This is a genomic window from Methylomonas lenta, assembly GCF_001644015.1.
Taxonomy (GTDB): Bacteria; Pseudomonadota; Gammaproteobacteria; order Methylococcales; family Methylomonadaceae; genus Methylomonas; species Methylomonas lenta.
The window spans coordinates 1-54218 of sequence record NZ_LUUI01000145.1 but is presented as its reverse complement, the minus strand read 5'-3'; the positions used below and the strand labels follow the sequence as shown (position 1 = coordinate 54218).

The following is a 54218-nucleotide window of genomic DNA, read 5'->3' as shown; positions in this document are numbered from 1 at the left end:
ATAAATTCGCACCCACAGCTGACCAACTTGTTTTATGCGCATTCCTAACCTAACGTTCTCACAAAAGTCCCTCTAAGTCATTGGTTTCAGTTGCAAATAATGTCGGTTTGAGCGCCCGTCAGTTGTAGCTCATGCTGCTCGAAAAATGCGCTGATTCCTGGTTTTTGTATTTTCGATTGCAAGCTGAAATACCTATGGAACTTTAGTGTCGTTTGTTTAAAACGCACCCTATGACGAGGGAATCCACTTTACTTTGAATTCCAAAATTGCCAGCTTGCATGAGTAGTGATGAATAGCTAATTATTTGTTTTTATTAGATTCCATTGTTTTAGGATTCCTGATTTACAAGTATAAAACACGCTATGGATAACTTATTTGGTTCTATATTCGTCCGCATCAATACGATGTTTTTTAAGTTTTTGATGGATTGCGCGAGGGGTAATCCCCATTTCTCTTGCAACGGCGCTCACATTTCCAGAACATCTTGCCAAAGCGTCATGTAGCAGTTTTATTTCGACATTACGGGAAACTTTTTCCTTGGTCGACTGGATAAGGCTGTGATGAGTTTGGTCTACTTCTGAATCAGAAACTTCGATAGATATGTTCTCAATCACTTCCGTTTTAGCAAACAGAAAGGCGTTCTCCAAGACGTTTTCCAATTCCCGAATATTTCCCGGCCAATCGTAATGCATCATTTTTAGCCACGCCTGTTCGCCAAGACTTTTGGGTGGTTTTTGGTATTTGACCGACAATTTTTTTAAGAAATGATCAACTAACGCGACAATATCGTCACGCCGTTCCCGTAACGGCGGGATATTTATAGTAACGATATTTAGCCGATAAAAAAGGTCTTTGCGGAATTCGCCTGCCGACACTAGGTCTTTGAGTTTGCGATTGGACGCTACGATAATACGGATATCGGTTTTAATGAGTTGTCTGCCGCCAACTCGTTCAAATTCACCTTCTTGGAGTACCCGCAGCAATTTAGCCTGACTAGTTAGGCTTAGGCCGTCAATTTCATCCAAAAACAGCGTTCCGCTGCAAGCTCTTTCGAAAAAGCCCTTGTGAACATTGTAAGCGCCGGTAAATGCTCCCTTTTCATGGCCGAACAAAGCACTTTCTATCAGAGATTCGGCGATTGCCGCGCAGTTTACGGCGATAAATTTTTCCGGGTTTCGTCCGCTAGTAGCATGAATGGCGCGTGCGATGAGCTCCTTTCCCACCCCGGTTTCGCCACCTAACAACATATTAGCCATGGTTGGAGCGACGATCTCGATCGCATCCGTGACATCGCGTATCGCTTTTGAATCCCCGATGACCAGAGTTTGCGGCTTTTGCACGCTCGCCGTTTCAGTATCCCCACACCCGCACCAGTAGCGGTCTGTTTTGTCAGTAACCTGGACTATCGCATCGGTATCATTCAATTTGGAGATGAGCTCACCATCCTGGAAGAAATATTCATCCCCACGTCTAGGTTGATGGTCTTCCCGGTTTAGATAAATTGCAACGTCGCAGACCGAATCCCCTACCGCGATGCGCTTTCGTAATTCGACTTGGGCGTATCCGAAGTTTCGGGCTGCGATGCCGCCAAAAACCGACGAGGTCATCTGACACAGCTCAGGTGTTTCTTTTACCTGCGCTCCAAAAGGACAGCGAGTGTTTTCAACCCGAATATCAGCTTCACCGCTCGATGCCCTGCTGAATTCTCCGCCAATCTGGTTCTTAATTTCGATGATTACATCCGTATACTGATCACGCGTCAAAGCATCTTGAAACTCCAATTGCTTTCTGACGGTTTCTTCAAAACAACTGCACGCAGACAAGCCTAGATATTGAACTGAGTTATCTTGGTGCGAGAATTGCTCGTTATGCTTTTTCCACAGATTAACGCTGTGGATTACAAAAGCCTGGAGAAAAGAAACGGGCGTCAAACGGGACAGTAGTCGATTATTCATCTTTACTTAGACACGTTATGCCGGTGATTTGTTCATTGCAAAATTTACAGCGGATACTAATGACGGCAACAGCTACAACTCGGTCCGTGACGATGGGCATTATTGCTATGCTGAGCTTGTAGCGCGTGAATTGCCTGTTCGCGGCCTGCGGCCATAACGCCATGCGTTGCCGGGGCAGTCAGTATAAGCTTGGAACAAGCTCCTCCGCATTTAGTGCAGCATGGTTGAGGATCACTAATGCGATGTTTAGCTTCGAACCTGTATTGGCATTGCCGGCATTGATAATCGTATGTTGGCATTGTTTTGTATTATTTGGTTAAGCTGTTACGGGATGAGAGCGCCTCATAATCGATGCAGCGCTCTCAAAATTCAGATTTACCGCTTGGTTGTTATTTCCATCGATCGGGTTGTTTGTTGGTCACGCCGAATGCTGACGAAACAACATCGGTACGTAGCCGTTTTTCGGGATCGAGGGTCGGCGCTCTCAAACGCCTTGTTTCAACTTCCCAAACCCAGCCGCTTATGATAATGTCCTTCGGAATCAGGGGATGGTTTCTGAAGGTTTCGATGGTTTTCATGCAAGTAACGTCAACATCATCCATCATGCCTATCCACTTGGCGAAAGAACCTTTATTCAGTTTCAACTCGGGCAAAGTAGGGTCTAAGGTTAGGTTATCGGTGTCGACGCCGCGTTCTTTCAGTACGCTTTCCAAGTCGTTGGCATTTGCAGATAACATGCCGCACTGAGTGTGCTGGACGATAACAATCTCCTTGGTGCCGAAAAAGTGACAAGTCAACATGGCGGAACGGATGGCATCGTCTGTTACGATGCCGCCGGCATTGCGGAAACAATGCGCATCTCCTCCCCCGACCGGTGTATCGACCCGAATACCGAGTGCTTCGTCTATCGGTAAACGTTCATCCATGCAGGCCAGTACCCACAAACTGGCATCGTTATGCCCTTCGGCCCCATAGCGACGGCGCGTCGCCCATAAATCATAATCGTTGATCCGCTGTTCGAGCTGGTTTTTTAATGTAGTCATGATTTTCTCCATCCTTAATAAATACTTAAGCAAAGGCCTAAGGTGATTGAGTGGCGCCACTACATATAAAGCAACTAACGCGCCATAATATTAATATATATAAATCAATGCCTTATGATTTCTTTTACTGCTTGTGCTGATACCTTAAAACTGTAAGATAGTAGCCTAATAACCTATATTACGATTTAAATTCAACAACATACAATGTAACCAAGAAAAACTTCTCATAGCGAAGTCTTTGTTCCCATATAAGATTTATGGGCGGCAAGCGTTTGAAACATGGGTAGTCACTCACTCTGTTATTGAACGTCAGTGTAAAATTACTCTGTTAGTCTTAGAGTTAACCCAACTTCGTCATCCAAGCCCCTCTAAGTCATTGATATTAAGTTTTTTTGGTGATATTTCGTTAAAAAAATTCTTTAAAATCAATGGCTCTTTTTTGCGCTCAATGTAGTGCCATTCTATTGGTAATGAAATGGGAACAGTTGTAGCAGATACTGAACACTGCTTATTGCAGCTTATCCTAAGTGCCGGACAGTTAAATCGATAAGCTAGTACAATCAGACATGCCTATTTCAAAATCAAGCCCATCAAATCCCAATCAGCGTTTCTTTTCACTTAAGGCACTGTGGCCATTTGTACGCCCCTATCGCAGGAAAATAGTGCTGGCTTTTTTCCTGCTATGCCTGGGTTCGGGGACTATCCTGCTGGTGCCGTTAGCCTTTCGCGACCTGCTCGATTATGGGTTTGGGGAAACACAAGACACAAGGGATGGATTTTTAGGTAGCTTAAGTTTGAACCAGCATTTCCTGGCATTATTCGGCTTGGCAAGTATTTGGGCTTTGGCCATAGCGGCCAGGTTTTACACGGTGTCCTGGGTGGGCGAGCGGGTAACGGCGGATTTGCGCACGGCTGTGTATAGCCGCGTACTGGCACAGTCCCCTGAATTTTTCGAGACTTTACAAACGGGTGAAGTGCTGTCGCGCTTGACCGGCGACACGACACTGATTCAGACTGTGATCGGCAGTTCCATCTCCATGGGCTTGCGCAGCCTGTTTCAGTTTATCGGCGGAATGGTGATGCTGGCCGTGACCAGTTTTTATCTATTCTCGCTGAACTTAGGCCTGATGGCATTACTCGTTATCCCCATTTTGGCTATCGGTCGACAGGTGAAAAAACTCTCGCGAGAATCACAGGACAAAATTGCCGACGCATCCGCACTGGCTGGCGAGATCCTCAACGCGGTGCCAACAGTTCAGGCTAATACACAGGAACAACAAGAAGCCAAACGCTTTGCCGACAGGGCGGAAATCAGTTTTATAACCGCTATCCGACGTAGCCGTTTTCGAGCGGCGTTGACGGCGCTGATTATCATGGCAGTAATGGGCACCATTGTTTTCGTACTGTGGATAGGCACCAATCAGGTGCGGGCAGGCAGCATGACGGGCGGACAACTGGCGTCTTTTGTGCTGTATGCCATGCTGGTGGCGGGCGGTGTCAGCACGATGGCGGAAGTGTGGGGCGATGTCATGCGCGCGGCAGGCGCATCCGAGCGCTTGCTGGAATTACTGCATGCCAAACCCGCCATTATCGAAACCGAAATACCGCAACGATTGCCGCAATCCGATAAAGCCGAGATTCAATTCGATCAGGTCAGCTTTCGTTATCCATCGAGATTGCAAACTGCTGCATTGGACGACGTTAGCTTCACTATTACAGCAGGCGAAATCGTGGCGCTGGTCGGTCCATCCGGTGCCGGCAAGACGACCTTGTTTCAGTTGCTATTGCGTTTCTACGATACAACTCATGGCAGCATACACTTCAACGGCCAAGATATTCGGCAACTGGCATTACATGAATTGCGTAACAAGATAGCCGTTGTGCCGCAAGATCCGGTGATCTTTTCCGCGAACGCTCTGGAAAACATTCGTTACGGCCGCCCCACCGCCAGCGATGAAGAAGTCATGGCCGCCGCCAAATCGGCGCAAGTGGAAGAATTTATTCATCGCCTGCCGGAGGGCTATCAGACCTTCCTGGGGGAGCGCGGCACCCGCTTGTCCGGTGGGCAGCGACAGCGGATAGCCATTGCACGGGCGATTCTGAAAAATGCGCACCTGTTACTGCTGGACGAAGCCACCAGTGCCCTGGACGCAGAATCCGAAATCCTGGTGCAAGAGGGTTTGCATGCAGCCATGCAGGGTCGGACCACCCTCATCATTGCTCACCGCCTGGCCACCGTGAAGAAGGTCAACCGTGTCATCGTGTTTAACCACGGTCGTATCGTCGAAACCGGTTCGCCAGACGATTTGCGTAAACAGAATGGTTTGTATGCCAGGCTTGCCAGTTTACAATTTGATGCCTGATCAGCTGTGGGTGTGTTTGATTGCTACTTAAGCGATTGCCATGTGGGCTTAAATTTCAGACCTTAGAGATTCTATTGAAATCTGGCCTGATTTATAATCACTCATCTTCAGTGCGGCCTTCAATGCTGACCACTTCGCCATCCTCAGATTCAACCGAAATCATGATGGGTCTACAGCAGACGCTACAGTCTTCAATATACTCCTGCTGGCTAATCGAATAATCAACCAAAACTTCGATATCTTCCCCACAGTACGGACACTGAATAGTTGAGCTGGGTAGGTTCATCACGACGTTAATCCTTATCATTGAAAAGCATGCAAATCAACCCTTTCCATTCATAATCATAGCGCCGTATTCTTCTGGAGTAATAGTGCCGCCAAGCTTTTCAGTAAGGCCTCGGTCGCAGCTAGGCAAAACATCTTGCAGGGCATCAATGCGCTTCCATTGGGTTGCGGGCGTCTCCATTTCTGCTTGCGGCACATATTTCGAAGATTCGATGCGCTGCATACGGTGAACATAACGGGGGCAGTTGATAAATATTTCACTTATTTTTACCCTCACAATCATCTCGGCGCCTGGATATTCAGATAACAGCGGGTCGTCAGACTGAATAACGGCATCGCCCTGCACACGGACACGATGTGGGGTTTCAAAATCGATGAATAACATGCCGATCTTGGTGTTGGCCAGGATATTACCCATGGATAGAAACATGCCATTTCCATCATAGCTAGGGAAACATAAAGTCTGTGGGTCTATGACGCGAACGATACCTGGGTTTCCGCCTTTATAAGAACAGGTGGGATATCCGCGATGGTCTATGGTGGTAAGGAAGAAAAAATCCCTGCTTTCAATGAAAGGCTGGTGTTGCTCGTTAATTTGGTTTTCTATAATAATTTGTTCGAGTTTATCAGCAAGTTTGCGAGTGTCATTTTGATCCTGCAACTGCCTATGCTGTTCACTATAAAAATGGCTCATTGGTTAATTCTCTCTATATGTTTATGGGATGGTAACAGGCCTTAAATAAGTCCTGCCGCCTTCATGGCTTACAAATGGCATATCAGAACAGCCCAGCTGGTAACGCAATAGGGGGAGTGCCCTTGGCTGGCATCATGCTGATACCTGGTTCCGAGATATCATTATCTATATGTTCGCAGATAATTATGCCATTAAAGAACGTTTTGCTTGAATGGCAAATAATCTGAGGCACCTGATTTGTAGCGGTTTACATGGATACGCTCACGATTGACAAAGTCGGCAATTGCCTGAGAAAACCTAGCATCCTTTATCCAATGAGCTGAATAAACAGATACCGGTTCAAAGCCTCTGGCAATTTTATGTTCACCTTGCGCACCCGAGTCGAAGCGTCGTAAGCCTTGTTCGATGCAGTATTCGATGCCCTGGTAATAACAGGTTTCGAAATGCAGTGCGTCATAGTTTTCTGCGCAACCCCAGTAGCGTCCGTAAAGTGTATCTGCGCCGACAAAAAATAAAGATGCTGCGACTGGTGTTTGCTGCTTAATCGCCAGAATCAACTGTAATGCTTCCGGCATTGTCTCAGCCAGCCGGCGAAAAAAGGCTAGATTCAGATAAGGTTGACCGTTACGCTTCAGATAGGTCAAAGCGTAAAATCGATAAAACGTTTGCCAGTGCGTGTCATTGATAGCTTTACCCTCTAGTCGTTGTAAGTGAATGCCTTGCTCGCTGACTTTTCGACGCTCGCGTTTGATCATTTTTCGCTTGCTGGCAGTGAGGGTTTGTAAAAAGTCATCCAGCGTTCGATAGCCTCGATTGAACCATTGAAACTGCACATCTTCGCGAATAATTAAGCCCTTAGATTGCAGCGTGTCTTGTAATAACGTATCGGGAAACAGGCAATGCCATGAGGACGCCGATTGATGGTCAGCATTTTGCTGGATGAATTTCAGTAACAGGTCAATAATCTGCAGCGGCTCGACATCTGGCTGGATGGCTAAGCGCACACCCTGGCAAGGCGTATACGGGATAGAGGTAACGTATTTGGGATAATAGGCTAATCCGTGTGACTGATAAGCTTGCGCCCAAGTTTGATCGAATACATATTCACCCCGGGAATGTGATTTCAGATACATGGGCATTATTGCTAATAACTGATTGTCATCCAGTATCAGGATATGCTGAGGTTGCCAGCCGGTTTGCTCAGATACAGAACCACTGTGCTCTAACGCTGATAAAAATTCGTGGCGCAAAAAGGGGTAATCAACACCGGTCAGCGCATTCCACTGGTTTTGATCAATCTCGGCTAAACGGGTAATAATTTTTACGTCCAAGGCTCATACCTGACTATGTCGTGATTCACAACAAGATACTGGTTACTATGATGTCTGACAAACCGTTTTCACTATCTTGCGAAAATAAAAACCAGCCTATCCTGAAAACTATACGATACCTGATCGCGCCATCAATCCAGGGTTTTTCTAAACGTTTTTAATCCTAGGGCTAGAACGGTCAGCATAAAAACCATGATGGGCCAAATATATTCCCAAAGTAACGACAAGTCGTTGCCTTTCAGGAGTATACCTCGTACCAAGATCAGGAAATGTGTCAAAGGCAGTATGCTACCGACAGCCTGATGGCTGCGCTCTGTGTCAGTACATCGAGACCCAAACATGTGTCGCTGCCACTATCTGGGGTTAACAATCCACCTACTGAACTGAATATTTAACAACTGCTTATTTGTCATCTAATTGGTTTCTTGATAGCCTTTTATGAGCTGTCCCGATAGTTAGCCGGCACTTGATGGTCTCGATTGTAACCGTGACCGTAAGCATTGGTCGATAGTTGCCTGTATCCATTCAGGAGAAACAGCAGCATCAAACAAAAATCCTTGTGCGGATGGAGATTGTCGCTGTTGTCGGCAGGTGAAGTTAGCTGTTGAACGTGATAGGGTGTCAGCGTTTTACAGGACATAAGCACTGGTGCAATCTTATTGGTAATGAGCTATGAATATCCCAAACTTTTACCTTGAACCGGCCTGCAATGAGGTTGATTTCGAAGATCTGCATTATGTGAGAAATCTGGTGTTCGTTGAAGAGCAGCAAATACCAGTGGAATTGGAGTTCGACGAACTCGACCGACAATGCCATCATTTTATCGTGCGCGATGACCAATTCCGACCCATTGGTACTGGACGGATTTCACCGGAAGGCAGAATAGGGCGCATGGCGGTATTACTGGAATGGCGAGGGCAACATGTTGGCGAGTCATTACTGCGGGCTTTGCTTGAAAAGGCGCGTAAACTGGGGCTAACAAATGTCACTGCAAATGTACAACTCACTGCCTTGGGTTTCTACGAAAAATTTGGATTCACTCAAGCAGGCAAGGTATTTACCGAAGCCGGTATTCTTCATCAGGCTATGCAACTTGCCTGTCAACCGCTCGAGAAACCAATACGACCAGCTCCGAAACCTCTTCAAGCTTCAATTCCGTCCATGCGGCTAGAAAGCGTTGAATCTATCTTGGCTGCTACTCTTCAACTGATTAGCCAGTCTCGTCGGCAACTTTGCCTATACAGTCGTGACCTGGAATTGTCAATTTATGGGCAAAATGAAATTGTTCAGGCGCTAAAACAATTTGTGCTGCGAGATTTCAAGGCTAGTATCCAGATCATCATTCAGGATCCAGCGAGTCTTCGAGGTCAGGCGCATCCGGTTTTAGAGTTGGCGCAAAGAGTGTCATCCAATTTTATTATCCGCACTCCGGTGGAAACTGTAGATCTTCAGTATCTTTCGGCATTTGTGATCAATGACTGCGATGGCTATTTATTCCGTCTGCTTGGCAATCGCTACGTCGGGCATTGGAGCCCAAGTTTGCCTGCACAAAATCGCCAGTTGCGCGAAGAATTTGAGCGTGTTTGGCAGCGCTCACGGGTTTGTACGGAATTTCGGCTGTTGGGTTTGTAAATGCAGCCTGTTAGTGAGAAACCTGGCTGTTTTTTCTGCAAAACAGCATCTATTTATTGCCAAACCTTAGATTGAAACTATTAGCTACAGCAATTTTTTTGACTGGAAAATTCAGTGCTAATCAGTGGCAAATAGTGAAAGCTGTTTTCCGCGTTTCTGGTTAAATCTGAATAACAGTATGACGGCCAATGCAGCGCCCAAACTATCGGCCAGCCAATCGAACACGCTGGCAGTGCGGCCAGCAACAAACGATTGATGCCATTCATCCGATAGCCCGTACAAGCTACAAAATAACAAGCAGACCAACGCCAGATGCAAGTTTTTAACATGGGTATGACGCAAGGCGCGCCAGCTAAAAAGCGCCATAACAAAATAGGCGCCAAAATGCAGTATCTTGTCCTGAAAATCAAAAACTGCCGGCATGGGCAGTCTTTCCTGGTCTGACAGCCAAAAAATCAAACTGCAATAGGCCAGCAAGGCTAACCCGTCTAGGATTTTACGCATGAATAATTGTAATTTTTGTAAGTATGTGAAAAAAGGATTATTCCCTAACAGGCCGCTTTTCGAGTTTACGTTGCAGGGTGCGTCTGTGCATGTTTAAGGCGCGGGCAGCAGCGGATATATTGCCTTCATGTTGCATCAAAACTTTTTGCAAATGTTCCCATTCCAAACGTTTTACCGAAAGTGGATTATCGTTGATGGCTACGCTGGCATCGCCTTCGTTTTTGTAAAGTGCTCTGACAATTTCGTCCGGGCTGGCCGGTTTGGTCAGATAATGGATGGCACCTAGCTTGATAGCTTCCACGGCAGTTGCAATGCTGGCAAAGCCAGTCAACATGACGATTTGCGTGTTACTGTCCAAAGAAATCAGTTTTTTTACCATTTCCAGACCGGAGTCGTAACCTATACGCAGATCTATCACGGCGTATTCAGGCTCAGTCTGCTCAGCTAACTGCATGGCTGTGGTGACATTATTGGCAACAGTTACCTGAAAATTTCGTTTTTCCAGGGCAGGCTTTAAAACTAAACAAAAAGTCTCGTCGTCGTCGACTAAAAGTAAATTGGGTTTATCTGTTGACGTATCTGTCATATACACTCTCCTTAGCTTAATATCGGTAAACTGATTTCGACGCAGGCGCCGCCAGTTTCAATGTTATAGAAACTTATTGTACCGCCTAAGCGTTTGATGGTGGTATAGGTTAGAAATAGCCCAACCCCCATACCTTGCTTATTACTTTTTACCGGTTGCTGGCCGACTGATTCGATGAGTTCTGCAGGTAGTCCGGGACCGAAATCCCGAATTTTTAATTCAAGCAAGTTTTTGTCCCAGTGAGCATGAAATTCTATCCCAGCATCTTTATTGGTTGCTTCGGCAGCGTTATTTAAAATATTGATTAATGAGTGAGTGAGTGTGCGTTCGGCAATTATTCGTGCCTGCAGGTCTACCGCACCGGAAACGAACAGATTCAGTTTTGTGGTTGCCTTATGGGTGCGCCATTGTTTCAGGACATCATCGATATACTCACTGACCAGCATCACTTTCCCGGATTCGGCGCGCATTTCACCGGCAGATGCCGACATCACAGACAATGCCTGTTTGCAACGGTCTAATTGCTGTATCAGAATCTGTAATTTTTCACTGAGTTCCGGATAACGATGATCCGGATAATCTTCTGCCAATTCATGCGTCACAATTGAAATGGTGCCCAATGGTGTGCCCATGTCATGGGCTGCGCTGGCGGCCAAAGTTCCAAGTGATACCACGCGCTCGTCGCGTAAAGCGCTTTCCCTGGCATCTGCCAGACTGCGTTCGCGTTCTTTCAGGGTTTTGGCTAGGGCGATAATAAAAAAGGCGACCAATCCGGCGCTAAACACAAAGCCAAACCACATGCCAAAAACATGTAAATTAAAATATCGCCTATCTTCCAGTAGCTGCATGCGCAAACTCATCTCCGGTGTTAAATTCATCATATTATGATGATCGCTATGCGAAGCCAGGGCGGGGAGCGGTACGTTATAAGCAATCAATACCGTGTAGATACATGAGGTTATGATGACCATATTCCAGGCATAGGATTGCGGCAGCATGATAGCCGTGACGATCAAAGGCAATAAAAATATCCAGATAATCGGATTGGACGCGCCGCCGGTCAGATAGAGTAAATAGGCCAGCGCCAATACATCCATGCATATTTGCGAGAAAATTTCGTGTTCGGTTACTGGCTCTTGTGTGCGTAAGCGCAACCAAGTGTATAAATTCAGAATGGAAATAGAAAAAATAGCTAGCCAGATCTGATTCATGGGCAATTTTATGCCCAATCCGTGTACAGCAATAAAAACAGAAATAACCACCCCAAATAGCAGTAAGTTTCTGAGGATATACAGCCAATGTAAATTTTCACGGATGGAAATTTCGGCTTTGGGCAGGATATGAGAAAGCATGTTGAATCGGCGGCTAAATAAACCCTTTATGTTAACCTTAGTTTTATTAATAGGGGATACGAAATTTGTTAATTATTCTGAACCCTATCACAAGGCCAAAACCAGCATCCGGCTCATAGGGCATAAAAGGGGTTTTGAGAGCTCTATTTAATGCAGCTGTCCCAACCTTTTTATGTCCGATTAACACTGTTTTAAAAAGGAGTCTTATTAGTTCCCATTAAACAAGCTTCAGCCTGGATGGCTATTTCCAGTTCTTCCTGAGTGACGGTGACTAATACTTTGACCGTTGCTGAACTTGAACTGATTTCGCCACAAGGATGAGTTGGATTTTGGTTTTTATCGCTATCAATCTGAATGCCAAACGCGGTTAGGCCCGCACAGCATTGCTGGCGTAACCATACGTCATGTTCGCCAATACCCCCGGTAAATACCAATGCGTCAACATGACCTAGCACGGCAAAATAAGCGCCGATATATTTTTTGATGCGGTAGGCATACATTGCTAAAGCCAGTTGGGCGTTTTCGTCACCTGCCTCAGCCATTTGATGAATGCTGCGCATGTCGTTTTCACCACAAACACCTTTACAGCCACTGTTTTTGTTTAACAGATTTTCGATGTCGTCCATTGACATGTCTAAAGTGCGACTGAGATAAAAATGTATCGCCGGATCGATATCGCCGCAACGGGTCCCCATCATCAGGCCTTCTAAGGGTGTCATCCCCATCGAGGTATCAACACTACGGCCGTTTTCTATTGCTGTGACACTGGCGCCATTACCCAGATGCAAGGTAATTAGATTAAGCTCGGCTAATGGCTTACCCAGGTATTGCGCTGCTTGCTTGGCAACATAATTATGCGAGGTGCCATGGAAGCCGTAACGGCGAACACCTTGCTCTTTATACAGTGAGCTGGGCAAGCCATAGCGATAGGCATAATTAGGCAAGCTATGGTGAAAAGCCGTATCGAACACGGCGACTTGCGGAATATCACCCATTTGTTGCAAGGCTTCTTGAATGCCCAGTAAGTTGGCAGGATTATGTAAGGGTGCCAAGGGGATCATGCTGGCAATCTGCTGAGTAACTTGTGCGTTAATTAAAACCGGTTGTTTGAATAATTCACCACCATGCACCACTCTGTGACCGATGCAAGCCAGCTCAGCGTTGTTACTCGCCCCGCTGGCCTTTAAAACAGAAAATATTTCCTGCAAGGCTAGTTTGTGGTTGTTGATAGGGCTTTCGTCGATTTGAGCTTCGTTGCCGGTAACTCGATAGCGATGTAGTGCTAGAGATTCACCAATGCGTTCAATGATACCGGTCAGCAAGGTGCGCTGATCGCTCATGGCAAACAAACTGTATTTTATCGAAGAGCTGCCAGCGTTTAAAACCAGGATTTTCATAGTGTGAGGGTTTATTGGTGAGAAATTTGGTTTACTTCATTGATGTCAAAGAATTCCGGATCGGAACCCTCCGGCAGCCATTTCATCATGTCTTCATAGTTTTCATGATAAAAAGTGATTAAGGTTTTACGACTTTTAATTTGCCTGGTGGTGGCGGTGTGTAGCGATTATCCAAACTATTATCGATTTTATCCGCCAGGCTTTCTATGGCTTTAATTACCAGCTCTGCGTTAGGGCCTTTGGATTCTGTAATAAATTTGCCTACCAGCTTTTGATCACTAACCCGCACCAAATTGCCCATAACGTAAGCAAATAAAAAGCTGGGTTTGTGTAATCGCCCCACTAAAACGTAGTCGGCATCAAATTTTTCACCCAGCTGTGCAGCCACATCGGCATGATCAAATAAATAACCCACACCGCTGTTGGCTGATTGTTGTGCCTGGGTTGGAATATCGACAATCTGATAACCTGCAGAGGCTAATTCGCCAGCCAGCAAGGGTTTTATGGAGGCTGTGCGTTGAATCTCGGCGGCTACGCCAGGCTTTAGAGTTAAATCTTTTAGTTCGAAATCCAAAATAGCCAGGCGGGGCGCAGCATACAGGCTAAAGCTTGCCAAGCTCAGTAAAAATATAAGTATAAGAGTTCGATTTTTCATTATTTTTCGCTTTCTTGCGCCTGTATAGCGGTAATGATGACGGTATTCACAATATCAGGCACGCTGCAGCCACGACTCAAATCATTGACAGGTTTATTCAGGCCTTGGAGTACGGGACCGACCGCAATAGCGCCTGACGAACGTTGTACCGCTTTGTAGGTGTTATTGCCCGTATTAAGGTCAGGGAAGATAAATACACTGGCTTGGCCGGCTACTTTGCTACCGGGTAATTTGGTTTTGGCGACACCAGAATCAACCGCCGCATCGTATTGCATGGGGCCTTCCAAAATTAAATCCGGCCGTTGGCTATGCGCAATCTTCACAGCTTTGCGAACTTTGTCTACCGCCTCGCCCTTGCCTGAATCGCCTGTTGAATAGGACAACATGGCTACCCGTGGTTCTATATTGAACATTCTTGCCGTATCAGCGGCACTGATGGCAATATCGGCCAATTCCTGTGCGTTCGGGTTGGGGTTGACCGCGCAGTCGCCATATACCAGAACCCGATCTTCCATACACATAAAAAACACGCTGGATACGATGGATGCGCCAGGTTTGGTTTTAATAATTTCAAATGCTGGACGTATGGTGTGCTGGGTTGAATGTACTGCACCGGAAACCATGCCATCGGCAAAGCCCAGATGTATCATTAGCGTGCCGAAATAGCTGACATCCGCCATCAAATCAAAGGCCGTGTCGTAAATAATGTTTTTATGTTTGCGAGCTTCGTAATATGCTTGGGCAAACAGTGGGCGTAGTTCGGATGTAATTGGGTCGATGATATCAACATCCTTTAATTTCAGGGCCATGGACTGGATCTTTTGGCGTATTTCGGCTTCGTTACCCAATAAGGTGATTTTCACCACATCGCGTAGCAAAAGAATTTCTGCCGCCCTCAAAATGCGATCCTCAGAGCCTTCCGGTAATACGATGTGTTGTTTTTTTGCCTTGGCGCGTTGTAATAAATCGTATTCGAACATCAACGGCGTCATTTTGTGCGTAAGCTTGTTCATCAGGGATTGGCGAAGCTCGTTCATATTAATATTGCTTTCTACCAATCCTAATGCTTTGGCAATCTTTCTGTCATCTTGCGAATGTAAACGGGCAGTGATTTGGCTTACCTGCAGGGCGGTGGTAAAGGTGTCTGAATCTACACCCATGACAGCAAAGGGCAAGTCGCCAAGCCCATCAATAAGAGATTTAACCTGTGGGCCAGGTTCTTGGTGGCCTGTCAGTAACAAGCCGGAAATTTGTGGGTAGTTGGTTGAATGATAGGTTAGCAAGCTTGCGAGAATGATGTCGGCACGATCACCCGGAGTGATGATCAGGTCACCACTCTGTACGTAATCCAAAAAATCCGGTACTAGCATGGCTGCAACTTTGTAGTGGTAAACCTCACGCCCAAGTGCATTGAGATCGCTGGTAAACATTTTTGCCCCTAAGGCAAGAGCGATGTTGCCGATGGTGGGCTTTTCCAGAGAGGGTACGGCCGGTATTGTATAAACCGGAAAATCAGTCTGGTGGTTTAAGATTTCTCTTAGTGCTTCAATTTGTTTAGGATTTACACTATTTATAATCACAGCCAGTACATCGTTATCGTGTTCGTGCAAATCATGCTTTAAGCGGGCAAGGTTGTTTAGAATTTGCAAGTTGTCTTGGTCTGCGCCTTGCATGATCGGCATCATCAGACAATTCAGGTTGTTGGCAACATCGGCGTTAAAATCAAATTCAAACATGGAGTCGCCATGCCGATAATCGGAACCCATACACAACACATAGTCGCACTGGGCTTTTAGGGCGCGATATTTCGCCAGGATGATTTTATGTAATTCGTCATATTGTTCACTAGCCAGCAATTCTTTGGCTTGATCGCTTTTACAGCCATACATGGCTTCGTAAGGCAGTTCCAATTGGTAGCGATGAGTAACAAATTCAATTAAGTCATCTTTTTTATCGCCGGCTTGAATAATAGGTCGAAGAAAACCAATTTTACCGGCATGACCAATCAGCATTTCCATCATCGCCAACATAATGATGGATTTACCGCTGTTGCGGTCGGTGCCGGTAATATAGATGTTTTGCGAGATTAACGATGCTTGTTTGCTGTCGACTGGAGAATTCATATTTGTCTATTGTCTATTTTGATGGGGCTGATTTTACTTTAAATGCATTTCGATAATAGTGGTATTCAAATTTTTACAGGATAATAACGGGCAACAAAAATCAAGTGGAATTAGATTAAAATGCTGCTCAATTTTGAGAAATGGCAAATAGTTTTTGATTAATCAGCAAGCTTCTTCATAACGTCTATACTACAATCCGGTCGCAGGGACTTTTAGATTATATCAATGGCAAAATTTACTGTTTACTTTAAAGATAAACCTATCCAGTCAGCTATTTATGATGCTGGTGCGGTTCATATTGGACGAGACGATAGCAACGAATTAGTAGTTGATAGCCTAGCTGTAGCCCCGGCACATGCGGTAGTGGTGGTTAAAGAAGCTGGTTGCATCATCAAGCAATTGAATGAAAAGTTTCCCTTATTGGTTAATAATCAAGCTACCAAGGAACATAATTTACAGAATAATGATGTCATCAATGTTGGTAAGCATTATATTGTTTACACTAAGACAGAATCATTTATAGACACGCCTCAATCTGTTCTGCCAAACATCTCCCAAGATGTTGATGTTATTGCTCTTAATGCAATGTTGGATCAGGTGGAAAAACAACCCGAAGCTAATTTACAGGTGATGGATGGCCTACATATAGGTCGCATATTGCCTCTAAAAAAGGCTATGACTCGCTTGGGGCGTGATGGTGCTGGTGTGGTGGTGATCGCCAGGCGCAAAGATGGCTATTACGTCTCTGCGCTACAAGGTCACGATGGTTTGAGTGTCAATAAACAACCATTAGACGATCAAACACTTTTGCTAAAAAATAATGATATTATCGAAGTAGACAAGATCCCAATGTTGTTTTTTATACAGTAAATTTTGCGCCAAATTTCAAATTTCAACACCTTTGCCCTATCTGATACCATTTTTTTAACAAAACCCTTCAACATATTGATTTTCATCGCACAATTTATTTCTCTGTTTTACGGCACGCTGGATAAGTAATCTCAACACAATTGCCAAAACGCTACAATTCCACAACTAAGCTCTGATTTCATAAGTCAGCGGCAATTCTTGATGACGTTATTTTGCCGCCAGCTTTATGGAATAGCATAAGTCTATGTTTTTTATCTTAAATTAAGACTTGCGCACAATATATGCTTAGCAGTAAATATATTGCGTAGGAGACAAGATCATGAAAACCTCATATCAAGAAGAAACAAAGTTGGTGCATGCGGCATTTTTGGATGCCTTGAGTGGTGAATTTATTGCCCGTACCGGTTGTGGCGCGTACGTTTTTTTAAATCCATTCGATATTCATGTGATGTTTAAAGACTATTTGAAACACAATACGCCGATTCGAGAATATGTGCGACAAAGTGTAAAAGTCCATGTATCGGCTTGAGCCCAAGCCCAGCTTATTGGCTACATTGGCTGCTATTTAAATCAGCAGCCAATGTAGGAGTTTCAAGTGGCTTTTCTTAGCTGCCCGGTACAGTGTTACAATGACGGCTTCCAGAACGACTTTCGAATTGTAATCATGATGTTATCTCTCCGTTCGACAATCAGCCTATTTATTGGGTTGTTTTTGTTTTTGGCCGTACAGAGTCTACAAGCTGCCGGCCCCATTTTCATTCCCGCTGCACCTAGTATTGCTGGCACCAGTTTTTACTTGATGGATTTTGACAGTAGTCGCATTCTGGCTGAAAAAGATCCAGATAAACGGGTTTCACCGGCCAGCTTGACCAAAATTATGACGGTCTATGTGATTTTCCGTGAACTTAAATCAGGCAATCTGACTCTGGATGAAAAAGTCACCATCAGCCAAAACGCCTGGCAAACCGGTGGTTCCAAAATGTTTGTCGAAGTCAACAAACAAGTGGCTGTTGAAGATTTACTTCAGGGTGTCATTATTCAGTCCGGCAATGATGCCAGCGTGGCGTTAGCCGAGCATGTCGCGGGCAGTGAACAGACTTTTGCTCACATGATGAATGAACAGGCGTCTAGGATAGGCATGGCAAACAGCCATTTCGAAAACAGCACCGGCTTACCCAATCCCAACCATTACAGCAGCGCACGCGACCTGGCTTTGCTGACTCAGGCTTTGATCAAAGAATTTCCTGAATACTACCGTTGGGATAAAGAAAAAGAGTTTACTTATAACAATATTACCCAGAAAAATCGCAACCAGTTGTTATGGCGCGATGATACCGTCGATGGCGTAAAAACCGGTTATACCGACGATGCCGGATACTGCATGGTGGCTTCTGCCAAACGTGAGGATATGCGTCTGATTTCGGTCGTCATGGGTACTGCCAGTCCGAACGCGCGAGCCAACGAAAGTCAGTCTTTATTAAATTATGGTTTCCGTTTCTTTGAAACCCATAAATTATATGACGCTGGCACTGCACTCACAGAAGCACAGGTCAGAAAAGGGGAAACCTCAAAATTGTCTGTTGGTGTTGCGGAAGATGTATATGTTACTGTAGCTCGTAAACACTACAATGAACTCAAAGCTGAAACCCAATTGGATAAAGCCATCGTTGCCCCTATTGCTAAAGGCGATACCGTTGGCAGTTTGAATGTCAGTTTGGCCGATGAAATTGTGCTGACTAAACCTTTGGTCGCCATGAATGACGTGGCTGAAGGCGGCATCTTTCGACGCTTGTATGATGCAGTACTTGTTTTCCTGGAGAAGTAATGTCTGACACTGTGTATTTAAACGGCGAATATTTGCCACTAGCAGATGCCAAAGTATCGGTTTTAGATCGCGGTTTTTTGTTTGGTGATGGTGTCTATGAAGTGATACCAGTTTATGCAGGACGTTTGTTTCGCTTTGAAGATCATGTCGTGCGTCTCAACAACAGCTTGAGCGGCATTCGACTGGACTTAATTAAGTCTGCGGCGGAATGGCAGGCCATATTTCAGCCCATGCTGGATAGCAGCAAGGATCAATACATCTATTTGCAGATCACCCGTGGCTACGCGCCCAAACGCGATCATGGGTTTCCTGAGCCAATAGTGCCCACTGTATTTGCCATGTGCTCGGACATCAAGCCATTTGCCGGCAGAGTTAGCGGCGTCAAAGCCGTCACACTGGATGATACTCGCTGGCAGATGTGCCATATCAAAGCCACGGCTTTGCTGGCTCATTTGTTGTTACGCCAGGAAGCTTTGGATCAGGATTGCGCCGAAGCCATATTGGTCAAAAACGGTTACGTCACTGAAGGCGCTGCCAGTAATTTGTTTGTGGTGATTGACGATGAATTGATTACCCCGTCCAAAAGTAACGAAATATTGCCGGGCATTACCCGCGATGTGATTTTGGAGCTGGCGAAAACCAATCAAATACCGTACCGGGAAGATGTGATTGCTCTGGAAGCCCTGGAAAACGCCAGCGAGATCTGGGTGACCAGTTCTACCCGTGAAATAGTGCCGGTAATCGAATTGGATGGCAAAATGGTTGGCATCGGTAAGCCCGGACCGGTTTATCAAAAAATGGACCAAGTATTTCAAGCCTATAAACAATCCTTAGCATGAGCGAAACAGAAAGTCTTTTAGAATTTCCCTGTCAGTTTGCGATTAAAGCGATGGGTAAAACCAGCGCTGATTTCGATGCCGTTGTAGTGGAAATCGTGCGTCGGCATGCAGGCGATATCCTCGAAGGCGCAGTCACTTCTCGCCCCAGTAAAGCCGGCACTTATACGTCGGTTACCGTAATGATAGAAGCGACCAGTCGCGCACAGCTTGACGCCATTTATCAGGGTTTAACGGATCACCCTGATGTCTTAATGGCGTTGTAAAAACCATGAGCGGGCAAACTGTGCTCAGGCAATTGGGTTTGCAGGATTACCAAACTGTCTGGCACAGCATGCAACAATTTACTGCTGAGCGAACGCCTGAAACGATCGATGAAATCTGGATTACTGAACATTCACCGGTTTACACGCTGGGTTTAAACGGCAAACACGAACATGTGTTACACGCTGGCGATATTCCAGTGCTGGAAACCGACCGTGGTGGGCAGGTGACCTATCACGGCCCCGGACAATTGGTGGTGTATTTTTTAATGGATTTACGTCGCTTGGCTATGGGGCCCAGACAAGCAGTGACATTGCTGGAAAACGCCATGGTAAATACCCTGAGTCAATATGGGGTTAGTGCTCAGGCCAGAGCCGATGCGCCTGGTGTTTATGTCGAAGGCAAAAAAATCGGTGCGCTGGGGCTTAGGATCAAGCGCGGTTGCAGTTATCATGGCTTAAGCCTGAATAATGACATGGACCTGACGCCTTTTCAGCACATCAATCCCTGCGGTTATGCCGGTTTGCAGGTGACCCAATTGGCCGATTTTGGCATCAACATACATACACCTGAACTGGCGGTTCCGCTGGTTCATCACCTTATCAAGGCCATTGAATCATGAAGCTAAATGCACCGTCACGCACTACGCCTGAGACGCATCAACGTAATGCCGACAAATTGTCGCGGATTCCTGTCAAAGTCGAAAAACCGGAAACCATCCTACGTAAGCCCGACTGGATAAGAATCAGGCTACCATCAGGCGACAAGGTTAATCAGATTAAGCAATCATTGCGGGAAAATCGCTTACATACCGTCTGTGAAGAAGCCGCCTGCCCGAATCTGGGCGAATGTTTTAGTCATGGTACAGCCACTTTTATGATCATGGGTGATTTATGTACCCGTCGCTGCCCGTTCTGCGATGTGGCTCATGGCAAACCGCAAGCTTTGGATGCAGAAGAACCCAATAACCTAGCCAGCACTATTGCAGCGATGGCTTTGAAATATGTCGTGGTGACATCGGTCAATCGTGACGACTTGCGTGATGGCGGGGCAGGGCACTTTGCCGCCTGTATAGCCGCGATTCGGCAGCAGTCTCCGAGTACGACCATCGAAATTTTGACGCCGGATTTTCGTGGCCGGATGGATACGGCGCTCAAGATTTTGCAAAATCAACCTTGTGATGTGTTTAATCACAATTTAGAAACTGTGCCACGGTTGTATCTGGAAGCGCGACCGGGCGCAGATTATCAAACTTCATTGCAATTATTGCAGCATCACAAACAATTACTGCCCAAAGTGCCGACAAAATCAGGTTTAATGCTCGGCATAGGCGAAACCGAGTCCGAGGTCGTGCAGGTGTTGAAGGATTTACTGGCTCACGGTTGCAGCATGCTGACCTTGGGTCAATATCTGCAGCCCAGTAAGGAGCATTTGGCGGTAAAAGAATATATCCATCCGGATCAATTCAAGCGCTATGCCGAAATTGCCCAAGCATTGGGCTTTCAACAAGTTGCCAGTGCACCACTCGTGCGCTCGTCTTATCATGCCGATCTACAAGCGGCTGAGATTGTTTAATTTGCTTTCTTGTTTTGGCCTGATATGCGACAAATTGTCGCATCTTTTCTGGACGTGGCAAATTTATGTTGTTACAATGGACACACCTTGAATAAGGTAGATAAGAGTGGAAAGAGTCATATCTTTCTAAATGAGGAGAGGAAGGAAAGCGACCGTTAACACGGTAAAACAATAACAATAATTGCAAAAAATTAACCCGCCATTTTGATAAAGGACGGGCGTCCAACCAATAATAAAAAAAATCAATAATAACAACAGGACGAAGCCCACACTATGTGGGCTTTTTTATGTCATATCAAAATACGATGCTAATAAAGCGCAATCCTTACTGAGTGATGGATACCTCAAGTTCTCTTGCCACATATTCGCTGCTGCTGTAGCTACCAAACTGACTGAGCGCATTGATCCGATACACCGTTGGATTTTGATCGGCTTCTGAGTAACTTTGACTGCTGCAGCTTAAGCGCACGCTAAAACCATTCAAACCGTTAAAACTCATAGCAGTTTGTGCGTTAATATCCGCACAATTACCGCCATTGCTGATACGCGCAATACCCCATTCGATACCTGCATGTGCCGCCTGATAAGCCCTTGCACCCAACAAGGTCTGATTAAACGTGCTGAGTTGCACGCCAGCCATACGCACCATATAACTACCTAACAAGCCCAGCACTACCAGCACAAAAATGGCCATGACAATGGAAAATCCCCGTTGTGTTTTCATGGCGCATTATCCACATGCACTTGCTGGATCAAGCGATTCGATTCGCCGGCGCTATCGGTTAAGGTTATTTGTAACGTAACCATACCTGAGCGGTTGGCGGTGGCTGATGTGTAAGAGAATACACAGGCGCTAACTTGATTGACTTGTAGTTGGCCGTTAGCACCGCTGGGTGGATTGGATTGTGTGCTGGTAATGTTGTAACCATCATAGCGTAGCAATTGTCCGCTGCTTAAGTCGCAGCGATAGGTGATCGGGGTGTCGACGATAAAAAACCGTTGCTGCGGTGATTGCAAAGGAAATTTTTTACTGGCCGATAAAGTAATCGAACTGGTCGTTGAGGTATTGCTAACCATTGCGCGATTATCACCGACATAGGCATCGGCCGAGGGTTGGCCCAGATTGTAAATGACTATACTGCCTGTCGGTTTGTTGCTCAGGTTGCCAATTACATCAAAGCTATTGTCGCTGCTGGTAAAGTCCAGAATATTGCCGCTGCCATTACTGGCCAGCTTGGCTCGATAACGCCCGCCATCATTGGTGTGTAAAAGTTCCAGCACTGTGCCGCCGCCGGTGATGCGTATGCTGTTGGGTAAGGCGCGGCGAATGTCGCGTTGCATCAAACGCATGGCCGATTCGGCATTGTCGACCAAGGTGGTGCGGCGCTGTAAATCCAGATAGCTACGAATGGGTAGAGTAATGATGTCTGTGGTCATTGATGCCAGAATGCCGACAATCACAATTACGCTAATCAGTTCAATTAAAGTAAAACCTTGCTGACGTTGGTACATGTTAATAGTCTGCCTTGTAGCCAACCAAGCTTAAATTACTCACGCCGAGACCGGATACACTGACGGTAATTTGTTTGGCATTAACGCTACCCGCCAAGACAGTTGGTGCTGCTACTGAAACTGATACAGTGTATTGGTTTAAATTCGTGATGGCAGTGCCTTGTTGATCATGCGCACCGTTGTCGAGCAAATTATTATAGTCATCGACATCGTCAAAATCGGCTCGATTGGTACTCGTGTTGCCACTGTAATTTTGTAGCAGTATTTCTTCCAGATAAGACTCGGCAATCGCAATGGCTTGTTGGTTTACCAGCGGGTCGGCACTATGGCTGACGGTCAGATTAATCACCGCTAAAATGCCGACCAGGGCTACGCTGATTATCACCATAGTCAAAATCAATTCAACCAAGGTGACGCCGTGTTGTTTTTTAAGGCGAACTGTCATACACAAAACCAGTGTTTTGCACTACAGTGATTTGTCCGTTGCCGACCGCTATAGTTGCCCCGCTTGAAGCCGTGCCTCTTGCATTGAAATAAACCGTGGTGTCACTTGTAGCAACACCGGACTGGCTACCTTGATAATTAGCTTCGCCGGTACCGGGTCGTGTGACCGCTAGTGTGAAATTTTTAGCGTTAGTTGAGTTGCATAAACTGCGATCACTGGCACTAGGACGTTTTAATTCAAACTGATTGCCAGTAATAGTGAACTGCACATTGCAACTGGTTGCTACCGCCAGTTTTTGCGCGTAGCGGATTGCGTTTAAGGTGTCGTCAAAAAAGCCACGTTGTTGATAAGTGGATGCATCAAAAAAACGCGGCAGAGCGGTGGCAGATAGAATACCCAACACCACAATCACCATGACTAATTCGATTAAGGTAAAACCTGGGGATTGCCTATAACATCGATTCACTGCTATTAATTATTGGATTTAAGTGGGTGGCTTGACCCCAATGTATTAATAAAAATTAACAGCCATCTATGACCTTGGAGATATTGCCTTTGGAATCGTAACTTACATAACACTTTTCCCGAAGTTCGAAAGTAACAATTGAGTCACTGTAAGTAGGCTTAAAGTCTGCGCTAAGTTCGATAGCCTGTCCAATGCCTGCCTTGTCTGCGGTTGGCAAGCCTGCAATGGTTGTGTCTGTACTAACTGTAACCGTTGTGCCGTCGCTTAGCGTAACAGGTGAAGCTTGCCTAACCAAATAAGCAGACTTAACAATTGCAACAGCACTTCTGACAGAACCTTCTAATCCTGAAAGACTGGCAACTCTTGCATCTTTGCCTAAATCTACAAATTTTGGCAACGCGGTTGCGGCCAAAATCCCTAAAATCACAATTACCATGACCAATTCGATCATCGTAAAACCCTTTTGATTTTGAGTGTTCACTTGTTTCACCTATAGCTTGAGTTAGTAACGAGAAAGTGGCCTCGGTGAGAAACCGAGAGTGAGTTTAGACTATACTGTGTTTTTAGTCATTTCTGATTGAAAATATTCATTTGAAAGCCCTAATTTACAGCCTATTGCGAACTACCTCAGACACTTAACATGAGTATTAGAAAATTTATATTTTGCGATATTTGCAATCCACAAGCCCTTAGATCTATCGAATTTCGTCGGGCGCCACGCACTAGTGAACGTAATGGTCGGCGGCTGAGTGATGGTCGGGCTTGGTTTGAAGGTGAGCTAGGGGTTGCAATCAAGGCCGGGTGGATTTGTACCTCTGATGGGCAACATGTTTGTCCAGTCTGTCAGGATACGGCTAAATCTATCGATTGAAATTGGAGGCAATAGGTGACTGTTTCGCCGTCCGTTCAACTAAAAATAATGTGGTGTCGACTAACATTTTGCTTTGTTGCCATTTATTCAGCTCCATTAATTGCAACCACCTATTCGGTTATTCCCTATCCGTTCAATTGGGTCGATGCTACAGCCCACATCAAAATTGGTCCTACGACTGGGGGAGTGTATTCTTCCATATATAAGTTTACAAATAGTGGTGATTGCGGCACTAGTCCGCCAATTCTCGATGACACCATTAGTGATCCAATTCCACTGGGTTTTACTTTCAAATATGGCAGTAAAAGCTTCACCAGCGTCAGAGTGATGAGTAATGGTCGATTACAATTTGACAACAACACCTGCGGTTTTGGTAGTCCTGTGACCCAACTCCCTTACCCTGTTTCTAGCTTGCAATACAGCATGAGAATCTATGGTAATGACATGGATCCGACCATGAAATCCGAGGCGAGTGGCTATTCCACTAACTGCACTAGTCGAAGTAGTTGTTATGTCAGTTACAGCAGTGATGGTAGTTCCCCAAATAGACGCTTTATTGTAACTTGGAACAATGTACCCGAATGGGCAGCCGCCAGTTCAGCCACTGGCAGTTATAACCTACAGCTCATAGTGTATGAAAACGGTGAGTTTCTTTATCAATATGGTAATAGTTCCCCTGGTCCCAGTGCAAAGCTGGGCCAAATCGGTTGGGAGGTCGATACAACTGACTATGCGGTTGCCGGCACGGGGTTTCCGGCAGATCAAAGTGCGCTTTTGTTTTATATCCCAAACAGTGGTTCCATGAAACCAGGTGCATTCAATGCTTTTGATACCTCAACCTGGAGCGGTTCGACCGTCGGGGTTATACAGACTAAAGTTGCAGGTACACCCTTTACGCTGGATGTAGTAGCCTTAAACGCCATACCGTCTGTGTTAACGACCTTTACCGGTGCTGTTAAAGTTGAAATAGTCGATACCAATAGCGCTGCTTCCTGTTCTGCAATGACTGTTATTCAAACTATAACCTCAAGTTATACTTTTAAATCAACCGATAATGGCAGGCATACTTTCTCAGCAATTAATCAAGCCAATAGCTATCCAAATCTGCAAGTCCGCATTGCCTACCCCGCCACTAACCCAACAAGTTATACTTGTTCTACTGACCAATTCGCCATACGTCCCAGTTATTTTGGATTTGTGGCTAGCGATAATGATTGGTCGACCGCTGGAGTCGCTAGAAATTTGAATGCTGTTACAGTCAGTGCAACTCCAACCCATAAAGCCGGACAGCCACTGACTTTGACTATCAAGCCTTACAATAGTCTGGGGGCGGTAACCAACCAATATAATGGCTCACCTATCCTCGCAGTGACCTGCGTTCTGCCGGTGTCTAATTGCATATCTGGAACCTTTAATGTCGGAACCTTCAGCAGCAGCGGTGGTGTTTCGACATCCAATACAGCTAGTTATAACGAAGTGGGCGCAGTTAGTGTGACCGTGACCGATAGCACTTTTGCGCAGATTGATGCGTCTGATGGTACATCGGCCAGTAATCGCACGATTACTTCAGCAGCATCTAATGTGGGCCGTTTCGTGCCAGATCATTTTGATGTTAATTTGAATTCTCCGTTATTTACATCCAGTTGTGGGACGTTTAGCTATATAGGACAACCCATCAAATATGCGACCAGACCTGTTGTCTCCGTCACTGCAAAAAACTCAGACAATGTCATCACCCAAAATTATAAGAGCGACTTATGGAAAATTAATCCGACACATGTTACTTACGGTATTACACCCAGTTATAGTGAAGCCACTCAGCCATTGACAGTATTAAATACTAATTCGCCAGTATTGGTCGATAATGGCAATGGCAGCGGCACACTGAGTTTTGCCGATACCACTAGCAATATTTTGGCCGTAACGCGCTCCAATCCTATTGTGCCATTTAATGCCGAAATTGCCATGAGCTTTAACTTGCAAGATACCGATGCTGTGACGGTGGCCAATATCAATGGTTTTGCAGCCACTAATCCAGTCCGTTTTGGTACGACTAGTGTCGGAAATGGCATCGGTTTTAGTAGTGGTAATAAAGGTATACGCTGGGGTCGGATGTCCATGCAGAATAGTTTTGGTTCGGAGCTCTTGCCATTAGCGCTGCCTTTGTTCAGCGAATATTTCAACGGCAGCAGTTTTTTACTTAATAATGTCGATAATTGCACTACCCTGACTTTGAGCAGTCAGTTGATGCTCAGTAATCCTGTTACTGCTAATGGAGCGGCCAAGCCGGGAAATACAGTAATGACGATTACGCCTTCAGGAACATCACAAGCAACTTTAACCCATTCAACATTGGTTGCCGGTGATGCAGGTTTGAGTTTTAGTGCGCCCGGCAGCGGCAACACCGGCTATATCGATATCAATGCCAATTTTAGTAGTTTACCTTGGTTACTGTTTGATTGGGATCATGACGGCAACCAAAATAATTCACCTGCTGCCAGGGCTAATTTTGGTATCTACAAAGGCAACAGTAAACAAATTTATTGGCGGGAAGTGTATTAGTCTGAATTTTTGATCAAGCAGACTTTAAGCCGGATGGGTTTTGTAAACCCGTCCGTAACGTTTTGTGTCACCCAAGCCCTGCTTCAGACATCAAATGTAAGCAACGGGGTTATAAATCCCGTCGCGCCGAGTTGTTGTTAACGATGCACATTGGTCGACAAATCCCACATCGGTAGAAAAATGCCTAATGCCAGCCCTAGTACCATCACACCAATAATGATGATCAAAAAAGGTTCGATGGCGCTGGAGAGGTTTTTTAATTCCATACCCACTTCGCCTTCGTAAAAATCCGCTACTTCCTCCAACATTTCAGCGATGTTACCGGATTCCTCGCCGACCATAATCATCTGAATCACCAGCGGTGGGAATAAGCCGATACTTTTAGCCATGCGGCTGATACTGTCGCCTTTTTCGATGCCGATGCGCATTTTTTGCAATTTAGCGCCGATGTATTCGTTGCCAACAGCTTTGGCGACGACGGCAATTCCCTGAATTAACGGCACACCTGCACTAAGCGTCATGGCAAATGAACGCGAAAAACGTTCCATGGTGCCGCGTTGGATGATGCTGCCTATCACCGGAATTTTGAGCTGTAATTTATGCCAATGTTGCAGTCCGCTGGCTGTTTGCAGATATTTTGAAACCACTAAGCCCATAGCAAACAAACCAGCCAATATGTGCGGCCAGTAATGCACAGTAAAGTCAGAAATACCCATCAGTAATTGGGTTTGCCAGGGAAGTTGAGCGCCCATTTTGTCGAAAACACCCTTAAAAGCCGGGATGACATAAATGTTGACGATGATCATGGCAATAGTGATAGCAAAAATGACCATCGTTGGATAGCGTAAGGCCGATTTTATGCGGGTTTGGGTTTCTTTTTCCCGCTCCAGGTAATGACTTATTTGGAAAAACGCCTGCTCCAGTCCTCCAGTGGTTTCACCCACATTGATGATGCTAATCAGGAGCAAGGGAAAAATCTTGTCATGTTGCGACATGGCTTGCGATAACGATTGGCCCGATTCCAGCTGCCGACTGATATTCGTCAAAGCCTGTTTTAACGCCATGTTGCGACAAGATTCGGTTAGGCTGTTGATGGCCCGACTTAAAGGCACACCGGCTTTGGTCAGACTGTACATTTGCCGACTGAATAGCATTAAGTCGTTAATATTCAGTTCGCGTAGGGCATTCCAGGAGGCAAACTGTTGCAATAGATCAATTTTATTGGCAGCTGGCTGAATACTGATTGGAATTAAGCCACGGTTGTTGAGAGTTTGTGCGGCCATTTGCATGCTTTGCGCATCCAGTCTGCCGTCGATGAGTTTACCGTTACTGTCGCGGGCCTTATAGCTAAAGTTTGGCATTTAGGCTCCGGAAATCCGAATCAATTCATCCAGCGTGGTAACCCCTTGTTTGACTAGGGCTAAGGCTTGTTCGGCAAAGGATTTAAAGCCTGGCGTAGCATAAGCGGCAGCGGTGAAGACAGCGGTATCGCTTCGGCGTAAGGCATCCAGGGTTTCATGGCGCATTTCCAGTAATTCGTAGACACCTATGCGACCTTTATAACCGGTGTGATTACAGTATTGGCAACCCATACCCTGTTTAAAAGCCAGGCTTGCCGCTTTAAGATTAAAGGTCTTTTCCAGCCAGATCAGCTGGCCTTCATCCAGTTGGGTGGTATCGGTACAGCGGTCGCAGATTTTTCTGACTAAACGTTGCGCGATGATGACTTTCAAGGCGCTGGCCAAAATATAACCTTCTATCCCCATGTCCAAAAGTCGGGTAGCGGTTTCTACCGAGCCATTCGTGTGTAATGTGGAAAATACCAAATGGCCGGTGATGGCGGCTCGTACGGCGATATCGGCAGTTTCGCGGTCGCGTATCTCGCCGACTAATATAACATCCGGATCTTGCCGTAAAGCAGAGCGCAACACGCCGGCAAACGTCAGACCAACTTTTTCATTGACTTGTACCTGATTGACGCGGGGCAGGGTGTACTCAACAGGGTCTTCGGCAGTAATGATTTTAGTATGCGGTTCGTTGACAGCCGACAAGGCTGCATACAGAGTGGTGGTTTTTCCACTGCCGGTTGGACCGGTAACTAAAATCAAGCCATGCGGATTAAGAATATGGGTTTTGAAATGCTGCAGTAACTCAGCCGGCATACCCAGATGGTTCAGATCCATCAAACCTTGTGATTGATCCAGCAGCCGCATTACCAGCGATTCGCCGTTTTTAATCGGCAATGTGGAAAGTCGAATATCCAGTGCTTTATTTTTGACCCGAATACTGAACCGGCCATCTTGCGGTAAGCGTTTTTCAGAGATATTCAAGCCGCTCATTAACTTTAAACGTACTACCAGGGCGGGGGCAATATTGATATTGTCGAGTACCTGCTCGTTTAAAACGCCGTCCACACGTAGCCGGATACGTAATACTTTTTCGTCAGGTTCTATATGAATGTCAGAGGCGTTAGCTTGTACTGCATCTTCAAAAATCGATTGCAGCAACTTGACTACCGGGGCATCGTTAACTTCACTACTGGCTAGCAGGCTAGTGAAATCAAAATTATGCTCGGATAACTCATCGCTTAATTGATCAGCCAGATTGCTGATTTCCTCAGTGCGGCGATAAGCTTGGTCGATAGCGTTGAGTAGATCAGCTTCCCGCACCACAGCCTGACGGATACGTTTTTTTAGTGCTCGACTGATTTCATCCAGACTCATCAGATCAGTGGGGTCAGCCATTGCTAGCAGCACATCGTTATCGCTACTTTCCAACAACATGACCCGAAAGCGGCGAGCTAAATTTTCCGGCAGCTCTCGGCAAATCTCCGGTTTGCGTTTGTACTGGGCAATATCCAAAAATGGAATTTGCAGTTGGCGGGAAAGAAAATTCAGTAAATCGGTTTCGTTGATGTAGTTAAGATCAATTAGGGTGCGACCGAGTTTTCGGCCGGTTTTTTTCTGTTCTGCCAATGCCGTCATCAGTTGTTCGTGGGTAATGATGCGGTGTTGGACCAACAGGTCGCCGATTCGAATTCTTTTTTGCGGTTCCATGGGATATTTAATTCAGGCTGGTGAGACGCTGTTTAATATAGTCGACAACTTGGCTGTTTAAGGTATTTATATTTAATGCTTGCCGGTAAGACATAATCGCAGTTTGATTGTGATGTAAGTTTTCCGCACAAATCCCCAGGCCCAGCCAGTGCTCAGCCTTATCCGGCTGAATTTGAGTCAACTTTTGGTAAATCGCCGCTGCTTTTTGATATTGCTGTTGTTGCTGGTAAGCGGCGGCTAACAGGGATAAATAAGTCGGTTCGTTAATTTGACTGCTATCCACCCGTTCCAGCGTGGCGATGGCTGCGGCAATCTGTTTACGTTGAATCTGACTATGGGCTTGAGTGGTGATGAACGCCAAATGATTGGGAAACAGTTGCAGGCTTTCTTGTAAAAAAATATCCAGTTCCGCTGAGGAGTTGGATTTCAATAGCGTTTGCAACAATAAATTTCGGGCCGATAAATCTTGTGGATCAATAGCCAGCAAGTCTTTTAGAATTTCTTTGCGCATCAGTAACGAGTTGCTGTTTTGCGCTTGACGGTAAAGTGCTTGGGTATTAGATTCGGGGCTCTTTATAGTTAATGGTGTTTGTCTTTTTTGCTTTTGGGTTTTATTAGCAAAAACAGGATCTTTCGCCGGTTTAGCTGGCTTGTTAGCGGCTATTGGCGTTAACGCTTGGGCAGTTTCAACAGCGTCACTTGTTTGCATGTCGTGGGTTGTAGTCGGCGCCTGAGTGATTTCGGCAAGGCCGGTTGGCTGCTGCACAGGTACCAGCTCAGCGTCTGAATTTGTCCTATCTTCAGTCGGAGCAGGGCTGATTTGAATATCGTCATCAGGCTTAGTCAGCTCGATATTATCGGGTTGTTGTTTTACAGGGACTTCAGTACTTTTGACAATGATGGACGTTGAAGGCTGTTTGATGGCTTGATAAGCAAAAAAAACAACGGCTAAAGCTACTAACGCTATCCATAGAAACTTTGTATTTTTGCCGGTTTTAGGGGACAGCGGTAATTGTATATTTAGCGGTTGGCCGGCATTGAGTTTGTTGGGTTTGCGTTGTTCCAGATCACGCAACATCTGGTTGATTAAACTCATAACGATAAGGTGAGCGACAGATAAAAAACAATGCCGCCTATCAGCAGCAAAATTCCTAAAAGTGCCGGACGAAAACCTAATAGCCGCCAACGCATGCGGGTGGCATCGGTATCCTGGGCGGCTAATTGCACTTGTTGCCAGCCGATTTTGCTGAGGCCTTTGCCATAGGCTGCCAACATGGCTTTATTGGTGAGGATATTCAACAGACGGGGAATGCCGCGACTGAAAAAATAAAGCCCGGCGACACTCAAGGGCGGTAATAGATCGGTATGGCTGTTACCGGCAATCTGCAATCGATGCAGCAGATAATCTTTGACCTGTGCATGGTTCAGCGATTTAAGTGTGTAACTGAAGGTAATGCGCTGGCGTAATTGGCGAATCGATTTTTTTTGTAAGACCTGATCCAGTTCAGCTTGTCCGAATAACACAATCTGCAATAGTTTTTGTTTTTCGGTTTCCAGATTGGTCAGCAAGCGAAGCGCTTCCAGCGTTTCCAGCGGCATGGCTTGTGCCTCATCGATGATTAAAACTATGCGTTGCGCCTGAGTCGCCGCATGAATTAGATAGTCGTTGAGATGCGTCAGAATGCGACTTTGTCCGCTGCTCCGGTTGTATTTTATCCCTAGTTCATCCGCTATAGCCTTAAACAAAGCCGCGGGTGATAAATGCGGGTTGGCAATATAGGCGGTAACAAAAGGCGAGGGTAATTCATTGAGCAGTTTGCGGCATAACAATGTCTTGCCGGCTCCCACAGGCCCAGTGATTTTGATAAAACCTTCGCCACTTTGCAGTGCAATCAATAATACGTTCAATGCTTCCCGGTGTGTCGGCAGGTCGCAAAAAAACTCGGTGTCCGGCGTTAGATTAAAAGGAAGCTGGCTTAAGCCGAAATGTTGCAGATACATGGCAAAACTATCCGGATTATTTCCACAACTGATGTTTTTCTAATTGTTCCATTCGCTGACGACTGTCTTTGATGGGCGCTTGCCAATCGTTATTGTCAGTAATAACAGTGGGTTTCAATAAAATCACCAGTTCTGTTTTTGTGCCATTGCCTTCGTCTTCACGAAATGCATGACCCAAATAAGGGATACGGGAAAATAGGGAAACACCTTTTTGATTTTCATCACGGGTTTCCTGCATCAAGCCACCAATGACAATAATCTGCCCATTCTCGGCATGCACGATGCTGTCGGATTCGCGCATGGTGTTGAGTGCCATCGGAATACTGTTCTCCTGGCCGTTAATGGCAAAATCTTTAGTTTGATTTTCTACCCGGGTAATGGACGGGTGAATATGCAGTGTGATGTTTTTGTCATCGGCAATTTGCGGCGTTACATCCAGAGCAATACCGGAGAAAAATGGCGTCCAGGTAATGTCTTGGGTAATTGTAGTGGTGGCGGCTGACGAGTTGTTATTGGATGAAACATCGGTGATGAAATATTCATCCTGACCGACTTTGATGACGGCTTTTTGGTTGTTTAAAGTCGAGATGCGTGGACTGGACAGAATGTTGGTTTTACCTTGACCTTCCATCAATTGAATGAAGGCATAAAAATCACCGGAGCTGACGCCAATCGTGAAGATATCCATGGTTTGTCTTACGGCAGCAGGCAAAGGGTTGCTAGCGGTTAAGAAGGCCTCGCCGCCTTGACGGACAACGCTGGCCCAATTGACACCATCTTGATGCTCATCATTCAGGATGATTTCCAGAATTTTAGCTTCAATAATGACTTGGCGACCAATCTGGCTTTGTGTGCTGGCGATGAGTTTTTCCGCTTCCCGCATTTGAGTAGGGTTGGCGCTAACCACCACAATACCGGTCTGTTTATTGATAACGACTTTGCTGCCGGTTTGGGGATTGCTTAATTCACTGTCATTGCCGGGGTTAACATCAACAATCGCCGCCAGCGATTGCTGTAATTCATCCCAAAAATCGGTTTTGGAGGTGGTAGTTATCCAACTGCCGGAAGAGGTATTGTTGCTGGCGTTGCTGTTCTGGCTTTGATTTTGGTTTTGATATTGGTTGTTTTGACCTGACTGGTTTGAATTGTTGCTACCGTTGCTGATTTGACCGGATGATACGCGGGTATTGGAATGGCCTTCGCGTTGTAAATCGATACGGTCGATTTTAAATATTTTGGTTTGCAGGCTGGCCGGGTAAATAATGTAACCGATGTCGGTTTTGTTGTAATCGTAACCATAAACCTTTTGTACGGCGCTGAGTACTTGGTCCACAGTGACATTTTTTAATTCCAGAGAAATCGGCCCGCTGACTTCAGGGTGAACCACCATATTTTCCTGGCTATCGATCACCAGACTCATAAAAAACTCGCGGGCATCCAGTTCATGCACGGAAATATTAAACGTAGCAGGTCCGCTGGGGTAGGATTCGTTTAGCAAGTTGGGGTTAAAGCTGGGGATCAATGCATCCGTTACGACTGCAGGCGGGTTCGGTTCGGGTACTGATGACGAAAGCGCAGAATTAGGCGGATAAATAGTATCCGTCATGGGCGCGCGCGGCGGCATTGTATCGCAGGCTGCGAGCAAAAAAAGCAAACTGATACTGAGTGAAAGTATAAATTGATGGATTGGTTTCATATCAGCGGGTTTTTAAAGAGGGAACCAGGTAAAGTTTTTTGTTGACGTTGCGCTGTCTGATCAGAACATACCGTGGCTGAATGCTGAGTATACGCGTGTCGTTATTAAATTGTTGTCCGGTCTTGACTGTGACACCATTGATGATGGCATGCCTGCCTGAATCGGAAATTAAGATAGCGGTTAAATCTAATGCCAGGTCAGGGTTTTGTTGCGGCACCGAGCTTGCTTGCGCAGCTGGCAGATTACCGGGTAGCGTCGGATCGCGGTATCCGGCATCCACATTAAATGCAGCCGGTAGTGCGCAAAAGATTAGCCATTTAAGTTTATGCACCAAGCAAGTCCTTTTCGAAACTTAAGGTATAGACCTGGATACGGGTTTCTGCCTGTGGATAGGCCTTGACCTGATAGTCTATGCTGTCCCAATGAATGAGCCAGGGCAGGTTTTCCAGCGATTTTAGGTAAGCTACGGTACTAAAAAAGTCGCCCTGTACGGTCAATTTCATAGCATGTTTATAAACCCAGATAGTCTGCTGATCTGGCTGAGCGAGGTCACCAAAAGGGCTGGCAGGCAAAGTCTCCAATGCTATCAGTTTTAAGTTGCCTTGCTGTTTTAACATGTCACGCAGGGCGTTACTCATGAATTGCGGTGGCACAAATTTTTTCTCGCCGGCTCCCAATTGCGTTTGCATATTGCTGATTGACGCCTGTAATGCTGACAATTTTTGCTGTTTGCTTTTTTGTGGATCGTTGCTGTCGGCCAACTGTTGTATCAATTGCTGTTGATTTAACAAATTGTTTTCCAGTGTTGTAATCTCTGTTTTTAGGCCGGTCTGGGTGCTTTGCAAGGATTGATTGATAAGATTGTCCCACAGCGCCCACAGCAAAACGATAACGGCAGCAACCGTCATCAGTTTTTCGCGTGGATTTAAGTCGTCAAAACGCTGCTGCAATTGCTCAAGGCTAATTGTCATCTTTATCCTCGGTATCGGGCTTAAGACTGGAACTGACACTAAAATCAATCTGCTCCGGGGCATTATCTGATTGTTGCATGTTAAGTCGGGCAAAGCTTCTGCTCTTGAAAGCGGAAGTGGTTTGCAAGCGTTGCAGCAACAATGGGATAGGCTGGGGTTGAAAGCTGCTGCCGTATAAACTGATGTCGTTGCTGATAGTGTTGATTTTAATCCGGCTTAACCAAGCTGAGCTGTCGGCTTGTTCGGCCAAAGCACTGAGGTAATGAGAAAACCCCCGGGTCTGGTCTTGTTGCGTGTCTGTAAGCAATTCCATAATACGTGACAAATTTTGGTAGCGAGTTTGCGCTTGCTGAATTTCCTGATCAAGCAGAGCGTCGTTTTGTGGATTAGGAAGCTGCGATTGTAGCGTTAATAATTCTGTAGTGGCCTGTTGCAGTTGATTTTGCAGTAGCTGACGATTAGATTGCTGCGTAGCAATCTGATACCAGCTTAATCCGCTGCTGATGAGTAAAAGCATGACGCTGGCGATAAGCACTAGTAAATAATGATTGAGGTTTGATTGTGACCTCGTATCGATATTGTCATGATACAGATTGATTTGCTGAATCATACGACACCCTCGATCAAACGCCGCAGGCTAGCGCCAATAACTGGGGCGCAGGCATTTTGCAAAGCATCAGTAAGTATCATCTCGCCTTCGACAATCGCTGATAAATCCAGGGCTCTGGCGGTGATGCCGTGACGGGTCATCAGGTTACTGACAATGGACTCAGTACGATGGGGCACTAAAAGTACCGCCAGACTGCTGATGGGCGGAATGCCATAATAGTTTTCCACATAATCCAGCGAACGTTGAATTTCCAGTGCCAACGTGTCCTGTTCCATCAAAATTTGGGGCTCGCTATCAAAGCTATTGTCGATCAAGCGGTTATAGCCCATGTCAAACCGCCGCGATAAATATAGGATGCCGGCTTGTTGAATGATGATGTGTCCACTAGTGGGTTGTAAATTGAGTACTGCAACGCCACGTTCGCTTTCCGGTAATAGAGTGGCGAGATTGCGTAAAGCCATTTCCTGGATTTCCACCACAGCGACCTTGAGGCCAGCTTGCTGACAGATTTGCACAAAAGGATTAATCACTGATTGATTACCGCTAATAACCTCTATCATGGGTGTACTGTTAGCCCGATTAGATTTTGGTAGTGGGTAATAATCGATAAATGCTTGTTCGACTGGATAATCCAGTATATCAGCAATGCGCCAACGCACAGCCTGCCTCATTTCATGTTGGTCAACTTTTAACGCCTCAGTGCCAAAGCTGCGGTATTGATCTGGATTCAATAAAACATGGCAAGCGTAATTTTCCAGTCGGTAATTGGCGATAATCTCTTTTAGCGTGGTTGACCATTGCTGTTGAGGTAGGTCTATGAAGGCACAAAACAATAAGTGTGGGCGATTGTTTTCGTTATAGCGCGTGACTGCAATGCTGAAGCCTGCAGTCAGAAAACTAATGGCAACTATGCCTTCTAGGATTTGCGGTGTTTTGTTAAAAATATTCTGCAGAAAGCGCACGATAGTAAACAGGTGACAGCGGTAATGGCCTAAAGTCTATACCAAAATCTTAATGTTGGCAGTTTTGAATCTTAAATAGCGTTCAAAGGAGTGTGCTAATAATTAATCTATGTTAAATGGCTCGTAATATTTAGGTCAAATACACTGTTTTTGTGGTGTATTAATGGGGTGGTGGTTATTTTATGTTAAATAACAATCACATAGAATTTGGCATCAATTATGCCTCACTAATTGAGTGTTTCACTTTCTCAATGTGAGGTAAAAAAAGATGGCTCAAGAATTAATAGCTACTAATTACGCTGCAACAGCTGAGCAAATCAATACAGGCGCACTAATGCTAGGTGCAGGTTTGGCATTGACTTCGATGATTTTGGTGCCGGCATTAGCCATGCGCTTGGGTTTGAATGCCAGCTTGACGGGTGCATTACGTATTGCGTTGATGAAAGCTTCCAGTCGAGCTGCTGCTAAACCCGCTTTGGTAAATAATCAACAAAAATTGTTGCGGTGACAGTCACTTCAAAGATTTTCTACTATGGATTGGACTGTTTTCTTTAGATAAGCTCAGCTTTGTTGTAGTTGTTTGTTGTTTTCATATTTTAGACCGTTATAATGTGGTGTCGGAAAATTGAATTTAATTGATGAGTTTGGTCTGTATTGGCAATGAGTGATAATAAAAAACAATGTGATCTTTGTGGCTTGGCTGTCGAAGTTGATGGTTTTGAACTTAAAACCCTTGAAGGCGATAAAAAATTTTGTTGTGAAGGCTGCAAAGGTATTTATCAAATGTTGCATGAAGAGCAAGCCCTATCAGAAACAGGCGATAGCGAAAGTAACGACTGAAACCACTTTCAAGGATATTTTAAACAATGGCACACGAGCACAATTCCAAAAGTATGTCTATGGGGAAACAAGTCATGGCAGGCACATTAGCAACTGCAACAGTGAATACAGGAAGTAAACTTATGAGTAAAGCGGCAAAGCATCCGGTAGCGGTTTTCGGCCTGGGTATGCTTGCTGGTTACTTTGTTTACAAATACAGAAAAGACATTATTGCTAGCGCCAGCAAAACTATAGATGCGGGTAAAGACTTTGTCCTGCACCAAAAGGAAAACCTGGAAGACATCGTTGCTGAAGCAAAAGAAGACAAGTAATTCAGCGCCTGATTGATGCATTGATTGATTGACTGCTAGCAGTTTAAATTTTAAACGGGCGCACCTGCTTGTCGGGTTCGCCCGTTTTGTTTATGTATTGTAATTATTATGGCTATTCAAAAAGAATTTGTAGTGCGGTATCGGGGCGATGGGCATGTTCGCTTTAAGATTCCGTCACGCGCAACCCCAGTGCAAGTTGCCCGCTTAATTAGCGATAATATTGCTGAAATTGATGGTGTTATTTCTGTCAATTTGTTTCGCCGTTCACGAAAGCTGGTCATTCGCTATCATGAAAGTGATTGTAGTTTCATTAGTCTGGCTAAAAAAATGCATGCTGTTTTGGCTACATTGGAGCAACAAGGCTGGTTTGCGCCACAGTCAGTGGTAGAAATTAGCAAAAAACCATCGTTTGGCCTCAAACACAAACTTAAAACCAGCAAAATTAATCGTTGGCTAGATAACAAAATCACCAGTGCTAAAGAAACAGCACAAGCCGCTAAAATCCTCGGAAAATTAAGTAGCAAAGGCCCTAAAGCCTTAATCAATAATCCTGAAAAAGCCATTATTGATTTTTTAAACGATATCTTGGTGCTTTATCTGATTAAAACTCATTGGACGCGTATCACTCAGCAATGGCTGGTAAAGCCTTTTGTACATCGTTATGAATGGTTGGCAATGTTTTATCTGTTCTTTTTGTTAGTACGTTCACGTAAACCCAAATAGTTTTTCCAGGCTGACAGGCTTATTCATTTGCTGCCAGCTTGGCCAATCGCTATTCAGAGGACTCTATGACATCCGATAATCCCGAATACAAACACTTTCATCTTCAGCATGAGTTAAAAAATCGTATCCGTATCATAACCGGGATATTAAAAAACGATCCTGAACGCGGCTATATCTTCGAAATTCTGCTAAAAAAACGCCCTGAAATTACGCTAGTACGTTCGGTATTTGACATCGGTTCGGTAACCATAGAATTTGATTCCAGTCGTTTACCTAAAAAGAATTTGTTAATTTTGCTGGATGCAGTTTTGGGTAATATTGCCCAAAAAAAGCCCGTTGTTAAAAATCATAAGAAAAAACAATTCGAAGGACCGGTGCAGGATATCGACTTGGCTGTCGAGGGTATGAGTTGTGCTTCCTGTGCTTTGCTAATTGAGATGGTATTGAATCGCGATGAGCGCATTAAAACAGCAAGTGTCAATTTTGCTACTCAGACCGTTAGTGTGCAGGGTCAGTTAAGCAAAATCGATGTAGTCGAGCAGATTGAAAAATTGGGTTACAACGCGCTAATGGTCGACACCTTATCGCAAAGAAAGAGACTGATAGAAAAGGAGCATCATCGAATTGACGCAGCCCGGCGACGATTTGTATGGGCAGGGCTTTTGACCATACCCGTGGTTGGCGTAGCGATGGCCATGAGAACATCGCGCTGGATACACTGGCTACAATTTATTTTGACGACGCCAGTGGTGTTTGGCACCGGCAGCCAATTTTTCTCTAAAGCCTATCGTCTGGCAAAACAGCGCGCCGCCAATATGGACACCCTTATTGCCTTAGGCGTCGGATCAGCCTATGGCTACAGTGTGCCGGCATTATTTCGCAAGCGCGGACATATTTATTTTGAGGCGGCAGCAGCCATCATTACTTTTGTTTTGTTAGGGCGTTACCTGGAAGAACGCGCTAAAGGCAAAGCCGGCGAAGCTATCCGTAAATTGGTGGATTTACAACCACAAACGGCTATCTTGCTGAAAGATGGTCAAGAGCATGTGGTGGATGTCGATGAGGTGATTGTTGGCGATATCGTGTTGGTTCGCCCAGGCGAACGCATCCCTACCGATGGCCGGGTGGTGTTTGGTTTATCTACCGTGGATGAAGCCATGGTCACCGGTGAAAGCATGCCGGTGGTGAAAAACGTCGGCCATAGTGTGATTGGTGGCTGCGTCAACGGTAACGGTGTACTGCATGTAGAAACCACTGCCGTGGGTATGGATACGGTCTTGGCCGGTATCGTGCATATGGTCGATCAAGCTCAGGCTGCCAAATTACCGATTCAAAAACAGGTTGATAAAATTTCGGCGGTATTTGTGCCTTCGGTGATGGCGGTTTCCGGGTTGACGCTATTTGGCTGGATGTTGGCGGGGGCGCCATTTGCTTTTGCTTTTGGTAATGCCATTACCGTGTTGCTGATAGCCTGTCCTTGTGCGCTGGGTTTGGCAACGCCGGCTGCCATTATGGTTGGGACCGGCCAAGCTGCCAAAAAAGGCGTCTACATTCGCAATGGTGAGAGTTTGGAAGTAGCCAGTAAACTCAACGCCATCGTGTTCGATAAAACCGGCACCATCACCGAAGGCAAACCCAAAGTCAGCGAAGTTTTTAATCAATCCGGATTTGATCACGCAATATTACTCAGTTTGGCAGCCTCTGCGGAGTATGGTTCTGAGCACTTCCTGGGCAAAGCCATCGTCGAGTTTGCTAGAGAGCAGAAAATTCAATTTCAAGATTGCAGTTATTTTTACAGTGAAACCGGCTTAGGTATTCGTGCCGAAGTGGATACTTACAAAATATTACTGGGTAACCGCAATTGGCTGGAAAGTCAGCAGATCGACATTACTACGCTGGACCAACAGGCTGATGTATTTGCCAGCCAGGGGAAAACACCGGTTTTCATGGCCATTAATGGTGAGGCGGCGGCAATTTTTGCTATTGCCGACAATCCTCGCCTGGAAGCCGCTGCAGCGATTAGTCGTTTACACCTGATGGGTATTAAAACCTGGATGGTAACCGGGGATACGGAAAAGACTGCTTACTACATTGCCGATCGGGTGGGTATTGCTGATGTGGTGGCGAATGCCAAACCCGATGAAAAGTTACAGATTATTCAGCAATTACAAGCCGAAGGTTATCAAGTCGGCATGATTGGCGATGGCATTAATGATGCACCAGCACTAGCGGCAGCCAATGTTGGTTTTGCTATTGGTAGTGGTACCGATGTGGCGATAGAGTCGGCCGATTTAACCCTGGTACAGGGCGATATTTCTAAAGTGACAGAAACCATAGAACTTAGCGCTTTCACCATACGCGTCATCAAACAAAATTTATTTTGGGCTTTTGGCTACAATACCATTGCTATTCCTGTAGCAGCCCTGGGTAAACTTAATCCCATGATTGCTTCGGCAGCGATGGCCTTGAGTTCAGTATCTGTGATCGTCAATTCATTAAGGTTGAACAAATAAATGGAACACTCGATGGAAGGCATGGATCATTCTGCGCATGCCATGCATGGCATGGCGGAAATTGCTTCCGCAACAGGCTTTGATTATTCTCTGGCGTTTGTGGCGGGTTTTTTAGGTAGTGGTCATTGCCTGGGCATGTGCGGAGCTCTGGTGTCCGGTTATTTCATGAAAGCAGGCAATAACCGCAGTTATTTACCCTATTTTGCTTATCAATTCACCCGCATTAGTGTGTATACCGTGGTTGGGGTATTGGCTGCGGCCTTGGGTGTGGTGCTGGTTTCCAGCGGCATATTCGGTAAACTTCAAAGCATCCTGCAAATGCTGATCGGCTGCGTGGTGATTATTTTAGCCTTGGGTATTTTGGGCTGGATACCTTTTCAAGGCACGGTGCGATTAATACCGATGCAAGTCTTGAGAAAAGGCTATGCCACGGCTAGTCAGAAAGGCCCCGTTTTGGGGGCTATGATAGCGGGGTTTTTAAATGGTCTAATGCCTTGCCCACTGACTTTTGCCATGGCGGTTAAAGCCACCAGTGCCACCAGCTTAATAGAGGGTGGTGCTTTGATGCTGGCCTTTGGGGCGGGTACTTTGCCTATGATGTTATTTATCAGCGTAGCCTTTGGCAAAATGAGCGCAAAATTGCGCGGTTTTATGTTGAAATCGGCGGCTTTCATCATGATGTTCATGGGGTTGAATACCATTCATAAGGGCTTGAGCTTTTATTTGGATGAAGATTTCAGGCACAGTACCTTTTTAAGCTTAGTCAAGAGCAAGCTCGATGCTTTCGACGTCTTTATCGGTGAAATCATGGATTACATCGCGGGGATGATAAACGTCATTCAATCCATGTAAGAACCGGGTTCCCACTTTCAAACAGGGGAACCCGCATAATGCAAACCCTAAGCTGGTTTCTGCAGTTTTTTCAAAATACTTTTACTGATAGCGGCGACAAACTCTTCTGGATTGTCATATTCGTGCAGTTTAATATGCGCCACTGCCGATTGCACGATTTGTTTGGTGCTGGCGATTTCACTATGTAAGCGGCCGCAGCCTGTGCAATGAGTGCCTTCTTTGGAACATTGGTCGTTGCAGGGGGAAAATTTCATACTAATTTCTCTGTGGAAGTTTCGGCAACAAGGGTTTCTGACAGACGATGCACGTAGATAGTGGCTCCAATTACGGCAGCCTGACCGATAAACAAATTCACCAGAGGCAAAGCCAGGCAGACACTGGTAACACCGCCAAAACTAAGCGCACCCAAGCGGGTTTTTTGCAGAAATTGTTTTTGTGCTGGAAACGTCAGACCGCGGCTTTCTAAGGGATAAGCCATAAATTCCATTGCAATACCCCAGGCGGCAAATATCGCCCATAGTATCGGGGCAACTAAATTGACTACCGGTATCAAAAATAACAGCAGTAACGGCAGGATCCGCAGTAACAAATAACTTAATCGTTTCAGCTCGCCGACAAATACTTTAAGCCAGGATTGTTCCTCTATCGGCATATCCTGATCGGTAATGATTTGCAAAACTTTTGCCGACAGCACACTATAATAAGGCGCGGCTATCAAGTTGGCGAACAAAGTAAAGGTAAAAAAACCGATAATCAGAAAGCTGATAAAAAACAGCGGCCATAAAATCCAGTTTAACCATGACAGCCAATCGGGAATAAAGTCATGAATCAATGCCAACACTGAGTGATACCCGAGTACAAACGCCCCGCTATACAACACAACATTGATAATTAGTGGAATCAGCAGATATTTGCGTAACTGCGGATGACTCAGCATTTTGACGCCTTGCAACAAACAACTCAGCGCAAACAACGGATTATTGCCATTCTTTAAATTTAACATGCCTCTAAGCTCCTGACCCCATGTTTGCCAGGGTCGATAACAATGCCGCGCTCGGTGACAATAGCGCTAATCAATTCTGCTGGCGTCACATCAAATACCGGATTCCAGGCGCTCACCAAAGAGCCGTCGGTAAGATAACAGTCAGCCAATAATTCTTTGGGATTCCGTTCTTCAATTTCAATCTCATCGCCAGTTTCAAGACTAAAGTCAAAAGTAGAGGAGGGCGCAGCCACCATGACTTTGACACCATGCTGTTTGGCCAGTACCGCCAAAGAATAAGTGCCGATTTTATTGGCCACATCGCCATTGGCCGTGATACGGTCGGCACCCACTACAATCCAGTCGATTTTACCGGATTTCATCAACCAGGCGGCTGCGGAGTCAGCGATCAAGGTTGCCGGGATACCATCTTGTGCCAACTCCCACACAGTTAATCTAGCCCCTTGCAGCCAAGGTCTGGTTTCATCGGCATAAACATGTTGTAAATGGCCGCGTTTATGCGCGCTACGAATCACGCCAAGTGCAGTCCCATAACCGCCGGTAGCTAAAGCGCCTGCATTACAGTGGGTTAACACCGCCTTGGCATTCCCCAAAATATCAGCACCCCGTTCGCCCATGGCGTGATTGGCAGCTATATCATCAGCATGAATCTTTTGCGCCAGTTGGGTTAATGCTGCAATTGGATTGGCACTGGGCGTCACTAGTTGTTGCTGCATTTTATTCAGCGCCCAAAATAGATTCACCGCGGTCGGTCTGGAAGCGGCTAACTGCTTAATATCTTGTTCAACGGCTGCTTGCCAATCGGCATTGGGATAATGTTGCATGGCTGACAACACAACCCCATATGCAGCGGCTATGCCTATGGCAGGCGCACCGCGAACTCGCATGGATGCAATAGCATCGGTAACCCCGGCTGCATCCTGATAGTCATCGTAAGCAATACTGTCTGGCAGCAGGCGCTGGTCCAGAACTTTCAGGCTGTGCCCGCTCCACTGCAGGGCTTGTACGTTTAATTGGCTCAAGTTACTCATGGTAAAAAACGCTGTTAAGGATTGATAAGGATAGATAGGTATAATCGGATTTTTAATTGGAGATGTACATGCAAGTCGATCATCTTATTCAAGCACGCTGGATTATACCCGTTGAACCGGCATCGGTAATCTATGAAAACTATAGTCTGGTGATCGACGATGGCAAAATCATCGATTTGCTGGATAACGCAGAAGCACTGCAAAAATATCAACCGCAAACCTTAGAAAGACTAGAGCAGCATGTTTTGATTCCCGGCTTGATCAATTGTCATACCCATGCAGCCATGTCATTGTTATCCGGTATTGCCGATGATTTACCGTTAATGGACTGGCTGCAAAACCACATTTGGCCGGCAGAACAAAAATGGGTTAGCGAAGCTTTCGTGCGCGACGGTACCGACTTGGCGATTGCAGAAATGATACGCGGCGGTACCACCTGCTTGAATGATATGTATTTCTTCCCGGAAGTTGCTGCACAACAGGCCATAGCACATGGCATACGTGCCAATATCGGCCTGATTGTGTTTGATTTTCCTACTGTATGGGCGGAAAACGCCGATGTTTATTTGACCAAAGGCTTGGCGCTGCACGAACGCTTACGGCATGAAAGCTTGATTACCACCTCGTTTGCACCACATGCACCCTATACCGTTTCCGACGAACCTTTAGCCAAGATGCTGACATTTGCTAACGAGCTGGATTTATCCATACACATGCATTTGCACGAAACTCAACATGAAGTCGATGAACAAAAGCAAAAAACTGCCCAAACGCCTTTGCAGCGTATGCACGATTTGGGTTTGTTGAGCCCAGCATTTATGGGCGTACATATGACGCAATTATCCAAGCAGGAGATTGAGTTTTACGCTGGAACAGGTGCTCATATCATCCACTGCCCAGAATCCAACTTAAAGCTAGCCAGTGGATTTTGTCCGGTAGCCGCCTGTCTGGATGCGGGTATTAATGTCGCATTGGGTACCGATGGTGCCGCCAGTAACAACGATCAGGATATGTTAGCTGAAATGCGGGTTGCCGCACTGTTGGCCAAGGGTGTTTCTGGTCGAGCGAATGCCGTGCCGGCCATGCAAGCTTTGCAAATGGCGACTATTAACGGTGCTAAAGCGCTAGGATTAGATCATAAGATTGGCTCGTTAACGATAGGTAAAGCAGCCGATGTGGTGGCGATTGATTTAAGTGAAGTAGAAACTCAACCGGTGTTCAATCCGCTGACACAAATTGTCTATGCCGCCAGCCGCAATCAAGTCAGCGATGTCTGGGTGGCCGGTAAACGCTTATTAAACAAACGCCAGCTAACAACTTTGGATTTAAATGATTTGCGGGAGCGCGCAGCAGTTTGGCAACAGCGCTTGGCTTCGAGTTAGCCCACGTTAATCACAAAACTATTCGTCGTGATGCTTTTTAAGGGTAGTGCCAGCCGGTTTAAAAGTATGTAAATCGGCTTCAGTCTCCGCGCCCTGTGCCGCGCAACCCCAGTTTAATTGCTGATCCTGGGTAAAACGCTTGCCCAGTTGCCAGGCAATTTGAGCGCGCGCCAGTTCTACACCCAAATAAAACGCATGGCCGCCGTCGGTTTCCACACCCAGCTTCGGATATAAATCAAACGGGTCTTGCGCGGTATGAAAACCGTCGCGATTGAATACATGCAAACCCTGGCTACTGGTTTGTATCCGATAGCTGGGGTCGCGAATCTCGGCGGCGATGGCTTCGATTTCATCGCGACGATAGGGAAACGGCGCGTTATCGTGTACCGTCATTAAATCGGGCGCGATGTGCTTGGGCAGGCTGTCGTGCTGTTTGGCGGCATACATGATGCGACGGGCGCGGTCGGCTTCCTTGATGGCACGGCAGGCATGTTTGCTGACTTCGGTCGCCAGAATATGATTGATATTCAGCTCGGAACATATCCCCAGCAATAGCGCATTCATACCCGAGGTATCGGCGTGAGTCAGTTCGGTAATGTTACCGACACCTAACATCATTTCCACCTCAGGATAACGCTGGCGGAACTGATAATTGCGCACAATGGATTCAGTAAAACCGAAATGTATCGGATCCAGAATCGGGTCGACAATAAAAGCCCGGTTTTTTCGTTGCAAGGTTGCAATCACCGTATCCAGGCAGCTTAAATCGCCATGTACCTGCGGAATGATGATCGGCGTGGTCTCAACTTCGTCAACTATCCATAAACTACTATTAGTCAGACTGAGCATGTAATCGGCACCGGCTTTGCCTCCGGCCAGCAAGTCGCTATCTTCCAACGAATCGATACTGACCGTGAAGCCTTCCTGTTTCAGGCTGCTGATACAATCTTGCAAATGCGGAAACAGCGTACCGGGCAGACAGCCAATATCAATCACATCAGCACCTTGGGCTTTATAGTAATACGCACGCTGTATCACTTCATCGACGCTGATATTCGGTGCATCGACGATTTCGGCGAAGATTTTGGTTTGGTATTGACTGAGGTCGTATTGATGGGCGTTTTTACCAAAATACTGCGGCAGATCTTTGACTTCTTCCGGACCGCGCTCCACAGGCACGCCCAGTTGTTGTGACAAGGCTTGGATATCGCCGCGACAGCGGCCGGGGATGACGACGCGGGTAGCATCTTCCGTGTCTTTCAAACGTCGACCTATCATTTCGGTGGTCATCAAAGCCGCGACTTTGACCCCCATTTCCTTGACCTTGTAATAAAAATCCGGCTGCATGGCGGCCAGAATCTGCCGGAGTTGTTTTTCGGCCAATTTGCCGGTCAAAAACAGTATGCGCTCTTCACTCATGATAATGATGCCAGACGGCGTATCACCGCAGTTTTCAAATCGTCAACGCTTTCTACGACTTGGGTATAGGGAAAGCTACGCATTTTATCGGTGGCTTCCAGATCGATAGGTCGCGGGTAAACCATGACTTTTTTATTGCCGGGCGCGGTGGTTTCCATTTCCGGGGCGATATCGCAGGGGTAGACAATACTTTCTATGCGACATTTACCGGCTTGGGAATACAGATTAGTGGCCAGGGAATCGGCAATACCCAGTACACATTTGGCGACGGTATTGGATGTGGTCGGCGCCATCACAAAGGTGTGGTAATAACCTTTGTAAAACAAGCCTACCGGCGGTGCCGAAGCGGCTTTGTCGCGATAGACCGGCATTTTGGCTTTGATGTCGTTAATATTGACGCCATACATTTTCAACACCTCTTCGCCAGCCTGGCTTAGATAACAATCGATGTTATCCAGACTGAACATGAATTCAAGACATTCTTCGATATAATGTCCCGAGCCTGTGATGGCCCAGGCTAGACGCGGTGGTTTCATGATTTTAAACGTTGAGCAAAAGATTTGGCATTATAACCGAGCCGGCTCGACAATCGGTGGAGAGGAACGATGGCACTACAGCCCAGGCAGCATTGGCTAAGTCCGGAAGATTATTTGGACGCCGAACTCGTCAGCGACATAAAGCACGAATACATTGATGGTGACGTGTATGCCATGACTGGCGCCAGCGTTAACCATAATCGCTTGGTAAGCAGCGTATTAGCAAGTCTACATACGCATTTAGCAAATACACCCTGTGATGTATTTGCCGCTGATATGAAAGTTAAAGCCCAACACAACTTTTTTTATCCCGATGTGATTGTCGATTGCGAACCTAAAAATGCAGACAGCTATTTCACCGAATCGCCGTTGATCATTGTCGAAGTATTGTCAAAATCCACCCGAAAGATCGACCAAACCTTGAAACGCTTGTCATATCAGGCTTTAGCCAGCTTGCAGGAATATGTGTTGATCGAACAAGATTTTGTCGATATAGAAGTCTGCCGACGCAGTAAACATTGGCAATCGGAGCATTACTATTTAGGCGATCAAGTCTATTTGGCTGCGGTGGATTTATATATACCCGTCGAAACGCTTTACGCCCGTGTAGTCAACGATGACATGCAGGCATTTTTGCAAGCCGCCGCCGAGCAAAATTAATCCCTTTAACATTTTAATTCCTCGCTAAATATTCAGCTTGAAAATGGAAAATCAAAATTTTACCCAACAGCCAATAGTTACCAAAGCACGAAGCTCGCATGTCGTGGTGTTTACCAGTGGTAAAGGAGGCGTCGGCAAGACCTGTATTACCACGAATGTAGCTACGGCTATGGCGCATAGGGGGGCAAGAGTCTGTATTTTTGATGCTGATACCGGACTGGCTAATATCAATATATTGTTGAAATTACAGCCTGAATTCAGCTTGGAACACTTATTAAGTGGTGAAAAATCCATACAAGAGATTCTCATCAAAACCTCGCAAGGGGTGGCCGTAGTGCCCGGTGCGAGTGGGGTTGCAGATATTGCTAATCTAAATAGCGACCAGATTAATAGACTTTGCAGCGCCTTGACTGAGCTTGAAGCTGACTATGATTATTTTTTGATAGACACTGCCGCTGGCGTGGCCGATAGCGTACTGCAATTCATTGAGTCAGCACCTTATGCCTTTATATTGATCACGCCTGAGCCAACGTCGTTGACGGATGCTTTTTCGCTTTTAAAGCTATTGAATGCGCGTAAATATCCCGGTCGTTTGCGTGTGATAGTAAACATGGCGGAAGATTATGCCAATGCGACCGACACATTTCGCCGCTTTGCCGCTGCAGCAGAGAAATATTTGGATATTCAGGTCGAGTATGGTGGCTTTGTCGCCCGCGACGAAAGCGTGCCAGCCTCGGTTTTAAAACAGATACCGGTTGTTGATTTAATTGCTAATGCGCCTGCCAGTCGCTGCTTGTTTGCCTTGGCAGATAATCTGCTGAAACACATAGGCAGTGTTGAAACTAATGCTGGCTTGGCTGATTACTGGAGTACTATTTTGCAGGATCATGCTACAGATAAACAAGATCTTGATAGCCAAAAGTGCATGGAAACAAAACCAGTGCAAATAGATCAGAACCCATCGGTCGCCAGTACGCTGCATTTTGACGATATAGCCAATCAATTATTGTCTGCAGTTAAAAATCAATCACCCGACAGAGCAAGCTCTGAAGCGTTTTTGACTGATTATATTGAAACTTTTCTGACGCAGTTTGGCGACTTTCCGTTGAGTTTTCGTCAATTGTTATTTCGCTGGCTGGAATCTTCAAACTATGCAGCTCATCAGTTACAGGAACTGGCTGGCACACTGGAAATGCTCTACATGGCAAAGCACCAAAAGCCCTTACATAGCCTTGAAAATAGTCTGGCGCGTCTGATTGCACAATGCCAGGGTTCAGAAACGCAAATGCAGGAATTGTTGACACAGTTACGGGGTGCTTATCGGCAGTCGTTTCAAGTCGATGCGTTTGATGCCCGTCAGGAAGTATTAAACAGTATTCGGAAAGACAGTTTTAGCGAAGAAGATTTTCAGCACTTGTTAAATGCTTTGAACCAGGCTTTTCAAGATCGATTTAAACGGCCCTATCAGGGGCAAAGTGATTTGTTATTGGAGACAACCGCAGAAACTTTGACTGAGATAGGATTTGATGAAAAAAAACTGCAGGCACAAATCGAAGATATAAACCATGGTTTCCAGCAGTTAAATCAACGTCGACAGGCATTGTTAATGGCCATCACACAGGGTCAGTGTAGTACTGTGAATTTTAAATCCAGTTCAACAATCCAGGAATAAAATCCTTAAACTTCATCAGTTTCCTCTAGTTGAATTTTGCCTTTCATTCAGCGACTTAAGTTGATCGCAAAGCAAAGCGGCACGTGCAGACAGATAAAGGATGTTGGTGATTTGTACATCATGAACATCCAAGCCAAAAACCCGTTGCAAAGTGGCGCTTAACGCTATCTCCAGCTCCTTAACAATTTCCGCTCGATTTTCGGTTAATGTTTCTGCCGGATGGTGGGAAAAAACCAACATCACGCTTTCGCAAATCACCGGGCGTAAGCTCTGATCGATATCAAAATTACCGCTACGCCCTACCATATACAAAAGTTTCAGTACTGACGATTCCGGCACCGTGAAAGAAATGCCGACCGATACATTTATCCATTGTTGGTCCACAGTAAATATCGGCAAGTCATTGACTTGAAAAGCCGTTAAAGAGACTTGCAGATTATCGTTGATGTCTAGCAAGGGTAGTTTGAAATAAAAGCCCTCAGCCAATGGCGATGGCGTTATCACTCGCCCCAATCGGCGCACGCCTGCCATTTCCGAAGGTTGCACGATAAACCAGGGTGGTGAAATAATCAGTAAAACTGTCGCAATCAATAAAAGTAAATGCCAGAGTTTGATATTACGAGGCCAACGGGATGTGTGTTGAGTAAAAGGGCTGGTCGACATGATTACTTTTAAATGTGTGCTTAAAATTGGCTAGTTAAAAAACTCCCGAAAATAGCCCAAGGGCTGCAGCTCGGTACTGCAATTAAAAATGCCTATATTTTGGGTTTGAGATTGAGATATATCGGGCGGTAAAGTTTATCCACCCAGCTTACAAAATCAGTTTGTCCTGTTTGATACAGACTGGCAAAGCTAGGGAAAAACCTTGCCAAATAGGCGTCATAATCAACTTCACCGTTATTCCAGTCATCGCCCTCGTATTGCACTTGAGCGGCTTCCAGCGCCTTTTCTTCTTTAGCATTTAGCCAGGCAAACGCCGAGCGGCAGGCTAGAGGTAGCGGGGCTTGTAATCCCAGATACCAGGCTTCAACCAAACTTTGCAGATGGATAAGCGCTTCAGCCTGGGGCAGCGGTTCGATTTCTACTATGCCATCGGCCCCGACAATATAACTACTTATCAGCAAGCCATCGGCACAGGCTGCAAGATGTTCCAGCCAGGGTAATAGCAGTTTGTAATGTTGAATGGCGTCTTTTTTAAACAGGGTTTGGGCGCTGAGGGTGATTAGGCCAGCTGGTTTGATTCCACTTGGCCCAGATTCGTCGGCATTGGTTGTTACTAGCCCTTCGACAAGCTGAGGACAAACGGTATCCAGTAAACCGGCAGCATCCTTATCATTGGCCAGACGCAAATGGCTTAGCCCGGCACTGAGTTGCACACTGATGTCTTCTGCGACCTTGAAAACCAATGCTATGGGTCGTGCTGCCGATTCGACAGGCCATTGCGTCAGCAGCGTTTCATAATTGCGCCAGGCGCGTGTAGCTGGCTTAGCAATGCCGGCAAAGACAGTTTGGGCAAAGCTGGCTAAAGGCAATTTGCCCTGACCACTGAGTGCGGCCATCTGCTGCTGTAAAAACGTCTCGACATCGACAGGCAGTTGGTTTCGTAAACCATCTAATAGTTCGTGACTATGGATATGGGCTTGCAGAGGATCGAAGTCGAAGGGTTCGTTGTCTTCACTGGTGACATCGACATTGTCAAAACTGAATTTGAGCGTATGTTGGCAATAGGCTTTGACGGGGGCTTTCAGAAAACGGGCCAGTGTCTGCAAATTAAGGCTGTAGGTTTTTTCTTCTGTTTGTGGGGTCAATTCAGCCGATGGATACTCGACTGACGTTGTTTCAAACCATTCCCGTGCGTAGGTAAATAAACGCCGGTCGCGGTTGTTACTGACGTATTCAAGGCTAAAGGGTTGCAGTGGGTGCGCCACTGTTAGCGCGTCCAGTAGTTTTTCATTGCCCGATAAACACCAGCTTTGCTGTAGGAAATCGCGTAATTGAGCGATCAGAACAGAGGGTGGCCGCTCGCTGTTATCACGGATACTACGGCCAACCCAGCTGATATAAAGTTGCTGCCGGGCTGAAAGCAGGGCTTCTAAAAACAGATATTGATCATCTTGTCGCCGTGAGCGGTCACCGGGGCGATATTGGCCGCGTTGATTCATTAAATCGAAACCATGCGCGTACTGAGTACGCGGGTAATCGCCATCGTTCATGCCCAGCAAACAAATCAAACGAAATGGAATTGCCCGCATCGGCATCAGGGTGCAAAAATTTACCCGCCCGCCCAGAAAGCGTTGTTGCAGGCTGGGTTCGTCTACTGCCGCTAGCCAGGCTTCGCGCACCACATTTAACGGCAATAGGTCGTTGTCTCCAAAGCCACCTTGTTCACAGGCTTGCTGCCAGCTTGTCAAACAACGACTAAGTGTTTCCAGGGTTTTTTGGTCGCGGTCATTATCGGCGCTAAAAAAGTCCTCTAATAGCTGGTTAAGTGTTTGTAGCCAGACTTGTGGGTTTTGATCGTGGCTAAGGCTTTCAGCATAGCGTTCCAGCGTATCCAACATATGGCACAAATGACCCAGCCACTGTGCATCCAAACCACCAATTTCTGTATAAGGTTCGATACCGTTAAAAGCCTCGCCGGCACCTACCGCATAACCCAGCAGCATTCGTCTTAAACCGAATTGCCAGGTGTTGGCAGAGAAATTGGCTGGCATACCGACGCTGTGGCTACGTTGCTCGGCATTCAAGCCCCAACGAATGCCGGCTTGTTCCAGCCATTGATGAAGCTTGGGTGTCGCGGTTTCGGCAATATCAAAACGCTGCCTTAATGCAGGTACTTCCAGCAGTCCGAGAAATTCGCTGACGGTGAAGCGTGAGTCCGGTAGATTTAATAGTGTTTCTACCGCCACCAGTAACGGATTTTCACCCCGTTGTTGTTGGTCCGCCAAGCTAAAGGGAATGTAACGCGGATCATCGGCTTGTACTTGTCCAAACACGGCGCGAATATGTGGTGCATATTGATTGATGTCCGGCACCATCACAATCACATCGCGCGGTGATAAAGCCTTGCCAGTTTGTGCGGCGGTATTAAATCGCGCCAGTAATTGGTCATGCAGAATTTCCACTTCCCGCTGTGGACTGTGGGCAATATGAAATGCCAATGTATCGTCAGTTTTGTCGATTAAATTCGGTTGTTCAGGGACGGGTTCAAGGTCCAGAATAGTTTGCTGCAACTTTTGCAATAAACTGCCTTGATCCTCTGTAACGTAATCTTTGAATAAATCGATTTTATGATCCGGCCAGTTCCAGTCTGCATAGGCTTGGGTTTCATCGAATTGATCGAGTAAGCGAATATAATCACGACCTTGCTTGCCCCAAGCAGCCAGTAGCGGGTTGGCGTGCAGATGCAGTTCTTCCGGACTTAAACTGGCAGCCATGCCGGTTTTGTATTGCTGCCGGCGACGCTGAGCTTTTAATAATTCCTTGTCTTCGATAATGTCTGCCCAATAATGCTGACAAGGATTGTGAACAAATAAGACGATTTGGCAAAACTTGCCCAGTTTGGCCAGAACTTCCAAGGATTGTTGCGGCAGCGATGACAAACCAAAGATCACGATGCGGCGCGGGATGCCTGCGGGGCGTTGTTCAAGCTGGTCGATAGTTGCCATAAACTGCGCATGCACCGAAGCTCGACTGGCAAATGGATTTAATTCTTCACCCAGATCTTCGAGAACCTCGCGCCATAATGCGGCTTGCCACAGTTGCTGTGCGGGCAGGGGTTGTATTTCGCCTTGCGCATTGCGTAAGCTGTTTTGGTTTGCAGCCCAGTCACTGATCCAGTCGGAACGATACACTTGATATTGGTCGAACAAATCGGCCAACTGTTCGGCTAGCTGGAAATGCTTGCGACGGTTAGCATCATGCTGCAAAAAATTTGCCAGGGTTTCAAAGCCTGTTTGGCTAATGACCTTGGGCAACAAGCGATACAAGCGCCAAGTCAGCGGCGCTTTTGCTAATGGCTGTTCTTTAGGAATCTGCTGACCTAATACTGCGCGGTAAACACTCCAGATAAACAAGGAGGGCAATTGAGTCTGTATGGCTGCAGCAATGCCTAATGCGCTGTTTAGCGCCAGGCTCTGTTTGAGCCATTGGCCCATACCATTGCTTTGCACCAAAAACACTTCATTTTCCAGTGGCAGTAATGGATGCTGGCGTAACCAGTATTCCACGACATCCCGCAGGGCTTCTAGTTGATTAGAATGAATCACGGCAACGCCGGTATCCAGTGAGGTTTTGGAGCTAGTGGGCATGCATTAAGCCAGCAATATAAGTGAATTAATCCTTGTTGGTGCAGCTGAATTGTCTATCAATCGCACTGAATTATAGGGGGTTTATTTATTCAGGTCTGCCAGCATCGCCTCCAACACTTTTACTTTACGTTCACAGTTTTCGATACTGGCTTTCACCTCCCGTTTAAAAAATATGCCCATGGACTCACCCGAGTTTTCATGTTCGGCATATTCATTTAAGAGATGACAAGCATTGTTCATGGTTTGCTCAGCCTGTTCCAGTGCAGCATTGTTCTTAATCGCTTCGTTATCGCTCATCATGATACGACTGGTTAAAAGGTTCTGCTGCCTAAAGACCGACTCGGCATACTCGGCAAAGTTGTCGTATTCATCAGCCGCGGGTGGAAGGCTGGAACAAGCGGTTGTCTGCAGTAAAATTGCAGCGATCACAAAATATCTATAACCCGGTAAAACCATTATTTATCTCTATATCTAAAGTACAAAACAGCGATTGTTCGTAGATTTGTAACAGCAATTGAACAGTT

General features: G+C 46.0%; 56 protein-coding genes. 20 read left to right on the top strand and 36 right to left on the bottom strand.

Going from position 1 to position 54218, the window contains the following annotated elements; translation table 11 throughout:
- Positions 1 to 371: 371 nt before the first annotated feature.
- The 3 genes from A1359_RS17710 to A1359_RS17705 all read right to left on the bottom strand — a co-directional run bounded on the left by A1359_RS17710 (position 372) and on the right by A1359_RS17705 (position 2998).
- Positions 372 to 1955: a sigma 54-interacting transcriptional regulator gene (locus A1359_RS17710; protein WP_066986336.1), complete on the bottom strand. Its 1584-nt coding sequence runs from the start codon at positions 1953 to 1955 to the stop codon at positions 372 to 374.
- Between the two features lie 56 nt (positions 1956 to 2011).
- Complete coding sequence (locus A1359_RS23720) at positions 2012 to 2254, bottom strand: FmdB family zinc ribbon protein (protein ID WP_083960712.1); 243 nt, start codon at positions 2252 to 2254, stop codon at positions 2012 to 2014.
- Between the two features lie 90 nt (positions 2255 to 2344).
- Entirely contained in the window at positions 2345 to 2998 is a 654-nt protein-coding gene (locus A1359_RS17705; protein ID WP_066986333.1) for a beta-class carbonic anhydrase, read from the bottom strand.
- Between the two features lie 566 nt (positions 2999 to 3564).
- On the opposite strand from A1359_RS17705, the gene A1359_RS17700 reads away from it, so the two are divergent.
- Positions 3565 to 5361 carry an ABC transporter transmembrane domain-containing protein gene (locus tag A1359_RS17700; protein WP_066986330.1) on the top strand — a complete coding sequence of 599 codons (1797 nt, stop codon included), beginning with the start codon at positions 3565 to 3567 and terminating at the stop codon, positions 5359 to 5361.
- Positions 5362 to 5458: 97 nt separating this feature from the next.
- Here A1359_RS17700 and A1359_RS17695 read toward each other — a convergent pair whose 3' ends face one another.
- The 5 genes from A1359_RS17695 to A1359_RS22560 all read right to left on the bottom strand — a co-directional run bounded on the left by A1359_RS17695 (position 5459) and on the right by A1359_RS22560 (position 8311).
- Positions 5459 to 5647 carry a CPXCG motif-containing cysteine-rich protein gene (locus A1359_RS17695; protein ID WP_066986328.1) on the bottom strand — a complete coding sequence of 63 codons (189 nt, stop codon included), beginning with the start codon at positions 5645 to 5647 and terminating at the stop codon, positions 5459 to 5461.
- 36 nt (positions 5648 to 5683) lie between these two features.
- On the bottom strand, positions 5684 to 6340 hold the full coding sequence (locus A1359_RS17690) for a pyridoxamine 5'-phosphate oxidase family protein (protein WP_066986325.1): 657 nt from the start codon (positions 6338 to 6340) through the stop codon (positions 5684 to 5686).
- Positions 6341 to 6531: 191 nt separating this feature from the next.
- Complete coding sequence (locus A1359_RS17685; protein WP_066986322.1) at positions 6532 to 7671, bottom strand: GNAT family N-acetyltransferase; 1140 nt, start codon at positions 7669 to 7671, stop codon at positions 6532 to 6534.
- Positions 7672 to 7802: 131 nt separating this feature from the next.
- Entirely contained in the window at positions 7803 to 8012 is a 210-nt protein-coding gene (locus A1359_RS17680; RefSeq protein ID WP_066986319.1) for a P-loop NTPase family protein, read from the bottom strand.
- A gap of 95 nt (positions 8013 to 8107) precedes the next feature.
- Positions 8108 to 8311 (bottom strand): hypothetical protein, encoded by a 204-nt coding sequence (locus A1359_RS22560; protein WP_157200593.1) that lies wholly within the window; start codon positions 8309 to 8311, stop codon positions 8108 to 8110.
- 32 nt (positions 8312 to 8343) lie between these two features.
- On the opposite strand from A1359_RS22560, the gene A1359_RS17675 reads away from it, so the two are divergent.
- On the top strand, positions 8344 to 9303 hold the full coding sequence (locus tag A1359_RS17675) for a GNAT family N-acetyltransferase (RefSeq protein WP_066986315.1): 960 nt from the start codon (positions 8344 to 8346) through the stop codon (positions 9301 to 9303).
- Positions 9304 to 9420: 117 nt separating this feature from the next.
- On the opposite strand, the gene A1359_RS17670 is transcribed toward A1359_RS17675, so the two are convergent.
- The 6 genes from A1359_RS17670 to pta all read right to left on the bottom strand — a co-directional run bounded on the left by A1359_RS17670 (position 9421) and on the right by pta (position 15920).
- Entirely contained in the window at positions 9421 to 9807 is a 387-nt protein-coding gene (locus A1359_RS17670; protein WP_066986313.1) for a VanZ family protein, read from the bottom strand.
- 37 nt (positions 9808 to 9844) lie between these two features.
- A complete protein-coding gene (locus A1359_RS17665) occupies positions 9845 to 10393 on the bottom strand; it encodes a response regulator transcription factor (RefSeq protein WP_066986310.1) in 549 nt (182 codons plus the stop codon).
- Between the two features lie 11 nt (positions 10394 to 10404).
- A complete protein-coding gene (locus tag A1359_RS17660) occupies positions 10405 to 11745 on the bottom strand; it encodes an ATP-binding protein (RefSeq protein WP_066986307.1) in 1341 nt (446 codons plus the stop codon).
- Positions 11746 to 11936: 191 nt separating this feature from the next.
- The gene (locus tag A1359_RS17655) at positions 11937 to 13142 is read right to left on the bottom strand and encodes an acetate/propionate family kinase (protein WP_066986304.1); all 1206 of its coding nucleotides are present in this window, start codon (positions 13140 to 13142) and stop codon (positions 11937 to 11939) included.
- Positions 13143 to 13260: 118 nt separating this feature from the next.
- Positions 13261 to 13797 (bottom strand): DUF2380 domain-containing protein, encoded by a 537-nt coding sequence (locus tag A1359_RS17650; protein WP_066986301.1) that lies wholly within the window; start codon positions 13795 to 13797, stop codon positions 13261 to 13263.
- Positions 13797 to 15920, bottom strand: coding sequence for a phosphate acetyltransferase (gene pta / locus A1359_RS17645; RefSeq protein ID WP_066986297.1), 2124 nt, complete (start codon positions 15918 to 15920; stop codon positions 13797 to 13799). The genes A1359_RS17650 and pta overlap by 1 nt, the downstream gene beginning before the upstream one ends.
- A gap of 225 nt (positions 15921 to 16145) precedes the next feature.
- On the opposite strand from pta, the gene A1359_RS17640 reads away from it, so the two are divergent.
- From A1359_RS17640 to lipA, 7 genes are all read left to right on the top strand, one after another.
- On the top strand, positions 16146 to 16790 hold the full coding sequence (locus tag A1359_RS17640; protein ID WP_066986294.1) for an FHA domain-containing protein: 645 nt from the start codon (positions 16146 to 16148) through the stop codon (positions 16788 to 16790).
- 319 nt (positions 16791 to 17109) lie between these two features.
- Entirely contained in the window at positions 17110 to 17319 is a 210-nt protein-coding gene (locus A1359_RS17635) for a hypothetical protein (RefSeq protein WP_066986291.1), read from the top strand.
- 135 nt (positions 17320 to 17454) lie between these two features.
- Positions 17455 to 18615 carry a D-alanyl-D-alanine carboxypeptidase family protein gene (locus A1359_RS17630; RefSeq protein WP_066986343.1) on the top strand — a complete coding sequence of 387 codons (1161 nt, stop codon included), beginning with the start codon at positions 17455 to 17457 and terminating at the stop codon, positions 18613 to 18615.
- Positions 18615 to 19454: an aminotransferase class IV gene (locus tag A1359_RS17625; protein WP_066986289.1), complete on the top strand. Its 840-nt coding sequence runs from the start codon at positions 18615 to 18617 to the stop codon at positions 19452 to 19454. Before A1359_RS17630 ends, A1359_RS17625 begins: the two co-directional genes overlap by 1 nt.
- Positions 19451 to 19717 (top strand): YbeD family protein, encoded by a 267-nt coding sequence (locus A1359_RS17620; protein WP_066986286.1) that lies wholly within the window; start codon positions 19451 to 19453, stop codon positions 19715 to 19717. Before A1359_RS17625 ends, A1359_RS17620 begins: the two co-directional genes overlap by 4 nt.
- A gap of 5 nt (positions 19718 to 19722) precedes the next feature.
- Positions 19723 to 20337, top strand: a complete 615-nt coding sequence (gene lipB, locus A1359_RS17615) for a lipoyl(octanoyl) transferase LipB (RefSeq protein ID WP_066986283.1) — start codon at positions 19723 to 19725, stop codon at positions 20335 to 20337.
- Entirely contained in the window at positions 20334 to 21290 is a 957-nt protein-coding gene (lipA, locus tag A1359_RS17610; RefSeq protein ID WP_066986279.1) for a lipoyl synthase, read from the top strand. Before lipB ends, lipA begins: the two co-directional genes overlap by 4 nt.
- A 325-nt stretch (positions 21291 to 21615) precedes the next feature.
- On the opposite strand, the gene A1359_RS17605 is transcribed toward lipA, so the two are convergent.
- The 5 genes from A1359_RS17605 to A1359_RS23505 are packed head-to-tail and all read right to left on the bottom strand — an operon-like array spanning position 21616 to position 24194.
- Positions 21616 to 22014, bottom strand: coding sequence for a hypothetical protein (locus A1359_RS17605; protein WP_066986276.1), 399 nt, complete (start codon positions 22012 to 22014; stop codon positions 21616 to 21618).
- On the bottom strand, positions 22011 to 22802 hold the full coding sequence (locus A1359_RS17600) for a PulJ/GspJ family protein (protein WP_066986274.1): 792 nt from the start codon (positions 22800 to 22802) through the stop codon (positions 22011 to 22013). Before A1359_RS17600 ends, A1359_RS17605 begins: the two co-directional genes overlap by 4 nt.
- A 1-nt stretch (position 22803) precedes the next feature.
- On the bottom strand, positions 22804 to 23247 hold the full coding sequence (locus A1359_RS17595) for a type IV pilus modification PilV family protein (protein WP_066986271.1): 444 nt from the start codon (positions 23245 to 23247) through the stop codon (positions 22804 to 22806).
- A complete protein-coding gene (locus A1359_RS23510; RefSeq protein ID WP_198159395.1) occupies positions 23231 to 23713 on the bottom strand; it encodes a pilus assembly FimT family protein in 483 nt (160 codons plus the stop codon). Before A1359_RS23510 ends, A1359_RS17595 begins: the two co-directional genes overlap by 17 nt.
- Positions 23714 to 23768: 55 nt before the next feature.
- Entirely contained in the window at positions 23769 to 24194 is a 426-nt protein-coding gene (locus A1359_RS23505; RefSeq protein ID WP_269747943.1) for a pilus assembly FimT family protein, read from the bottom strand.
- Between the two features lie 159 nt (positions 24195 to 24353).
- On the opposite strand from A1359_RS23505, the gene A1359_RS22555 reads away from it, so the two are divergent.
- Both A1359_RS22555 and A1359_RS17580 read left to right on the top strand, forming a co-directional pair.
- Positions 24354 to 24584, top strand: a complete 231-nt coding sequence (locus A1359_RS22555) for a hypothetical protein (protein ID WP_157200591.1) — start codon at positions 24354 to 24356, stop codon at positions 24582 to 24584.
- 186 nt (positions 24585 to 24770) lie between these two features.
- Positions 24771 to 27146 (top strand): DUF6701 domain-containing protein, encoded by a 2376-nt coding sequence (locus A1359_RS17580; protein WP_157200590.1) that lies wholly within the window; start codon positions 24771 to 24773, stop codon positions 27144 to 27146.
- A 137-nt stretch (positions 27147 to 27283) separates the two neighbouring features.
- Here the strand turns inward: A1359_RS17580 and A1359_RS17575 are convergent, their stop codons facing one another.
- The 9 genes from A1359_RS17575 to A1359_RS17535 all read right to left on the bottom strand — a co-directional run bounded on the left by A1359_RS17575 (position 27284) and on the right by A1359_RS17535 (position 36442).
- The gene (locus A1359_RS17575) at positions 27284 to 28507 is read right to left on the bottom strand and encodes a type II secretion system F family protein (RefSeq protein WP_066986263.1); all 1224 of its coding nucleotides are present in this window, start codon (positions 28505 to 28507) and stop codon (positions 27284 to 27286) included.
- Positions 28508 to 30202 (bottom strand): GspE/PulE family protein, encoded by a 1695-nt coding sequence (locus A1359_RS17570; RefSeq protein WP_066986260.1) that lies wholly within the window; start codon positions 30200 to 30202, stop codon positions 28508 to 28510.
- 7 nt (positions 30203 to 30209) lie between these two features.
- Positions 30210 to 31298 (bottom strand): tetratricopeptide repeat protein, encoded by a 1089-nt coding sequence (locus A1359_RS17565; RefSeq protein ID WP_066986257.1) that lies wholly within the window; start codon positions 31296 to 31298, stop codon positions 30210 to 30212.
- Entirely contained in the window at positions 31295 to 32203 is a 909-nt protein-coding gene (locus tag A1359_RS17560) for an ExeA family protein (protein ID WP_066986254.1), read from the bottom strand. The genes A1359_RS17565 and A1359_RS17560 overlap by 4 nt, the downstream gene beginning before the upstream one ends.
- Before the next feature lie 16 nt (positions 32204 to 32219).
- On the bottom strand, positions 32220 to 33809 hold the full coding sequence (gene mshL, locus A1359_RS17555; protein WP_198159394.1) for a pilus (MSHA type) biogenesis protein MshL: 1590 nt from the start codon (positions 33807 to 33809) through the stop codon (positions 32220 to 32222).
- Positions 33810 to 33900: 91 nt separating this feature from the next.
- Positions 33901 to 34230, bottom strand: a complete 330-nt coding sequence (locus tag A1359_RS17550; RefSeq protein ID WP_066986248.1) for a hypothetical protein — start codon at positions 34228 to 34230, stop codon at positions 33901 to 33903.
- The gene (locus tag A1359_RS17545; protein WP_066986245.1) at positions 34223 to 34870 is read right to left on the bottom strand and encodes a hypothetical protein; all 648 of its coding nucleotides are present in this window, start codon (positions 34868 to 34870) and stop codon (positions 34223 to 34225) included. The genes A1359_RS17550 and A1359_RS17545 overlap by 8 nt, the downstream gene beginning before the upstream one ends.
- Complete coding sequence (locus A1359_RS17540) at positions 34860 to 35480, bottom strand: hypothetical protein (protein WP_066986242.1); 621 nt, start codon at positions 35478 to 35480, stop codon at positions 34860 to 34862. Before A1359_RS17540 ends, A1359_RS17545 begins: the two co-directional genes overlap by 11 nt.
- Positions 35477 to 36442, bottom strand: a complete 966-nt coding sequence (locus A1359_RS17535) for a type IV pilus biogenesis protein PilM (RefSeq protein WP_066986239.1) — start codon at positions 36440 to 36442, stop codon at positions 35477 to 35479. Before A1359_RS17535 ends, A1359_RS17540 begins: the two co-directional genes overlap by 4 nt.
- Before the next feature lie 268 nt (positions 36443 to 36710).
- On the opposite strand from A1359_RS17535, the gene A1359_RS17530 reads away from it, so the two are divergent.
- The 6 genes from A1359_RS17530 to A1359_RS17505 all read left to right on the top strand — a co-directional run bounded on the left by A1359_RS17530 (position 36711) and on the right by A1359_RS17505 (position 41681).
- Positions 36711 to 36950, top strand: a complete 240-nt coding sequence (locus tag A1359_RS17530; RefSeq protein WP_066986236.1) for a hypothetical protein — start codon at positions 36711 to 36713, stop codon at positions 36948 to 36950.
- 152 nt (positions 36951 to 37102) lie between these two features.
- Positions 37103 to 37282, top strand: coding sequence for a heavy metal translocating P-type ATPase metal-binding domain-containing protein (locus tag A1359_RS17525; RefSeq protein ID WP_066986233.1), 180 nt, complete (start codon positions 37103 to 37105; stop codon positions 37280 to 37282).
- A 74-nt stretch (positions 37283 to 37356) separates the two neighbouring features.
- Entirely contained in the window at positions 37357 to 37593 is a 237-nt protein-coding gene (locus A1359_RS17520; protein ID WP_232322353.1) for a hypothetical protein, read from the top strand.
- A gap of 108 nt (positions 37594 to 37701) precedes the next feature.
- The gene (locus A1359_RS17515; protein ID WP_066986228.1) at positions 37702 to 38316 is read left to right on the top strand and encodes a hypothetical protein; all 615 of its coding nucleotides are present in this window, start codon (positions 37702 to 37704) and stop codon (positions 38314 to 38316) included.
- A gap of 65 nt (positions 38317 to 38381) precedes the next feature.
- Complete coding sequence (locus tag A1359_RS17510) at positions 38382 to 40829, top strand: heavy metal translocating P-type ATPase (RefSeq protein ID WP_066986225.1); 2448 nt, start codon at positions 38382 to 38384, stop codon at positions 40827 to 40829.
- Positions 40830 to 41681 (top strand): sulfite exporter TauE/SafE family protein, encoded by an 852-nt coding sequence (locus tag A1359_RS17505; protein WP_232322352.1) that lies wholly within the window; start codon positions 40830 to 40832, stop codon positions 41679 to 41681.
- A 47-nt stretch (positions 41682 to 41728) separates the two neighbouring features.
- Here A1359_RS17505 and A1359_RS17500 read toward each other — a convergent pair whose 3' ends face one another.
- The 3 genes from A1359_RS17500 to mtnA are packed head-to-tail and all read right to left on the bottom strand — an operon-like array spanning position 41729 to position 43715.
- Complete coding sequence (locus A1359_RS17500; RefSeq protein ID WP_066986219.1) at positions 41729 to 41935, bottom strand: DUF1289 domain-containing protein; 207 nt, start codon at positions 41933 to 41935, stop codon at positions 41729 to 41731.
- Positions 41932 to 42684, bottom strand: coding sequence for a sulfate transporter CysZ (cysZ, locus tag A1359_RS17495; RefSeq protein ID WP_066986216.1), 753 nt, complete (start codon positions 42682 to 42684; stop codon positions 41932 to 41934). Before cysZ ends, A1359_RS17500 begins: the two co-directional genes overlap by 4 nt.
- Entirely contained in the window at positions 42678 to 43715 is a 1038-nt protein-coding gene (mtnA, locus tag A1359_RS17490; protein WP_066986214.1) for an S-methyl-5-thioribose-1-phosphate isomerase, read from the bottom strand. The genes cysZ and mtnA overlap by 7 nt, the downstream gene beginning before the upstream one ends.
- Positions 43716 to 43783: 68 nt before the next feature.
- On the opposite strand from mtnA, the gene A1359_RS17485 reads away from it, so the two are divergent.
- Positions 43784 to 45097, top strand: coding sequence for a TRZ/ATZ family hydrolase (locus A1359_RS17485; RefSeq protein WP_066986210.1), 1314 nt, complete (start codon positions 43784 to 43786; stop codon positions 45095 to 45097).
- 18 nt (positions 45098 to 45115) lie between these two features.
- Here the strand turns inward: A1359_RS17485 and A1359_RS17480 are convergent, their stop codons facing one another.
- Positions 45116 to 46516, bottom strand: coding sequence for a DUF6513 domain-containing protein (locus tag A1359_RS17480; protein WP_066986207.1), 1401 nt, complete (start codon positions 46514 to 46516; stop codon positions 45116 to 45118).
- Positions 46513 to 47052 carry a flavoprotein gene (locus A1359_RS17475; protein WP_066986204.1) on the bottom strand — a complete coding sequence of 180 codons (540 nt, stop codon included), beginning with the start codon at positions 47050 to 47052 and terminating at the stop codon, positions 46513 to 46515. Before A1359_RS17475 ends, A1359_RS17480 begins: the two co-directional genes overlap by 4 nt.
- A gap of 69 nt (positions 47053 to 47121) precedes the next feature.
- Between A1359_RS17475 and A1359_RS17470 the strand changes: the two genes are divergently transcribed.
- Positions 47122 to 47712 (top strand): Uma2 family endonuclease, encoded by a 591-nt coding sequence (locus A1359_RS17470; protein ID WP_066986201.1) that lies wholly within the window; start codon positions 47122 to 47124, stop codon positions 47710 to 47712.
- A 43-nt stretch (positions 47713 to 47755) separates the two neighbouring features.
- Positions 47756 to 49384, top strand: a complete 1629-nt coding sequence (locus A1359_RS17465; protein ID WP_066986198.1) for a MinD/ParA family protein — start codon at positions 47756 to 47758, stop codon at positions 49382 to 49384.
- Positions 49385 to 49399: 15 nt separating this feature from the next.
- On the opposite strand, the gene A1359_RS17460 is transcribed toward A1359_RS17465, so the two are convergent.
- The 3 genes from A1359_RS17460 to A1359_RS17450 form a co-directional block, all read right to left on the bottom strand.
- The gene (locus A1359_RS17460) at positions 49400 to 50047 is read right to left on the bottom strand and encodes an SPFH domain-containing protein (protein ID WP_066986195.1); all 648 of its coding nucleotides are present in this window, start codon (positions 50045 to 50047) and stop codon (positions 49400 to 49402) included.
- Between the two features lie 92 nt (positions 50048 to 50139).
- Positions 50140 to 53694 carry an exodeoxyribonuclease V subunit gamma gene (gene recC, locus A1359_RS17455; protein ID WP_066986192.1) on the bottom strand — a complete coding sequence of 1185 codons (3555 nt, stop codon included), beginning with the start codon at positions 53692 to 53694 and terminating at the stop codon, positions 50140 to 50142.
- A gap of 81 nt (positions 53695 to 53775) precedes the next feature.
- A complete protein-coding gene (locus A1359_RS17450) occupies positions 53776 to 54150 on the bottom strand; it encodes a hypothetical protein (RefSeq protein WP_066986189.1) in 375 nt (124 codons plus the stop codon).
- Positions 54151 to 54218: the final 68 nt, after the last annotated feature.

Excerpts from the sequence above, each read along its gene's own strand:
- A1359_RS17655 (WP_066986304.1), bottom strand. The coding sequence starts at position 13,142 with ATGAAAATCCTGGTTTTAAACGCTGGCAGCTCTTCGATAAAATACAGT.
- A1359_RS17680 (WP_066986319.1), bottom strand. The coding sequence starts at position 8,012 with ATGTTTGGGTCTCGATGTACTGACACAGAGCGCAGCCATCAGGCTGTC.
- recC (WP_066986192.1), bottom strand. The coding sequence starts at position 53,694 with ATGCCCACTAGCTCCAAAACCTCACTGGATACCGGCGTTGCCGTGATT.
- A1359_RS17530 (WP_066986236.1), top strand. The coding sequence starts at position 36,711 with ATGGCTCAAGAATTAATAGCTACTAATTACGCTGCAACAGCTGAGCAA.
- A1359_RS17545 (WP_066986245.1), bottom strand. The coding sequence starts at position 34,870 with ATGACAATTAGCCTTGAGCAATTGCAGCAGCGTTTTGACGACTTAAAT.
- A1359_RS17695 (WP_066986328.1), bottom strand. The coding sequence starts at position 5,647 with ATGAACCTACCCAGCTCAACTATTCAGTGTCCGTACTGTGGGGAAGAT.
- A1359_RS17505 (WP_232322352.1), top strand. The coding sequence starts at position 40,830 with ATGGAACACTCGATGGAAGGCATGGATCATTCTGCGCATGCCATGCAT.
- A1359_RS17540 (WP_066986242.1), bottom strand. The coding sequence starts at position 35,480 with ATGATTCAGCAAATCAATCTGTATCATGACAATATCGATACGAGGTCA.
- cysZ (WP_066986216.1), bottom strand. The coding sequence starts at position 42,684 with ATGTTAAATTTAAAGAATGGCAATAATCCGTTGTTTGCGCTGAGTTGT.
- A1359_RS17635 (WP_066986291.1), top strand. The coding sequence starts at position 17,110 with ATGAAAACCTCATATCAAGAAGAAACAAAGTTGGTGCATGCGGCATTT.
- A1359_RS17575 (WP_066986263.1), bottom strand. The coding sequence starts at position 28,507 with ATGCCAAACTTTAGCTATAAGGCCCGCGACAGTAACGGTAAACTCATC.
- A1359_RS17660 (WP_066986307.1), bottom strand. The coding sequence starts at position 11,745 with ATGCTTTCTCATATCCTGCCCAAAGCCGAAATTTCCATCCGTGAAAAT.
- A1359_RS17470 (WP_066986201.1), top strand. The coding sequence starts at position 47,122 with ATGGCACTACAGCCCAGGCAGCATTGGCTAAGTCCGGAAGATTATTTG.
- A1359_RS17465 (WP_066986198.1), top strand. The coding sequence starts at position 47,756 with ATGGAAAATCAAAATTTTACCCAACAGCCAATAGTTACCAAAGCACGA.
- lipB (WP_066986283.1), top strand. The coding sequence starts at position 19,723 with ATGAGCGGGCAAACTGTGCTCAGGCAATTGGGTTTGCAGGATTACCAA.
- A1359_RS17565 (WP_066986257.1), bottom strand. The coding sequence starts at position 31,298 with ATGAGTTTAATCAACCAGATGTTGCGTGATCTGGAACAACGCAAACCC.
- A1359_RS17650 (WP_066986301.1), bottom strand. The coding sequence starts at position 13,797 with ATGAAAAATCGAACTCTTATACTTATATTTTTACTGAGCTTGGCAAGC.
- A1359_RS17500 (WP_066986219.1), bottom strand. The coding sequence starts at position 41,935 with ATGAAATTTTCCCCCTGCAACGACCAATGTTCCAAAGAAGGCACTCAT.
- A1359_RS22560 (WP_157200593.1), bottom strand. The coding sequence starts at position 8,311 with ATGTCCTGTAAAACGCTGACACCCTATCACGTTCAACAGCTAACTTCA.
- A1359_RS17525 (WP_066986233.1), top strand. The coding sequence starts at position 37,103 with ATGAGTGATAATAAAAAACAATGTGATCTTTGTGGCTTGGCTGTCGAA.
- A1359_RS17570 (WP_066986260.1), bottom strand. The coding sequence starts at position 30,202 with ATGGAACCGCAAAAAAGAATTCGAATCGGCGACCTGTTGGTCCAACAC.
- A1359_RS17625 (WP_066986289.1), top strand. The coding sequence starts at position 18,615 with ATGTCTGACACTGTGTATTTAAACGGCGAATATTTGCCACTAGCAGAT.
- A1359_RS22555 (WP_157200591.1), top strand. The coding sequence starts at position 24,354 with ATGAGTATTAGAAAATTTATATTTTGCGATATTTGCAATCCACAAGCC.
- A1359_RS17510 (WP_066986225.1), top strand. The coding sequence starts at position 38,382 with ATGACATCCGATAATCCCGAATACAAACACTTTCATCTTCAGCATGAG.
- A1359_RS17665 (WP_066986310.1), bottom strand. The coding sequence starts at position 10,393 with ATGACAGATACGTCAACAGATAAACCCAATTTACTTTTAGTCGACGAC.
- mtnA (WP_066986214.1), bottom strand. The coding sequence starts at position 43,715 with ATGAGTAACTTGAGCCAATTAAACGTACAAGCCCTGCAGTGGAGCGGG.
- mshL (WP_198159394.1), bottom strand. The coding sequence starts at position 33,809 with ATGACGGATACTATTTATCCGCCTAATTCTGCGCTTTCGTCATCAGTA.
- A1359_RS17450 (WP_066986189.1), bottom strand. The coding sequence starts at position 54,150 with ATGGTTTTACCGGGTTATAGATATTTTGTGATCGCTGCAATTTTACTG.
- A1359_RS17485 (WP_066986210.1), top strand. The coding sequence starts at position 43,784 with ATGCAAGTCGATCATCTTATTCAAGCACGCTGGATTATACCCGTTGAA.
- A1359_RS17515 (WP_066986228.1), top strand. The coding sequence starts at position 37,702 with ATGGCTATTCAAAAAGAATTTGTAGTGCGGTATCGGGGCGATGGGCAT.
- A1359_RS17460 (WP_066986195.1), bottom strand. The coding sequence starts at position 50,047 with ATGTCGACCAGCCCTTTTACTCAACACACATCCCGTTGGCCTCGTAAT.
- A1359_RS17480 (WP_066986207.1), bottom strand. The coding sequence starts at position 46,516 with ATGAGTGAAGAGCGCATACTGTTTTTGACCGGCAAATTGGCCGAAAAA.
- A1359_RS17700 (WP_066986330.1), top strand. The coding sequence starts at position 3,565 with ATGCCTATTTCAAAATCAAGCCCATCAAATCCCAATCAGCGTTTCTTT.
- A1359_RS17475 (WP_066986204.1), bottom strand. The coding sequence starts at position 47,052 with ATGAAACCACCGCGTCTAGCCTGGGCCATCACAGGCTCGGGACATTAT.
- A1359_RS17710 (WP_066986336.1), bottom strand. The coding sequence starts at position 1,955 with ATGAATAATCGACTACTGTCCCGTTTGACGCCCGTTTCTTTTCTCCAG.
- A1359_RS17675 (WP_066986315.1), top strand. The coding sequence starts at position 8,344 with ATGAATATCCCAAACTTTTACCTTGAACCGGCCTGCAATGAGGTTGAT.
- A1359_RS23720 (WP_083960712.1), bottom strand. The coding sequence starts at position 2,254 with ATGCCAACATACGATTATCAATGCCGGCAATGCCAATACAGGTTCGAA.
- A1359_RS17595 (WP_066986271.1), bottom strand. The coding sequence starts at position 23,247 with ATGACAGTTCGCCTTAAAAAACAACACGGCGTCACCTTGGTTGAATTG.
- A1359_RS17705 (WP_066986333.1), bottom strand. The coding sequence starts at position 2,998 with ATGACTACATTAAAAAACCAGCTCGAACAGCGGATCAACGATTATGAT.
- lipA (WP_066986279.1), top strand. The coding sequence starts at position 20,334 with ATGAAGCTAAATGCACCGTCACGCACTACGCCTGAGACGCATCAACGT.
- A1359_RS17520 (WP_232322353.1), top strand. The coding sequence starts at position 37,357 with ATGGCAGGCACATTAGCAACTGCAACAGTGAATACAGGAAGTAAACTT.
- A1359_RS17690 (WP_066986325.1), bottom strand. The coding sequence starts at position 6,340 with ATGAGCCATTTTTATAGTGAACAGCATAGGCAGTTGCAGGATCAAAAT.
- A1359_RS17600 (WP_066986274.1), bottom strand. The coding sequence starts at position 22,802 with ATGTACCAACGTCAGCAAGGTTTTACTTTAATTGAACTGATTAGCGTA.
- A1359_RS17605 (WP_066986276.1), bottom strand. The coding sequence starts at position 22,014 with ATGAAAACACAACGGGGATTTTCCATTGTCATGGCCATTTTTGTGCTG.
- A1359_RS17640 (WP_066986294.1), top strand. The coding sequence starts at position 16,146 with ATGGCAAAATTTACTGTTTACTTTAAAGATAAACCTATCCAGTCAGCT.
- pta (WP_066986297.1), bottom strand. The coding sequence starts at position 15,920 with ATGAATTCTCCAGTCGACAGCAAACAAGCATCGTTAATCTCGCAAAAC.
- A1359_RS17670 (WP_066986313.1), bottom strand. The coding sequence starts at position 9,807 with ATGCGTAAAATCCTAGACGGGTTAGCCTTGCTGGCCTATTGCAGTTTG.
- A1359_RS17630 (WP_066986343.1), top strand. The coding sequence starts at position 17,455 with ATGATGTTATCTCTCCGTTCGACAATCAGCCTATTTATTGGGTTGTTT.
- A1359_RS17620 (WP_066986286.1), top strand. The coding sequence starts at position 19,451 with ATGAGCGAAACAGAAAGTCTTTTAGAATTTCCCTGTCAGTTTGCGATT.
- A1359_RS17560 (WP_066986254.1), bottom strand. The coding sequence starts at position 32,203 with ATGTATCTGCAACATTTCGGCTTAAGCCAGCTTCCTTTTAATCTAACG.